The organism is Streptomyces sp. CB02923, assembly GCF_001905005.1.
GTDB lineage: Bacteria > Actinomycetota > Actinomycetes > Streptomycetales > Streptomycetaceae > Streptomyces.
This window is the reverse complement of record NZ_LWKZ01000012.1, coordinates 1,266,861-1,324,531: the sequence shown is the minus strand read 5'-3', so window position 1 is coordinate 1,324,531 and position 57,671 is coordinate 1,266,861. Positions and strand designations below refer to the sequence as shown.

Annotated in this window: 32 protein-coding genes and 1 pseudogene (2 of these 33 cut by a window edge); 10 read left to right on the top strand and 23 right to left on the bottom strand. The window is 73.2% G+C overall.

Translation table 11 applies throughout. The annotated features are described in order from the left end of the window. Window positions 1-1,452 carry the 3' portion of a bifunctional metallophosphatase/5'-nucleotidase gene (locus tag A6A06_RS17400; RefSeq protein ID WP_073762059.1) on the top strand. It extends 354 nt beyond the left edge of the window, so only the last 1,452 of its 1,806 coding nucleotides appear in the window; its start codon lies off the left edge, out of view; the stop codon is at window positions 1,450-1,452. Between the two features lie 104 nt (window positions 1,453-1,556). Here the strand turns inward: A6A06_RS17400 and A6A06_RS17395 are convergent, their stop codons facing one another. The 4 genes from A6A06_RS17395 to A6A06_RS17380 all read right to left on the bottom strand — a co-directional run bounded on the left by A6A06_RS17395 (window position 1,557) and on the right by A6A06_RS17380 (window position 8,586). Beyond that, a complete protein-coding gene (locus tag A6A06_RS17395) occupies window positions 1,557-3,083 on the bottom strand; it encodes a lysine N(6)-hydroxylase/L-ornithine N(5)-oxygenase family protein (protein WP_079194053.1) in 1,527 nt (508 codons plus the stop codon). Continuing rightward, window positions 3,080-4,705 carry a pyridoxal-dependent decarboxylase gene (locus A6A06_RS17390; protein WP_073762058.1) on the bottom strand — a complete coding sequence of 542 codons (1,626 nt, stop codon included), beginning with the start codon at window positions 4,703-4,705 and terminating at the stop codon, window positions 3,080-3,082. The genes A6A06_RS17395 and A6A06_RS17390 overlap by 4 nt, the downstream gene beginning before the upstream one ends. A gap of 357 nt (window positions 4,706-5,062) precedes the next feature. After that, window positions 5,063-7,606: an aminopeptidase N gene (pepN, locus tag A6A06_RS17385; protein ID WP_073762057.1), complete on the bottom strand. Its 2,544-nt coding sequence runs from the start codon at window positions 7,604-7,606 to the stop codon at window positions 5,063-5,065. A gap of 104 nt (window positions 7,607-7,710) precedes the next feature. Beyond that, window positions 7,711-8,586, bottom strand: a complete 876-nt coding sequence (locus A6A06_RS17380; RefSeq protein WP_073762056.1) for a helix-turn-helix domain-containing protein — start codon at window positions 8,584-8,586, stop codon at window positions 7,711-7,713. A 146-nt stretch (window positions 8,587-8,732) separates the two neighbouring features. On the opposite strand from A6A06_RS17380, the gene A6A06_RS17375 reads away from it, so the two are divergent. Further along, the gene (locus A6A06_RS17375) at window positions 8,733-10,514 is read left to right on the top strand and encodes a glycoside hydrolase family 35 protein (protein ID WP_073762055.1); all 1,782 of its coding nucleotides are present in this window, start codon (window positions 8,733-8,735) and stop codon (window positions 10,512-10,514) included. A gap of 81 nt (window positions 10,515-10,595) precedes the next feature. Here A6A06_RS17375 and A6A06_RS17370 read toward each other — a convergent pair whose 3' ends face one another. The 5 genes from A6A06_RS17370 to A6A06_RS17350 all read right to left on the bottom strand — a co-directional run bounded on the left by A6A06_RS17370 (window position 10,596) and on the right by A6A06_RS17350 (window position 17,803). After that, the gene (locus tag A6A06_RS17370; RefSeq protein ID WP_073762054.1) at window positions 10,596-13,760 is read right to left on the bottom strand and encodes an endo-alpha-N-acetylgalactosaminidase family protein; all 3,165 of its coding nucleotides are present in this window, start codon (window positions 13,758-13,760) and stop codon (window positions 10,596-10,598) included. Window positions 13,761-14,299: 539 nt separating this feature from the next. Further along, complete coding sequence (locus tag A6A06_RS17365; RefSeq protein ID WP_073762053.1) at window positions 14,300-15,487, bottom strand: sensor histidine kinase; 1,188 nt, start codon at window positions 15,485-15,487, stop codon at window positions 14,300-14,302. 5 nt (window positions 15,488-15,492) lie between these two features. After that, complete coding sequence (locus A6A06_RS17360; RefSeq protein WP_073762052.1) at window positions 15,493-16,191, bottom strand: response regulator; 699 nt, start codon at window positions 16,189-16,191, stop codon at window positions 15,493-15,495. Between the two features lie 305 nt (window positions 16,192-16,496). Then, the gene (locus A6A06_RS17355) at window positions 16,497-16,784 is read right to left on the bottom strand and encodes a hypothetical protein (protein WP_199930903.1); all 288 of its coding nucleotides are present in this window, start codon (window positions 16,782-16,784) and stop codon (window positions 16,497-16,499) included. Between the two features lie 206 nt (window positions 16,785-16,990). Continuing rightward, a complete protein-coding gene (locus A6A06_RS17350; RefSeq protein WP_073762050.1) occupies window positions 16,991-17,803 on the bottom strand; it encodes a S1 family peptidase in 813 nt (270 codons plus the stop codon). 266 nt (window positions 17,804-18,069) lie between these two features. On the opposite strand from A6A06_RS17350, the gene A6A06_RS17345 reads away from it, so the two are divergent. Further along, entirely contained in the window at window positions 18,070-18,993 is a 924-nt protein-coding gene (locus A6A06_RS17345) for a hypothetical protein (RefSeq protein WP_073762049.1), read from the top strand. A 65-nt stretch (window positions 18,994-19,058) separates the two neighbouring features. On the opposite strand, the gene A6A06_RS17340 is transcribed toward A6A06_RS17345, so the two are convergent. The 3 genes from A6A06_RS17340 to A6A06_RS17330 are packed head-to-tail and all read right to left on the bottom strand — an operon-like array spanning window position 19,059 to window position 31,984. After that, window positions 19,059-20,033, bottom strand: coding sequence for a hypothetical protein (locus A6A06_RS17340; RefSeq protein ID WP_073762048.1), 975 nt, complete (start codon window positions 20,031-20,033; stop codon window positions 19,059-19,061). Window positions 20,034-20,090: 57 nt separating this feature from the next. Further along, complete coding sequence (locus A6A06_RS17335; protein WP_073762047.1) at window positions 20,091-22,934, bottom strand: right-handed parallel beta-helix repeat-containing protein; 2,844 nt, start codon at window positions 22,932-22,934, stop codon at window positions 20,091-20,093. Next, window positions 22,931-31,984: a putative T7SS-secreted protein gene (locus A6A06_RS17330; RefSeq protein ID WP_073762046.1), complete on the bottom strand. Its 9,054-nt coding sequence runs from the start codon at window positions 31,982-31,984 to the stop codon at window positions 22,931-22,933. The genes A6A06_RS17335 and A6A06_RS17330 overlap by 4 nt, the downstream gene beginning before the upstream one ends. Window positions 31,985-32,218: 234 nt before the next feature. Here A6A06_RS17330 and A6A06_RS17325 point away from each other — a divergent pair, with 234 nt between their 5' ends. Then, window positions 32,219-33,229 (top strand): hypothetical protein, encoded by a 1,011-nt coding sequence (locus A6A06_RS17325; RefSeq protein ID WP_073762045.1) that lies wholly within the window; start codon window positions 32,219-32,221, stop codon window positions 33,227-33,229. Window positions 33,230-33,311: 82 nt separating this feature from the next. Further along, the gene (locus A6A06_RS17320; protein WP_073762044.1) at window positions 33,312-33,620 is read left to right on the top strand and encodes a hypothetical protein; all 309 of its coding nucleotides are present in this window, start codon (window positions 33,312-33,314) and stop codon (window positions 33,618-33,620) included. Window positions 33,621-33,701: 81 nt separating this feature from the next. Here A6A06_RS17320 and A6A06_RS17315 read toward each other — a convergent pair whose 3' ends face one another. The 7 genes from A6A06_RS17315 to A6A06_RS17285 all read right to left on the bottom strand — a co-directional run bounded on the left by A6A06_RS17315 (window position 33,702) and on the right by A6A06_RS17285 (window position 44,297). Continuing rightward, complete coding sequence (locus A6A06_RS17315) at window positions 33,702-38,453, bottom strand: FtsK/SpoIIIE domain-containing protein (RefSeq protein ID WP_079194051.1); 4,752 nt, start codon at window positions 38,451-38,453, stop codon at window positions 33,702-33,704. Then, a complete protein-coding gene (locus tag A6A06_RS17310; protein ID WP_073762043.1) occupies window positions 38,450-40,195 on the bottom strand; it encodes a hypothetical protein in 1,746 nt (581 codons plus the stop codon). The genes A6A06_RS17315 and A6A06_RS17310 overlap by 4 nt, the downstream gene beginning before the upstream one ends. Next, window positions 40,192-40,806, bottom strand: coding sequence for a sigma-70 family RNA polymerase sigma factor (locus A6A06_RS17305; RefSeq protein ID WP_079194050.1), 615 nt, complete (start codon window positions 40,804-40,806; stop codon window positions 40,192-40,194). The genes A6A06_RS17310 and A6A06_RS17305 overlap by 4 nt, the downstream gene beginning before the upstream one ends. Window positions 40,807-41,018: 212 nt before the next feature. Further along, window positions 41,019-41,714, bottom strand: coding sequence for an alpha/beta fold hydrolase (locus A6A06_RS17300; protein ID WP_073762042.1), 696 nt, complete (start codon window positions 41,712-41,714; stop codon window positions 41,019-41,021). A gap of 166 nt (window positions 41,715-41,880) precedes the next feature. Next, the gene (locus A6A06_RS17295) at window positions 41,881-42,762 is read right to left on the bottom strand and encodes an MBL fold metallo-hydrolase (protein WP_079194049.1); all 882 of its coding nucleotides are present in this window, start codon (window positions 42,760-42,762) and stop codon (window positions 41,881-41,883) included. A gap of 163 nt (window positions 42,763-42,925) precedes the next feature. Next, entirely contained in the window at window positions 42,926-44,020 is a 1,095-nt protein-coding gene (locus A6A06_RS17290) for a hypothetical protein (RefSeq protein ID WP_073762041.1), read from the bottom strand. A gap of 16 nt (window positions 44,021-44,036) precedes the next feature. Further along, window positions 44,037-44,297, bottom strand: a complete 261-nt coding sequence (locus A6A06_RS17285) for a hypothetical protein (protein WP_073762040.1) — start codon at window positions 44,295-44,297, stop codon at window positions 44,037-44,039. A 177-nt stretch (window positions 44,298-44,474) separates the two neighbouring features. Here A6A06_RS17285 and A6A06_RS17280 point away from each other — a divergent pair. Beyond that, window positions 44,475-44,942 (top strand): annotated as a pseudogene (locus tag A6A06_RS17280) (PPOX class F420-dependent oxidoreductase); the annotation flags it as partial. Between the two features lie 341 nt (window positions 44,943-45,283). On the opposite strand, the gene A6A06_RS17275 reads toward A6A06_RS17280, so the two are convergent. Beyond that, entirely contained in the window at window positions 45,284-46,009 is a 726-nt protein-coding gene (locus A6A06_RS17275) for an SDR family NAD(P)-dependent oxidoreductase (RefSeq protein ID WP_073762039.1), read from the bottom strand. Window positions 46,010-46,076: 67 nt separating this feature from the next. Here A6A06_RS17275 and A6A06_RS17270 point away from each other — a divergent pair, with 67 nt between their 5' ends. Both A6A06_RS17270 and A6A06_RS17265 read left to right on the top strand, forming a co-directional pair. Further along, entirely contained in the window at window positions 46,077-46,616 is a 540-nt protein-coding gene (locus A6A06_RS17270; protein ID WP_073762038.1) for a MarR family winged helix-turn-helix transcriptional regulator, read from the top strand. 308 nt (window positions 46,617-46,924) lie between these two features. Then, on the top strand, window positions 46,925-47,902 hold the full coding sequence (locus A6A06_RS17265; RefSeq protein WP_242440770.1) for a serine hydrolase: 978 nt from the start codon (window positions 46,925-46,927) through the stop codon (window positions 47,900-47,902). Window positions 47,903-48,006: 104 nt separating this feature from the next. On the opposite strand, the gene A6A06_RS17260 is transcribed toward A6A06_RS17265, so the two are convergent. The 3 genes from A6A06_RS17260 to A6A06_RS17250 form a co-directional block, all read right to left on the bottom strand. Continuing rightward, window positions 48,007-49,467: a glutamate synthase subunit beta gene (locus A6A06_RS17260; protein ID WP_073762037.1), complete on the bottom strand. Its 1,461-nt coding sequence runs from the start codon at window positions 49,465-49,467 to the stop codon at window positions 48,007-48,009. Further along, window positions 49,460-54,091, bottom strand: a complete 4,632-nt coding sequence (gene gltB / locus A6A06_RS17255) for a glutamate synthase large subunit (protein ID WP_073762036.1) — start codon at window positions 54,089-54,091, stop codon at window positions 49,460-49,462. The genes A6A06_RS17260 and gltB overlap by 8 nt, the downstream gene beginning before the upstream one ends. Window positions 54,092-54,402: 311 nt before the next feature. After that, window positions 54,403-55,134 carry a VIT1/CCC1 transporter family protein gene (locus tag A6A06_RS17250; protein ID WP_073762232.1) on the bottom strand — a complete coding sequence of 244 codons (732 nt, stop codon included), beginning with the start codon at window positions 55,132-55,134 and terminating at the stop codon, window positions 54,403-54,405. Window positions 55,135-55,539: 405 nt separating this feature from the next. On the opposite strand from A6A06_RS17250, the gene A6A06_RS17245 reads away from it, so the two are divergent. Together A6A06_RS17245 and A6A06_RS17240 are read left to right on the top strand one after the other, a co-directional pair. Continuing rightward, on the top strand, window positions 55,540-56,631 hold the full coding sequence (locus tag A6A06_RS17245; RefSeq protein WP_242440769.1) for a LacI family DNA-binding transcriptional regulator: 1,092 nt from the start codon (window positions 55,540-55,542) through the stop codon (window positions 56,629-56,631). A gap of 140 nt (window positions 56,632-56,771) precedes the next feature. Then, window positions 56,772-57,671, top strand: partial view of an ADP-ribosylglycohydrolase family protein gene (locus tag A6A06_RS17240; RefSeq protein ID WP_443333747.1) — the 5' portion only. The gene runs 192 nt beyond the window's last position; 900 of the gene's 1,092 nt are visible here — the first part of the coding sequence; its start codon is at window positions 56,772-56,774; its stop codon lies off the right edge, out of view.

The following is a 57,671-nucleotide window of genomic DNA, read 5'->3' as shown; positions in this document are numbered from 1 at the left end:
AAGGTCGATCCGATCACCGGCCCGAACGGTCCGGAGCATCCGATGGCGAAGGCGATGAACGCCATCGGTTACGACGCGGCGGCCCTCGGCAATCACGAGTTCAATTACGGGCTCGCGGTGCTGCGGAAGTTCGAGGAGAGCTGCGACTTTCCGCTGCTGGGGGCGAACGCGGTGGACGCGAAGTCGCTGCGGCCGGCTTTCCCGCCGTACTGCATGAAGCGGTTGCACACGCCGTGCGGCCGGGAGGTGAAGGTGGCGGTGCTGGGGCTGACGAATCCCGGTGTCGCGATCTGGGACAAGGCGCATGTGCAGGGGAAACTGGCGTTTCCCGGGCTGGAGGAGCAGGCCGCGAAGTGGGTGCCGAGGCTGCGGTCGATGGGTGCGGACGTGGTGATCGTGTCGGCGCATTCGGGGACGAGCGGCACGTCGTCGTACGGGGACCAGCTGCCGTACGTGGAGAACGCGGCGGCGCTGGTGGCGGAGCGGGTGCCCGGGATCGACGCGATTCTGGTGGGGCACGCGCATGTGGAGGTTCCGGAGCGGCGGGTGGTGAACCGCGAGACGGGGCGTGAGGTGGTGCTGTCGGAGCCGTTGAAGTGGGGGCAGCGGCTGACGCTGTTCGACTTCGAGCTGGTGCGCTCGCGGGGCCGCTGGTCGGTGGAGTCGGTGGCGGCGAAGGTGCTGAATTCCCGTACGGTGCCGGAGGACGCGCGGATCACGCGGCTGCTGCGTACGGAGCAGCGGAAGGTGGTGGCGTACGTCAATCAGGTCATCGGGCGGTCGAAGGCGGAGATGACCGCGGCGGAGGCGCCGTACAAGGACACGCCGGTGCTGGATTTCATCGCGTTCGTGCAGGCGGAGGCGGTGCGGAAGGCATTGGCGGGTGGTGAGCACGCGAAGCTGCCGGTGTTGTCGCAGGCTTCGTGTTTCTCGCGTTCGGCGGCGGTTCCGGAAGGCGAGGTGACGATCCGGTCGATGGCGGCGCTGTATCCGTTCGACAATACGCTGGAGGCGCGGATTCTGACCGGGAAGCAGGTACGGGAGTATCTGGAGTTCTCGGCGCGGTATTACACGCAGACGTCGGCGGGCGGTCCGGTCGATCCGGCGGGGCTGACGAATGCGGAGGGCATTCCGGACTACAACTACGACGCGGTCAGCGGTGTGTCGTACGAGATCGACATCGCGAAGGAGCCGGGGCGGCGGATCGCGAAGCTGTCGTTCGAGGGGAAGCCGGTGGCGGACGACGCCCGGTTCGTACTGGCGGTGAACAACTATCGGGCGAGCGGTGGCGGCAATTTCCCGCATGTGGCGAAGGCGCCGCAGGTGTGGTCGACGTCGGAGGAGATCCGCAATGTGATCATCGGGTGGGTGAAGGAGACCGGGGAGATCGACGGGACGACCTTCGCGTCCGTGGACTGGCGGCTGACCCGGGACGGGGTGCCGGTGTTCTGATCCCGGCGCGGTGTACGGCGGCCCAGGTGTCCGTGTCCGTGGCGGGCGGAACCTGGGCCGGGTGGCTCAGGTGTCCGTGCGGGACGGGGTCCGGGCCTGGCGGTTCAGGGGTGCTCGATGAGGGTGGAGTGGGGGCGGGGGATGTCGGTGAGGGTGCGGTGCGGGGAGGGGCGCAGGCCGAAGGTGGTGAAGGCGGTACGTGCCGGGAGGGGGTAGGCGGTGCTGTCGGTGAGGGAGTTGAGGATGGTGGCGCCGCGCCAGGCGGCGAGGCCGAGGTCGGGGGTGCCGACGCCGTGGGTGTGGTGTTCGGTGTTCTGTACGTAGACGGAGCCGGTGACGCACGGGTCGAGGACGAGGCGCTGGTCGGCGTCGATACGGGGGCGTCCGGCGGCGTCGCGGCGCATGTAGGGGTCGAGGGCGGCGAGCAGGGTGTCGGTGCGGGCTTCGCGGTAGCCGGTGGCGAGGACGACGGCGTCGGTGGTCAGGCGGCTGCGGGCGCCCTGGTGGCCGTGGTCGAGATGGAGTTCGACCTTGGTGGTGCCGACGCGGCCCGCGGTGCGCACGGTGACGCCCGGGGTGAGGGTGGCGTCGGGCCAGCCGCCGTGGAGGGTGCGCCGGTAGAGCTCGTCGTGGATGGCGGCGAGGGTGGCGTGGTCGATGCCCTTGTGGAGCTGCCACTGGCCGGGGAGGAGTTCGTCGCGTACGGGTTCGGGGAGGGCGTGGAAGTAGCGGGTGTAGTCGGGGGTGAAGTGTTCGAGGCCGAGTTTGCTGTACTCCATGGGGGCGAAGGCGGCGGTGCGGGCCAGCCAGTGGAGTCCTTCGCGGCCGGTGGGCCGGGCGCGCAGCAGGTCGAGGAAGACCTCGGCGCCGGACTGGCCTGCGCCGATGACGGTGACGTGTTCGGCGGCCAGCAGGCGTTCGCGGTGGGCCAGGTAGTCGGCCGCGTGCAGGACGGGGACGGTGGGGGCGTCGACGAGGGGCCTGAGGGTTTCCGGTACGTGCGGGACGGTGCCGATGCCGAGGGCGAGGTTGCGGGCGTGGGTGCGGCCGAGGGCCACCGCTTCGCCGTCGTCGCCGAGCTGGGTGTGGTCGACCTCGAAGGCCGCGCGGTCGCAGTTCCAGCGGACGGCGTCCACCTGGTGGCGGAAGTGCAGGCCGGGGAGGTTTTCGCTGACCCAGCGGCAGTAGGCGTCGTATTCGGCGCGGTGGATGTGGAAGCGTTCGGCGAAGTAGAAGGGGAAGAGGCGTTCCCGGTGTTTGAGGTAGTTCAGGAAGGTCCAGGGGCTGGCGGGGTCGGCGAGGGTGACGAGGTCGGCGAGGAAGGGGACTTGGAGGGTGGCGTCCTCGATGAGGAGGCCGGGGTGCCAGCGGAAGGCGGGGCGCTGGTCGTAGAAGGCCGTGCGCAGCTGGGTGAGGGGCTGGGCGAGGGCGGCGAGGGAGAGGTTGAAAGGGCCGATGCCGACGCCCGCGAGGTCCAGCGGTTCGTCGGGGGCGACGGGGGGCCGGGCGGTGGCGGGTTCGGGGTCGGGGGGCCGGGTGCTGGTGGTGCGGGGGCCGGTGGGGGCGGGGCGTCCGGGGTCCGGGGACGGCAGTTGGAGGGTGACGGCGTCGGGGTGGGGGGTGGTGCTCATCGGGGGGTGTGGCCTTCCACGAGTTTCAGCAGTGCGGCGAGGTCGTCGGTGGTGGTGTGGGGGTTGAGGAGGGTGGCTTTGAGCCAGAGGCCGGTGGGGGTGGCGGCGCGGCCGAGGACGGCGCGGCCGCGGTGCAGGAGGCGGCGGCGGATGGTGGCGACGGTGGTGTCGTCGGCACCGGTGGGGCGGAAGAGGACGGTGCTGATGGTGGGGCGGGAGTGGAGTTCGTAGGCGGGGTGGTGGTCGACGAGGTCGGCCAGGGTGCGGGCGGCGGCGAGGGTGCGGTCGACGAGGTCGGCGAGGCCGGTGCGGCCGAGGGCCTGGAGGGTGACGGCCATCTTGAGGATGTCGGGGCGGCGGGTGGTGCGCAGGGAGCGGCCGAGGAGGTCGGGGAGGCCGGCTTCGGTGTCGTCGTCGGCGTTGAGGTAGGCGGCGCGGTGGGTGAGCGGGGCGAGGTCGGCGGTGCGGGGGACGGCGAGGAGGCCGGCGGCGACCGGTTGCCAGCCGAGTTTGTGCAGGTCGAGGGTGACGGTGTGGGCGCGGTGCAGGCCGTCGAGAAGGGTGCGGTGGGTGGTGCTGAGGAGGAGGGGGCCGCCGTAGGCGGCGTCGACGTGGAAGCGGGCGCCGTGGGTGCGGGCGAGGTCGGCGAGGGCGGTCAGCGGGTCGATGGCGCCGGTGTCGGTGGTGCCCGCGGTGGCACAGACGAGGACGGGGGCGCCGGGGGTGCCGGGGTGGCAGAGGCCGGTGAGAGCGGTGTGGAGGGTGTGGGGGTCGAGGGTGCCGTCGGGGGTGGGGAGGGTGAGGGGTTCGGGGAGGCCGAGGAGCCAGGCGGCGCGGTGGATGCTGTGGTGGGCGTTGGCGCCGCAGACGACGCGCAGGGGCGCGGTGTGGCGGGTGCGGGCGTACTCGCGGGCGAGGAGGAGGCCGAGTTGGTTGGACTCGGTGCCGCCGGTGGTGACGAGGGCGTCGGGCCGATCGTCTTCGTGCGGGCGCCCGGGGCCTGCGGGTGTGTCGGGGCCGTACGGGTGGGCGGGGGCCGTGTGCGCATCGGCCGTGTGCGGGCGGCGGGGGCCCGCGGACGCGCCGGCTCCGTACGGGTCGGGAGCGCCGCCGGGTCCGTACGGGTGCGGGGAGCCGCCGGGTCCGTACAGGTGGGGAGAACCGTCGGGGCCGTACGGATGGGGGGAGCCGTCGGGGCCGTACGGGTAGACGAGGGCGGCGAGTTCGCGGGTCGTGCGGGCTTCGAGGGCGGAGGCGGCGGGGGCCTGGTCCCAGGAGTCCATCGACGGGTTGAGGGCGGCGGCGGCCAGGTCGGCCGCGGCGGCGAGGGCCAGCGGCGGGCAGTGCAGGTGAGCCGCGCAGTGCGGATCGGCGGGGTCGGCGGCGCCTTCCGCCAGGGCGCGGACCAGGGCGCGCAGTGCTTCGTGGGGCCCGCGGCCGGTCTCGGGGAGGACCGGTCCGGCGGCCTCCCGCAGCCGCGTGGCGACGCGGCCGGGGCCGCCGGCGGGCAGGGGCCCTCCCCGGGCTTCCGCACCGTCGCGCAGCGCGTCGAGGACGGTGCCTAGGAGGGGTCGCAGGGCGTCGGGGCCTGCGGCACCGCCGGCGAGGGGCGGGGTGTTCATGGGCGGTCCTTCGGGTGCGCGACAGCGGGCACACCACAGACTGGCCGGGGCCGGGTGGTGTACCTGCCGAGCTGAACGAGCTCAACCCGAAAGGGGTACCGATGCGCTGGTCGGGGCGGTGGTGATCGGATTGCCTGCTATGCAGTCCGTAGGGCATGGGGGGCCGCTCTCCCGCCGGCCCCGGCCCCTCCGGCTCCGGCCCCTCCGCCACCCCACCGGCCCCGCCGCTCCCCCGTCAGGCGCGCCATTCCCCCCGTCAGGCCCGCCATTCCCCACCCGGCCCGCCGTCCCCCATCAGGCACGCCACTCCCCGCCAGGCCCGCCGTCCCCCTCAGGCCCGCCGCTCCCCCGTAGCCGCTATGCGTCCCGTACCCGCAGGGCCCTCCTGAGGTCGTCGAGCTGGTCGACCAGCTTGCGGCGCAGCGCCGGGGCGGGGTCGGCGGTGCGCAGGCACTCGTCGCCCAGCTGGAGGGTGGTGGTGTCGACGAAGGGGGTGGGGAAGGCGTAGCGGCCGACGGAATCGGCGAGGGCGGGGCCGCGGCGGGCGGCGAGGGCCACGGCTGCGGGAAAGTAGCGGCCCGCGTACGGGCGGACCAGGTCGAGCTGTTCGGGGGCCCAGAATCCGGCGGCGGTGGCGTTGAAGAGGTAGTTGGACAGGTCGGTGTGCTCGTCGGTGGCGAACAGGGCGTCCCAGGCGGCCTGTTTGGCGGCCGGGTCGGGCAGGGCCGCGTGGCAGGTTGCGGCGCCCTGGCGGCCGGTGGCGCTGGGGTCGCGGGCCAGTTCGTCCTCGATGGCGGCCGGGGTGGTGGCGCCGAGGACGGCGAGCCGGCCGAGGATGCGCCAGCGCAGTTCCGGGTCGAGGGTGGGGCCACCGGGGACGCTGCCGCCGGAGAGCCAGTCCTGTATGCCGTCGGGGGTGGTGGCGCTGTCGATGAAGGTGCGGACGGCGGCCAGGCGCAGCCCTTGCCCGTCGCCGTTCTCGGAGCCTTCGGTACGGCGCAGGATGTCGCGGGCAGCGGTGCTGAGGGTGTTCAGGGCGGCGGGCCGGTCGGCTGCGGCGAGGTAGCGGTCGGCGATCTGGGTGCGGGCGAAGGCGAGGGCGCCGGAGACGATGGCGATGTCGGTTTCGTACGGGAGGTGGGCGCGGGCGGCGTCCAGGTAGGCGGTGGGCAGGAGTTTGCCGTCGCGGACCATGTCGCGGGCGGCGTTCCAGACGACGGCGCGGGTGAGGGGGTCGGGCAGGCCGGAGAGCGCTTCGCGGACGGTGTCCCAGGAGCCGGGGTCGAGGCGGATCTTGGTGTAGGTGAGGTCGCCGTCGTTGAGCAGGATCAGCGCGGGGCGGGGGCCCGGTGCGGTGTGGAGGCGCCGCGGTACGGCGTCCCCCGCGGCGGGGGCGGCCGGGATGTCCCAGCTGAGGTGGTCGCGGGCGACGAGGCGGGCGGGGTCGGTGGGGTCGCGGTCGTACAGTCCGACGGTGAGGTGGTGCGGGCGGCTGCCGTCCTGGTCGACGCGCAGCGTCCAGCCGCCGTCGGGGGCGGTGCCGACGACGGGGGTGAGGGTGTCGATGCCGGTGGTGCGCAGCCAGTTGCCGGCCCAGGCGTGCACGTCCCGGTCGGTGGCCTGGGCGAGGGAGTCGACGAAGTCGGCGAGGGTGGCGTTGCCGAAGCGGTGGCGGGTGATGTGGTCGTTGACGCCGGCGAGGAAGTCCTTCTCGCCCATCCAGGAGACGAGCTGGCGCAGCGCGGAGGCGCCCTTGGCGTAGGAGATGCCGTCGAAGTTGAGGAGGGCGGAGGCGGTGTCGGGCACGTCCTCGGGGGCGGGGGCGACGGGGTGGGTGGAGGGGCGCTGGTCGGCGTCGGAGCCCCAGCCCTTGCGGGCGATGCCGAAGTCGGTCCAGGTGTCGGTGAAGCGGGTGGCTTCGGAGAGCACCTGGTAGCCCATGTATTCGGCGAAGGACTCGTTGAGCCAGATGTCGTCCCACCACTGGAGGGTGACCAGGTTGCCGAACCACATGTGGGCCATTTCGTGGGCGATGACCACGCCGCGGGTCTGGCGCTCGGTGTCGGTGACGGCGGAGCGGAAGACGTATTCCTCGCGGAAGGTGACCAGGCCGGGGTTCTCCATGGCGCCCGCGTTGAACTCGGGGACGAATGCCTGGTCGTAGGAGTCGAAGGGGTACGGCTCGTCGAAGAGGGCGTGGAAGCGGTCGTAGCAGCGGCGGGTGATGTCGAAGATCTCTTCGGCGTCCGCGGTCAGGTGGGGGGCCAGGGAGCGGCGGCAGTGGATGCCGAAGGGCAGTCCGGCGTGCTCGGTGCGGACGGTGTGCCAGGGGCCGGCGGCGACGGCGACGAGGTAGGTGCTGATGGGCGGGGTGGGGGCGAGGGTCCAGTGGTTCGTCTCGCCGTCCTGGCGGGTGGCGGTGCCGTTGCCGAGGACGGTCCAGCCGGGGGGCGCGGTGACGGTCAGCTCGAAGACGGCCTTCAGGTCGGGCTGGTCGAAGGCGGCGAAGAGGCGCTGGGCGTCGTCCAGGAACAGCTGGGTGTAGACGTAGGTCTCGCCGTCGGCGGGGTCGGTGAAGCGGTGCATGCCCTCGCCGGTGCGGGAGTAGGACATGGCGGCTTCGAGGCGCAGTTCGTGGTCGCCTTCGGCGAGGCCGGTCAGGGGCAGGCGGTTGCCGTCGAGGGCGGCGGGGTCGAGGGGGCGGCCGTCGAGGGTGGCGGAGCGCAGCTCCTGCGGTGTGACGTCGATGAAGGTGTCGCCGTCGGTGCGCGCACTGAAGCGGACGGCCGTGCGGGACACGAAGTGGCCGGGGCCGTGGGTGAGGTCGAGGTCGATCGCGTAGCGGTGGACGTCGAGGAGTCGGGCTCGGGTCTGCGCCTCGTCGCGCGTCAGTGCGGGCATGTGCTCATGCTGCCGTACGGCACTGACACCGCGCACTCGTCCGGTGGTTTTGCCGGTCGGACCGCGCCCCGCGCGCACGCCGTACGTCCGGGCCGCGGGTGGCCTCAGCCGATCCGCGGCGGGTTGTCGGGGTCCGGCACGCGGGTGGACCAGCCTCCGGGGACGCTGTGGCCCTGGCGGGCGCGGAAGCGGACGGGTGCGGTGCCGACGCGGCGGGTGAACAGGCGGCTGAAATAGGCGGGGTCGGTGTAGCCGACGCGGCGGGCGACGGCGGCGACGGGGAGTTCGGTGGCGGCGAGCAGTTCCTTGGCGTGGCCGAGGCGGATGGCCAGGAGGTAGTCCTTGGGGCTGCAGCCGGCGCCGCGGCGTACGGCGGTGCGCAGGGCCGCGGGGGTCATGCCGTGGCGGGCGGCGTGTTCGGCGACGGACAGCGGCAGGAACGCGTCGCGGGCGAGGGCCTGGAGCACGGGGTCGCCGTCCGCGTCGGTGTCGGCGCGGGCGCGGCGCAGCGCGACGAGGAGTTCGTGGACGGCGGCGGCGGTCTCGACCTCCAGGAGGGGGTTGCCGCGGCGGGCGGCGCGGGTGATGCGGCCGATGGCGGTGCGGGCGGCGGCGGTGTCGGCGAGCGGGACGAGGGGGCGGTCGGGTTCGATGTAGCCGAGTTCGGTGTAGGTGGTGGTGGCGGGGCCGGTGAAGTCGACGAAGCTCTCGTCCCAGCCGGTGTGCGGGTCGGCTCCGTAGTGGTGGGTGACGCCGGGGACGAGCCACAGCAGGGCGGGGGCGGTGACCGGCCGCCGGGTGCCGTCGGGGCCGGTGAACCAGCCGCGGCCGGCGCCGATGACGACGGCGACGTGGTGGTCGAGGACCCGCGGGCCGACGGGCGGCAGGGGGCCGTGCTGGAGTCCGACGCCGAGGCAGACCAGGCCGAGCCGGTGGTGGACCGGTCCGGGGCTGAAGTACCGCATCCAGGTGTGGTACACGCGGGCTCCTTCCCGTGCGGCCGACGTGCTGCCGACGTGTGCTGCGGCCTGTTCCGTCCAATCAACGCTGATCTTTGTCCATGGACCTCCGCGCCGCCAGAGGTGAGGGTGAGCGGAAGGCCGGGTGGACGGAGGGGGCGGGCGGCGTGGGCGGGTTCGCGGTGGGCGAGCGGGACTTCGAGCGGGACGGGCGGCCGGTGCGGCTGCTGTCGGGCGCCCTGCACTACTTCCGGGTGCACGAGGCGCAGTGGGGCCACCGGCTGGCGATGCTGCGCGCTCTGGGGCTGAACTGCGTCGAGACGTACGTGCCCTGGAATCTGCACGAGCCGCGGCCCGGCACCTACCGTGACCCGGAGGCGCTGGGCCGCTTCCTGGACGCGGCGCACGCGGCGGGGCTGCTCGCGCTGGTCCGGCCCGGTCCGTACATCTGCGCGGAGTGGGAGAACGGCGGGCTGCCGCACTGGCTGACCGGCCCGCTGGGGCGGCGGGTGCGGACCCGCGACGCGGAGTATCTGCGGGCGGTGGACGCGTGGTTCGGGCGGCTGCTGCCGCAGGTGGTGGCGCGGCAGTACGACCGTGGCGGCCCGGTGGTGATGGTGCAGGCGGAGAACGAGTACGGGTCGTACGGCAGCGACCGGGAGTACCTGGCGCACATGGCGGGCCTGCTGCGCGGCCTCGGGGTGAGCGTGCCGCTGTTCACTTCGGACGGCCCGGAGGACCACATGCTCACCGGTGGTTCCGTACCGGGTGTCCTGGCCACGGCCAACTTCGGCTCCGGGGCGCGGGAGGCGTTCGCGGCGCTGCGCCGGCATCGGCCGCGGGGCCCGCTGATGTGTATGGAGTTCTGGTGCGGCTGGTTCTCCCACTGGGGTGACGCGCCGGTGGCGCGCTCTTCGGAGGACGCGGCGGAGGCGCTGCGCGAGATCCTGGAGTGCGGCGCGTCGGTCAACGTCTATATGGCGCACGGCGGTACGAACTTCGGCGGCTGGGCGGGGGCGAACCGTTCCGGCGAGCTGCACGGCGGGGCGCTGCAGCCCACCGTGACGTCGTACGACTACGACGCGCCGATCGATGAACGCGGGCGCCCCACGGAGAAGTTCCACCGTTTCCGCGGGGTGCTGGCGCCCTACGCGCCGGGCCCGTTGCCCGCGGTCCCCGCTCCGCCGCCGGTCCTCGCCGCGCCCGTACGGGCCGAGTCCGGCGGGTGGGCGCCGCTCGGGGATGTCCTGGACGTGCTCGGCGGCCCGGAGGTGACGTCGGGTGTCCCGCCGACGTTCGAGGAGCTGGACGTGGACCGGGGCGTGGTGCGCTACCGCTTCGAGGTGCCCGGCCCGCGCGGGCCGTTGCCGCTGCGGGTGGCAGGTCTGCGCGACCTGGCGGTGGCGTACGTGGACGGGGTGCGCGGGCCGACGCTGACCGAGGAGGAGGCGGAGATCGGTGCGGCGGTGACCGGGCCCGCCGGTGTGGAGCTGTGGGTGGAGTCGCTGGGGCGCGTCAACTACGGCCCGCGGCTCGGCGAGCCGAAGGGCATCACGGGCGGGGTGCTGCATGAGCGGCAGTATCTGCATGGCGTACGGGCGCGTGGGCTGCGGCTGGATGCGCTGGAGGATGCGGCGGCCGTGGGGCGCGTACCGTTCAGGGAAGTCGGCGGGAGCCCCCTTAGCGACGGGCAGACGGGCCTCTACCGAGCCACGCTGCCTGTCCCCTCCCCCGGCGACGCCACCCTCGAACTGCCCGGCTGGGCCCGTGGTTTCGCCTGGATCAATGGTTTCTGCCTGGGCCGCTACTGGGCGGCCGGCCCGCAGCGCACCCTGTTCGTCCCCGGGCCGGTACTGCGCCCGGGGACGAACGAGCTGCTCCTGTTGGAGCTGGAGGGCGCCCCCGCCCTTGAGGGGGAAGGGGCAGGGGCGCCCGGTCTGGTGCCCTGACGCGTCCGGCTCACTCACATACTTCTCTGGGTGCCGTGACGCGTCGGGCTCTCTCACGCACCTCTCTGATGCGCTGACACGTCAGACCTCCCGTACCTCGAACGCGTCCAGGACGAACTCCGCCTTTCCGTCGCCGCCCGTCTTCCGCAGCCCCACCCACGCCTCGCCGCGCTCCGGGGCGGTGAACTCGTAGGTGTGCGTGGCGGGCTGCGTGGCGACGGGCAGCGGGGTGCGGCTCAGTTCGCGGGCGGCCGGTTCGTCGGCGGCCGTGATCCAGGCGTACTGGCCGGCCTTCTCGTTCTCGTAGCGGAAGCTGATCCGGTAGCGGTGTCCGGGGACGAAGCGCACGGTGTGCGGCACCGTGCGGTAGACCAGGCCCGCGTTCTCGCCGCGGGACTTCAGGGACTGGCCGCCGTCGATGACGTCGTCGACGGCCTTGCCGTTCCAGCCGCGCTGGGTGAACGGCGCGTGCCGCTGCGCGATGTGCGTGCGCGGGTCGGTGACCTGGCCCGCGTCGCCCTTGACGAATACGCCCCAGCCCTGCGGTACGTGCTCGAAGTCCTCGAACGCGACGGTTCCCGGCCGGTGTGCGGGAACCGTGGGAACGATCCGCACGTTGTCGAAGCGAACACGAGGAGTACCCGCCGCGGTGCGGAGGGTGAGGGTGGCGGGACCGCCGCCCTCGGGGACGGTGAAGGGGGTGAACATCCGTTGGAAGCGGGTGCCGTGCTTGCGGTCGGCGGCGACGAAGTTCCCGGCGGTGGACGTTTCGGTCCAGTTGGCGGCCGTGACGCCGTCGCCGGTGCGTACTTCCAGCGCGGCCCGGCGCCGCTCCCCCGGCCGGGCGCCGACCTCGACCTGCACGGAGGCCGCGTAGGTGCCGGGCGCGAGGCGGGCGAGCCGCTGGGTGACGGCTGCCGCGCCGCCCGCGCCGACGACCAGTTCGTAGTCGCCGAGTGCGCTCGGCTCGACGGTGGCGGGGCCGGTGACCTGCCAGGCGTCGAGGGTGCCGGAGTGGAAGCCGGGGTCGGCGAGCGGCGTGCCCTCGCCCCAGCCGGGCCCGCTCCGGCCGCGCCCGCCGCTCCCCTGGCCCCAGCCGCGGCCGCCCTGGGCCGGGGCGGGGCGGCGGTAGAGGACGTACGGCTGTCCGGCCGCGGCGGTGACGGTGACCTTCCCGCCGCGTACGGTCAGCCGCTGCGGCCGGCTCCGGCCCTGGTCGGTGAGCCGGTAGGCGTACACGCTGCGGGAGCCGGACCAGCCGCGCGGCAGCGTCCAGGTGGTCGTGCCGCCCCTGGGGTGGTAGTGGTAGAGCTTCTCGGGGTCGGTGGCCCGGCGTGGCTCCCAGGGCAGCAGGTAGGTGCCACCGTCGTACACCAGCCGTCCGTCGGTGGTGATGCGGCGGGTGCCGCCGGTGTCCGTGACGGAGGTGGCGGTCGGCCCCTCGAAGGTGATCTCGTGGTCGCGCCAGGTGCGGATCGGGTACGCCTGGAGGTATTTGGCGGGCAGCGCGTCGGCCCAGACGATCCGGTGGAAGGCGTGCCAGTCGGTCTTGCCGACCCAGCCCTCGAAGTTGCCCATCCGGGCGCCGCCCAGCAGCGTCGGCCACTTGTCCGCGAACACGTCCTTCTGGTGGTTGCGGACGAAGCGGATGAGCCGGGAGTTGATGCCGCGGGAGGTGTCGCCGCCGTAGTCGGTCTCGTTGGCCCAGTGCGACCAGAGGGCGGAGCGTTCCAGGCCGTGGCCCCATTCGGTGGTCACCTGCCAGCCCTGGGCGCGCAGGTGGCGCTGGAGGCGGTCGGAGTTCCAGCCGGATTCGCGGAAGACGTCGATGTAGAGGGTGTTCAGGGCCGGGTCGGTCTCCTCGCGCAGTCGCCGGAAGCGGTGGGCGATGTCGCCGGAGACCAGGTCGCGGCGGGCGTCGATGCGGTAGGACTGGTCGAGCCAGTCCCACTGTTCGTCGCGTCTGTCGACGAGGGTCTCGGAGAAGGCGTGGGCGACGGGGTAGGACTCGGTGGCGTTGACGTGGACGGCGAAGTCGCTGTTCCAGGTCTTTCCGGCGCGCAGCAGGGTGTTGAGGTCTGCGAGGCCGCCGGCGCGTTCGTTGTAGTTGCCGCCGTAGTCGGGGTGGGCGGAGTCGTGACCCTCGGACTGGTAGCCCTTCAGGAGGGTGAACTGCCGCAGCCCATCGGTGGCGAGCGCGATCCGCTTGACGTTGTCGAGGGTGGCCAGGAAGGGGTGGGTGGCCTGACTGGCGAAGTTGAAGGGGATGTGGGCGACGACGCGCAGGTGCTGTTCCTCGGCGCCCAGCGGGCTGACCATGATGTCGCGCAGCGCGATGGCGGCGTCCTGCCAGTCGGCGGTGCCGTCGCCGTTGCGGTCGCGGGTGAGGATGACGGTGGCGTACGGCAGGGGCTCGGTGTCGTCCAGGGGCGCGGTGGCCGCGCGGTGGGTCCACTGGCCGCAGCCGAGGCGCGCGAAGCGGTGGCCGCCGCTCGTGGTGGTCTGCCGCCACAGTCGCCCGTTCTCCCAGGTGGTGGCCCCGGCGGGCTTGTCGTACACGGTGTTGGTCTCGATGGCGGCGGCCAGCCGGCCGGTCGCGGCGACCGCGTACGCGCATCCGGTGGGCGAGGCGTCCACGGGGGTCGCCGGGGTGATCTGGACGAGGGTGTCGCCGCTCTTGGCCTTGTCCAGGTCGATGCGGGCGGCGAGCAGGGCGGCGCCCGGCTGGTCGCTGCGGACGCTCAGCAGGGCGAGTCCGGGGATCTGGAGGGTTCCCACGCGGAGGGCCGGGGTGTCGGCGATCCTGGTGACGCGCCAGTCGACGCGCCAGTCGCGGACGGCGATCTCGGCGTCGATCTCGGTGCCGCCGTCGAAGGCGAGGGTGTACGTGATGCGGTCGGCGACGGGGCGGGAGGTGACGCGGGGCGTGCGGGCGGTGCCGTCGACGAGGACCTGGGTGACCGGGTCGGGTTGGCCGTGCAGGACGGCGCCGGTGCCCCGGTCGGTGTAGGAGAGGACGCGGGGAAAGGCGGTGTCGACACGGAGTTCCAGGGCGTCGGACCGCAGCACCGCCTCACCTGCCCGGGGCCTCGGATACGGGTCGGTGGCGGCGCCGGTGCCGATACCGATACCGCCGATTCGGCTGCTGTCGGCGTACGCGCTGCCGCCGCCGAGCGGGAGGGCGCCGGTGATCCCGGCGAGCGTGGCACCGACGACGATCTTCCTGCGGCTGGGGGCACGCTCCACGCCGGTCGGCTCTCCGGCATCGGCTGGTTTCCCGGCACGGGCTGGTTTCCCGGCACCGGCTGGTTTCCCGGCACCAGTCGTTCCTCCGGCGCCCGCCGTTTCCCCCGCCCCGGCCGTTTCCCCCGCCCCCGCCGGTTCCTCCGCGTCTCTCGGTCCGTTCACGTGCGCTCTCCGTCCTTCGCGCCGGCACTGTCCGTCGCGGGACAGGGTGCTCGGTGCGCGGCGGGCGCGCCCATGGACAAAGGGGCGGGAGGTGTTGGACTAACGGGCCGGGGTGGAGGAGGCCGTGTACGGCCGGGGCGGCTCGTACGGCTCGCCGGGACGGCTCGCGTGGTCTGCTGGGGCGGCTCGCGCGGCCCACCGGAATGGCTCGCACGGCACATTGAGACGGCTCGTTCGGCCTGCCGGGGCAGCTCGTGCGACCCACCGGAATGGCTCGCACGGCACATTGAGACGGCTCGCACGACCCACCGGGGCGGCTCGCACGGACAGCCAGGTCAGACGGACTCGTCCCCGGACGGCCCGCCAGACCAGCCGGACTAGTCCTCGCCCGGACCATACGGCCCGTACGGGCCGGGCGTCCCCTCCTCGCCCGCCCCCAGCGGCAGCACGGCGCGCACCTCCCAGCCGCCCTCCGGGGCAGGGCCCGCGGTCAGGCGGCCGCCCAGCGCCGCGGCCCGTTCGGTCAGTCCGGCGAGGCCGAAGCCGCCGCCGCGGGCCTGTTCGGAGAGGCGGGCGGGGTGTCCGCCGTCGTCGGCGACGCGCAGTTCGAGGCCGGACGGTACGGCGCGGAGCGCGATACGGACGGCGGTGGCGTCCGCGGCGTGCTTGCGGATGTTGGTGAGGGCCTCGCGGACGATGCGGTGGACGGCCGCCGCGACCTCGGCGGGGACCTCCTCGTCGAGGCCCTCGTCGATGTGCAGGGCGACGGGCGGTCCGGTGCGGGCGTAGGTCTCGGTGAGGGTGCGTACGTCGGCGAGTCCGGCGAGCGGCCGGTTGCGGGCGGCGCCCTCGCGCAGGACCCGGACCAGGCGGCGCATCGCGCTCAGCGCCTCGCCGCCGGAGGTCTCGATCCGTTCGAAGGCGGCGCCCGCCTGGGGGCCGCTGAGGGAGGTGAAGCGGGCGGCGCGGGCCTGGACGACGATGCCGGTGACGTGGTGGGCCACCAAGTCGTGCAGTTCACGCGCGAGTTCCAGGCGTTCGGCGGACCGTACGGCGGCCAGGTCCCGCATCCGCTGGGCGTCCTGCCAGCGCAGGATCATCGAGTAGGCGCTGACGACGACGGTCAGCACGCCGTAGACGACGGTGTACAGGCCCAGCCGGATGTCGCGCATCGGGGCGAGGACGCAGGCCAGGCCCAGCATGGGTCCGAGGACCGCGGCGGTGCGGCCGGGGGCGCGGTGCACCACGCCCGTGAGCAGGACCAGCAGGGCGATGCCTTCGCCGAGGCCCCACACCTCCAGGGCGTGCTGCCCGGCGATCAGGATCACCGAGGCGGCGAGGGAGACGGACGCGGCGGTCCAGGCGCGGACCTTCTGCGGGATCCGCGCGCTGGGCACGGCGCACAGGCAGACGACGACGGCGGTGGCGACGACGGTCGCGTGCGGGCGGGTGGGCTGGCGGGCCAGCGCGACGGTCTCGAAGCCGACGAGGAAGAGCAGGACCGCGGCGAGGGCGGTTTTGGCGGCGGTGGCTCTACGCGGGTGTGCGCGCGCCCACCCGGACATCGGGCTCACGGCAGGGCCGGGCCGCCACCGGTGGCGCCCGTGGCGAGACCGCTCTCCCAGACCCAGGCGGCGATCTCGACCCGGTTGCGGGCGTCCAGTTTGGCCTGGACGTTGGCGAGGTGGGTTTTGACGGTGGACAGCGAGACGTAGAGTTCGGCGGCGATCTCGGCGTTGGTCCGGCCGCGCGCGAGGGCCCGTACGACGTCCTGTTCGCGGTCGGTCAGCGGCTCGGTCAGGCTGCGGGCGGCGCCGCCGGCCGCCGCGGGGGCCAGTTCGCGCAGCAGCCGTACGGTGATCGCGGGCGAGACCAGGGCGTCGCCGACGGCGGCGGCGCGTACGGCCTCCACGAGCATGGCGGGGCTGGCGTCCTTGAGCAGGAAGCCGGAGGCGCCGCCGTGCAGCGCGGCGTGCACATAGGCGTCCAGGTCGAAGGTGGTGACGATGACGATGCGCGGCTTGTGCTCGTGGTCGGGGTGGCCGGGTGAGCGCTCGGCGAGCCGGCGGGTGACCTCCAGGCCGTCCACCTTGGGCATCCGGATGTCGAGCAGCAGGACGTCGGGGCGCAGCCGCTCCACCGCGGACAGGGCCGCCGCGCCGTCCACGACGTCGGCGAGGACCTTGATGTCCGGCTGGCTCTCCAGGATCATCCGGAAGCCCATCCGGACCATTTCCTGGTCGTCCGCGATGACCACGCTGATCGCCATGTGTCCCTCGCCCTGTCCGTACGCCGCGTTTCAGTGCACCTGCGCCGCGCTCCCTGCTCGGCAGCGGACCCGGGCGCGCCCAACCGGCCGGGGTCCCTTCGGGCCGGGGTCCCGGCCGGCCGGGGTCGGACACCCTCCGGCTCCCGGCCCCCTCCTGCCGCCTTCCGGCTGATCCGCTGCCTTCCAGCAGACCCACTGCCATCCGGCTGATCCGCTGCCTTCCAGCAGACCCGGCGCCTTCCAACTGACCCGCTGCCTTCCATCTGACCTGCGGTGATCGCGCCCCGCAACCGCTGACCGGGGCGTCACGGCCAGGCCGGCCGCCCGTCGCCGGGGTGGCCGGTGTGGTGCGGGGTGGTGCAGCAGGCGGTGGGAGCCGTCGGGGTGGTGGAGTAGGCGCCGTGGCCGCGGCCGAGCAGCAGCCAGGTGACGGTCGCGGCGGAGGCGGCCAGCAGCAGGGCGGCCACCGCGGTCGCCCGGTGGTCGCCGGGACGGGCGAGGCCGGGGTCCGGAAGGTGCGGTGCGCGGTCCGGAAGGTGCGGTGTGCGGTGGGGGCCGGGGTGGCGGCAGCGGGGGTGGGGCTCAGTGGTCACGCGCCCCACGCTAGGGAGGGGACGTGCGGGCGGGTATCGGCCGTCCGGCCATGCGTCGTGCCGCGGCCCCCGGCCGAAAGGACGAGCGGCATCCTGCTCCGGTACGACCTGGGACTGGTGCGCGCGCATACCGCGCCCCGGCGTGCGCGACCGCGCCCCGGTGCCGCCGGGCGCCGGGGCGCGGTCATGCGCGCTGGGTGGTGGCGTCAGCCGGCCAGGCCGTCGGCCGCCTTCTTGATGTCCGCGGCGAAGGTGCTCACCTCGGTGTAGACACCGGGCTTGCCGGGCCGGGCGCAGCCCTCGCCCCAGCTGACGATGCCGACCTGGAGCCACTGGCCGGCGTCGTCCTTGCGGAACATCGGGCCGCCGGAGTCGCCCTGGCAGGTGTCGGTGCCACCCGTGTCCAGCTTGCCGGCGCAGATCTCCTCGCCGGGGGTGAGCTGGTCGCCGTAGGCCTTCTTGCAGGTGGCGTCGTCGACGAAGGGCACCTTGGCCTTGAGGAGGTAGCGCTGCTGCTGGCCGCCCTCCTTGTCGGCGCCCCAGCCGGCTATGTCGAAGTCGCCGTTGGTGAGCTTGTCGTCCGTGGCGATCTTCAGGGTGGGCAGGTCGATGGGCTTGGCGAGCTTGATCAGCGCCCAGTCCTTGCCCTTGCCGTTGTAGCCGGGGGCCTGGAGGACCTCGGTGGACTTGACGCTGACGGCCTTGGAGTCCTGCAGGTCGACCACACCCGCGGTGGCCGTGATGGAGGTGTCGGGGCCGCTGCCGTCCACGCAGTGGGCGGCGGTGAGCACGACGTCCTTGGCGTAGAGGGCGCCGCCGCAGCCCATCGACAGCCGGACCATGAAGGGGAATTCGCCCTGGCTCGCCTTGGTGCCGCCGACGATCTTGGTGTGGATGCCGTCGGGCTGCGGTGTGGGGGCGGGCGCGGCGTTGGCGGCGGCGGGCTGGAGGCTGGCGGCGGCGAGGGCGACGGCGCCGGCGGCAGCGGCTCTCTTCAGGTGCTTCAGGTGGCTTCGCAACGGGCTTCCTTTCGTGGGGGGTTGCACGTCAATGTCAGGCCCATGCCAATGTGAGAACCGGAAAGGACCGCCGTAAGAACGTGCGTGAAAGTCGGCAGCACGCCGTAAGGCGTCCGGACCCAGTGGGGGGTGAGCCCGCAAAGCGCCCTTGGATTATGTGGAGTCGGCGATCACAGTGGCAAGGGTGTACATCCGGCCAACTCCTGTTCTACCCACGACGCGTACACCCCATACCGGACCTTCCCGGCGAGACGTACAGTGGTCGGGTGGCGGCGACGGGAAGTCCGGGCAGTTCCGGCGGTGACATCGAGCACGGCTATCCGCACCTGGACACGGTGCGCGCGGCCGTCACCGCGCTCTACAAGCGCCTGTCGTACGACACGGTACGGACCTTCGAGGTCAGCGTGCTGCCCGCCGAAGTCGCCTTCGACGACGGGGAGGAGCTGTACGCGGGCGCGCAGCGGGTGGCCCGCGCCATGGTGCAACACCTGCGCCTGCCCGACGCCCGGGTCATCGTCGCCTTCCGCGACATGCACCTCGCGGCCAACGTCGAACTGACCGCGGGCCCCGAGTACTTCGTCGAGCTGAACACCCGCTTCAAGTCCCACCGCCGGGACGTCGGTGCCGCCCTCGCCCACGAGGTGATGCACGTCTACCTGCACCGCCTCGGCCTGTCCTTCCCCGGCACCCGCGACAACGAGATCCTCACCGACACCGCCACCGCCTACCTGGGCGCGGGCTGGCTGCTGCTGGACGCGTACCGCGAACACGGCCCGTTCTCGCAGAAGCTGGGCTATCTGACCCCGGAGGAGTTCGGTTACGTCCTCGCCAAGCGCGCGCTGCTCTTCGGTGAGGACCCGGCGCCATGGTTCACCAGCCCGCAGGCGTACGACGCGTACAAGGCGGGCCTGGCGCTGGCCCGCCGCGACGCGCAGCAGCCGCCGCTGGCCGCGGCCGGCTGGTCGGGCCGCCGCCGCTACGCCAAGGACCGGCGCACGGCCCAGGGCCCGCGCCGGTCCGGACGGCCCGGCGGCCCCGCACCGGCCGACGGCTACGCCTTCGAGGGGAGCGCGCCGCTGCGCGTGTCGTTCCCCTGCCCGACGTGCCACCAGCGCATCCGCGTTCCGGTACGCGGCCGGCTGCGGGCCCGCTGCGCACTGTGCCGTACGGAGCTGGAGTGCGACACGTAGCGACGCACGGTTCCGTAGCAGCGCACGGTCTGGTGACGGGCCCACCCCGGGCCCGTCACCGGACATCAGTCGTGGCAGGTGACCTTCACGGCCCCGGCCCCGTGGTGGGCACGGTCCCGGCCCGGCGCGTGGTTGTCGCCGCGGTCCATCAGCTTCACGCCGATCTTGTTCTGGCGGACCGGGAAGGTGCCGGCCGACTGCCAGCTGCCCCGGTGCGCGACCTGGTCGACGGCGAAGTCCCCGACCTTGGTCCCTCCGTTGAAGGGGTCGCTCAGCACCTGGTAGTGCGTCGGGCTGCCCTGGACGTCACGCTCGCTGGGGCCCGAGGGGACGTAGACCGACACCTGGCAGCTGCGGGACTGCGGGCCCGGCTCCCACCACCACATGACGTTGTTGTCGGTGTCCTTCTTCGGGTCGCCGGACATCGGTACGGACGTGAACTGGCCACTGCAGCCGCCGTCGCGGGTGCTGCCGCCGGAGAGGCCGTACCAGCCGACGCCGACCTCGCCGTGGACGCCGGCCTGGTGGTAGCCGCCGCGCGGGGGCGTCGGGCAGCCCGGACCGGCGATGCCTTCGTACGTCACCTTGGCCTCGCGCGGCGGGGCGGGCTTCTTGATCTCGGGCTTCGGGCTCTTCTTGGGCGCCGTGGGCGTGCCGGAGGGCGATTTCTCCCCGCCTCCCGGCGTGGCCGCGTCGCCGGGCTTCTTGGCGCCCGGCGCCTCGCCCGGTGCCTTGCCGGGCTTGGCCGACGGCAGGGGCGAGCCGGTCTTGGTCAGCTGCGGCTGCTGGGCGGCGACGGCCTGTTCCTTGCCGTCGTCGAAGCGCACCTGGGAGGCGCCGAGGGTGGCGAGCGCCACCGCGCCGATGCCGACACCGGCCAGGACGGGCAGGCCCAGCGCCGTCTTCCACACCCGGCGGCCGGGAGCCAGGCCGCGCTTCGGCGTCCGCGCGCCCTTGGCGAAGGTCTCCGCGAAACCGGACCGGGACGGGTCGGGTGCGCCGGAGCGGTCCGGTCCGGCGCTCTCGTTCGGATGGGACAACGGGGGTTCCTCCTGGGGGTGGTCGGGGGTGACGGGCCGGGCCCGGCGGGGCGCCGGTCAGGCCCGCTGGACGGGCCCGCCGGGACCGGACGGATACGACTGCGACGGCGGTTGCGACTGCGGTTGAAGCTGCGACTGCGGCTGCGGTACGCCGGTGCCGGGCAGCTCCGCCGGGACGTCCAGTTCCGGTACGTCCAGTTGCGACAGCGTCCGCAGGTCCGCCTCGGACGGCGAGTCGTTCTCCGCGACGCGGTACGCCTGCCGTTCGGTCATCGCCTGGAACGTCTGGCGGGCGGAGCGCCCGTTGCCGAACCGGCCGTCGCGCGGGACGTGGTCGAAGTAGCCGACGAGGGTGTCGCGTGCCGCGTCGGTCAGTTCGTACTGGTGGGCCGCCGCGTGCTGTTCCACGATCTGCACCAGGTCCTCGGTGCCGTAGTCCTCGAACAGCAGCGTGCGGTTGAAGCGGGAGGCGAGGCCGGGGTTGGAGTCGATGAAGTGCTCCATCTCCACCGGGTATCCGGCGACGATGACCACGACCGCGTCGCGGTGGTCCTCCATCAGCTTCACGAGGGTGGCGATGGCCTCCTGCGCGAAGTCGTTGCCGCCCGTGGCGTGGGCGGGTGCCAGCGAGTACGCCTCGTCGATGAACAGCACGCCGCCCATCGCCTCCATGAAGACCCGCTGGGTCTTCGGGCCGGTGTGGCCGACGTACTCGCCGACGAGCGCGGAGCGGTCCGCCTCGACGAGGTGGCCCTTCTCCAGCAGTCCGACGGCGGCCAGGATGCGCCCGTAGAGGCGGGCGACCGTGGTCTTGCCGGTACCGGGGTTGCCCGCGAAGACCAGGTGGCGGCTGAGCGGCGGCGCGGCCAGCCCGGCCGCCTCGCGGCGCTGCACCATGCGCATCAGCTTGACGAGCGAGGCGACGTCCTGCTTGACGCGGTCCAGGCCGATCAGTTCGTGCAGCTCGCCGAGGAGGTCGTCGAGGTCGGCCTCGGTGGGCGGGACCGTCGTCGTGGTGCCGTCGCCGGACGGCGCGCCGACGGACTGCGCGCCGCTCGCGGCGGCTGCGGCGGTGGCCGGGACGGGCGCGAAGGGCGCGGGCCACCGGGCGTCCTCGACCCGCCAGGAGACGCAGTCGCGGACCTGCGGTTCGGCGCCGTCCTCGGTGCTCAGGTCGGCGTCGGCGTCCTGGACGCGGATCCGGCTCAGTACGGGGGCGGCCGCCTCGCCCAGGTGGACGGCGGGGAAGCCGGGCCCGGTGATCTCGCAGTCCTCGAAGGAGCCGGCGCCCTTGGCGTCGACGATCAGGCCGTTCTTGCCGGGGCGGTGGATCCGTACGGCCCGGACGTCGGGCGCGGCGCCCGCCGCCACCACCATGCCGGACCCGGCCGCTTCGGTGATCTCCACGTCCGTGGCCCGTACGGTGGCGCCGCCCTGGAAGACCAGCCCGGCGGTGCCGGCGCGCAGGATGCGGCCGCCGGTCAGTTCCGCTTCGCCGCCGCCGAAGGTGAGGCCGGCGCGTTCGGCGTCGGTGACCGTGCACCCGGTCAGGCGCACGGTGCCGCCGGAGCCGGCGACGACGCCGTTGCGGCAGCGCACGACGGACAGGTGGGCGGCTTCGGCGGCCGCCGTGCCGGACAGGTCGAGGCCGGACATGCCGCAGTCGGTGAGGTGCACCTCGGTGAGGGTGAGGCGGCTGTCGGCGACGGCGTGCAGTCCGTGTTCGGGGGTGGTTCCGGCACGCAGCCGGGTCAGCGTCAGCGCGGCTTCGCCGCCCGCGTGCACGGCGCTGTACCGGCAGTCGCTCACCTCGCCGTCGGTCAGCAGGACGGTGGCGGAGCCGGTGGCCAGCACGCCGTTGGCGGCCGAGCCGCGTACGGTCGTGCCGCGCGCCTCCAGCCGGGCCGTTCCGTGTGCCGTCAGCGCGGCGGCGGTGGTCCGTACGATCCTGGTGTCGGCCAGCCGTACGCGGGCCCGCTCCCCCGCGGTGGCTCCGGAGCCGTCGCCGTCGCGCAGGACGCAGCCGTCGAGCACGGCGTCGCCGGACCCGGCGACGTGCAGGGCGTCCGCGCCCGCGCCCGCCAGTTCGCAGCCGTACAGCAGGAGTCCGCCGTCGGCCTGCGCCGGTGTTTCCGATCCCGCCGCCTCGTAGGGGTCGCTGTCCGGCGGCACCGGCGAGGAGTCCAGTACCCGTACTGCCTCGCCGCCGCAGTCCCGTATCCGGCAGTCCACGAGCAGTGCCGCCGACCGGTCCTCGAAGAGCAGACCGCTGCGGCCCGCGCCGTCGATGAGGCAGTCGCGCAGCACGATGCGGGCGTTCTCGCGGACTCGTACTCCGGAGCCGGTGGCGCCCTTGATGCGGGTGCCGGTCAGTTCCAGCCGGGAGTCGCCGCCCACCACCACGCCGGTGCCCTGGGCACCTTCGAGGGTGCAGTCGGTGAGGCGGACCGCGCCGATGGTGCGGATCAGCGCCCCAGCCAGGGCCGCGCCGGTCAGGCGCGCGCCGGTCATGGTGAGCGCGGCCTCGCGCAGTACCTCCAGGCGTCCGCGGTCGGTGCCGCCGCCGTGCCAGTGGGTGACGCCGCCGGACAGCAGGACGGCGGGCCGGTCGGCGGCGCCGCCGCGTACGGTCAGCCCGTCGAGCGTCAGCCGGGCGCCGGGCAGCACTTCCAGCGCGGGCGCGCCGCCGCCGGGGGCCGCGAGGGTGACGGTGCCGCCGTCCGCGCGCAGGACGACGTCACGGTCGATGCGCAGAGCCTCCTCGTAGGTGCCGGGCGCGATGCGGATCTCGTCGCCGGGCGCGGCCGCGTGCAGCGCGGCGCCCAGGGTGGCGTGCGCCGCCGGGTGCCCGGCGGCGACTGTGTGGACCGTCCCGGTGTCCGGGTGTTCTGCGGTGGTCATGCGTCGCCCATGGTCGTGTCCTCGTCGTCCGGCCGGGGAGGTCTTCCGGCGCGTCCCTTGCCCTTGCGGGGACGCTTGGCCGGCTGGTCGGCCGACTCCTCCATGTCGTCAGACTCCCGTACGGTCCAGTGCCGGCCGCCGTCGGGGTCGGGTTCCCAGCGGAAGTCGAGGCCGGGGCGGGGGCGGGTCCGCGCGCCCGTCGTACCCGGTACGGCCTCGTGCACCACCGTGCCGTCGCCGTCGATGATGCGGACGCGGGCGCCCAGTGCCTGGGCGTAGAGCTGCACCGAGAGCTGGCCCGGCGTACCGGCGGCGAACGAGCCGTGCGGGTCGAGCCGTCCGCTCGCCACCGCGGCGAACAGGTCGCGGGCGCTCGTCCCGGCCCGGTCCGCCTCGGCCAGCACCAGCTTGATGACGGGGTCCTTGCTGCCCTTCGGCTTGCTCCTGAGGTACTGCTCCACGGTGTCGAGCAGGCCGCCGGGGGTGTGTCCCGGCCCGCCGCCGCTGTCGGCGGCGTTCTCCAGGGCGTGGAACAGGGACCGGGGCGGCGCGTGCACCGGCGGGTACCCGGCGACGACGAGATGCAGGTTGCGCAGGAATCCGGCCGCCTCGGGGTGCGTCGCCGCCGCCAGGCTCGCGAACGCCTTGTCGTTCAGCGGCAGGCCCGCCCGCAGTGAGAGGCCCGCGTCGCCCGGGACGGGTGCGGAAACGTTGAACCCGAAGGTGTTGCGGTCGGTTCCCAGGCCGTCGAGTCCGTTCACGACGTCCCGTGGCGAGTGGGCCGTGCCGTGTCCGGGGTCGACGGGTGCCAGCGGGTCCCGGGAGAGTCCGGTGGCGGAGTTCTTCAGCAGGTGGTCGTCCCTGCGGTCGGCCCAGTGCAGGCCGCTCTTGACCTTCCTGGACGTCTGGGGGTCGACGTCCAGGAACGAGTCGCGGCCGAACATCCGGCCCATCGCCTGCCGGACGTCGTTGTGGTCCTGCGGCAGCGCGGGCCGGTCCCCGAACATGCCCTCCATCATCCGGGACAGGTCGGTGGGGGTGGCCGCGCCCTCGAAGTCGGTCACGAAGGGCACACCGCGGTCCGGCAGCGTGTAGGTGTGCGCGGCGATCAGCCGCTCCGCCTGCCGGGTCGCGATGGCGTTCAGCTCCCCGGAGGTGAGCAGCCGGCTGACCGCGTCGATCTCGGACGTGCTCAGCGGCTCGCCGCCGCCCGGCCCCCGGGCGGCCAGCCGCTCCCGTACGGCGTCGATCTGCCCTGCTGTCGGCGTCTCGATGTCGGCGCCGTACACCCGGTCGTAGGGGCGCTGGGCGACGGCCTCGATCTCGCGGTCGGTGAGCCGGTGGACGAGGGAGTCGCCGGGGAAGGCCGAGCGGTCCAGTACCGGCAGGGTGCGGTTGAGCTCCCAGGCGTTGAAGGAGTTCAGCGTCTCGGCCAGGCCGTTGAACTCGCTGGTGCCGGGGCTGAACCTGATGGGCTGCCAGCCGGGGCCCACCCGGTCCAGCAGGGTCGCGGCGGCGTCGGTGAAGAGGTTGGGTTCGGGCGAGTAGGGCAGCTGCGGGTGGATACCGGCCAGGCGGGTGCGGGCCCGCATGTCGGCGCGGACGGCGGTGTCGAAGGCGGGCAGGTCGGTCTCGGAGACCGTGTGCAGCGGTCCGGCTTCCTTGCCCTTGCCCTTGCCGCCCGCCTTGGCGGCGGCTGCCACGGCCTTGGCGTGGTCCTCGGCCAGGCGGCTGTTGGTGTCCTCGATGAGCTGGGTGGTGTCGGCGCCCGGCACGTGCCCCTCGGGCAGGCGGTAGCCGCCGGACATGGACAGCGGGCGCAGCGGCGGGATGCCGCCGCCGCCCATCTCGAACTCCTTGACGAAGTGCTGGAAGACGTGGTCGCCGCCGGGCACGAGCCGCTGGTAGGTGTCGAAGTCCATGAAGGAGAAGTACGGGTGCGCGGGCTGGTGCGGGTCGTACATCATCGAGCGCGCCAGGTACCGGCTCGGCGGGCTGGTCATGGTGACGTTGCGGATGGTGCCGAAGGGGAAGTCCTTGCCGGTCCAGCCGATGCCGACCGCGGCCACCGGGTAGGGCACGTCGTCCAGTCCGTCGAGCGCGTCGCGGACCGCGGCGTTGACCGCCGCCATCTGGTCCGTACGGCCGTTCACCCCGATCACCACCGCGAACTTGCCCCGGTACTCGCCGCGCGGGTCGGTGGTGATCGCCGTGAGGAAGTCCCGCAGCCGTTGGCGTCCCGCTTCCCCGGCGATGTCGCTGTGCCGGACGACGGTGTTCACCACGTACGCCATCGGGTTCTGCCGGTCGAGGCTGGCGTGGATCCAGTTCGTGTACTGGTCCGGTGTCAGCGGGTGCCCGCCGAATCCGGGCAGCCGCTGGAAGGCGCCGTTGACGGTGACGTCGCCGCGCTTGACCTGGTTGCCGAGGTTCGGCACGTCCTGCTGCCATTCCAGGTCGCGCGGCAGCGGCCCGGCGGTCGGCGGGCCGCCGTGGCCCAGGTCGCCGTACGGTCCCGTCGCGCCGGGCGGGGCGGGTGCCTCCGCCATCTCCAGGTCGTCGACGTGGTGCGCGGACGGGCCGCCGGCCACGTCCAGGTCGTCGAACGCCTGGGTCAGGTTGGTGTGCCGGTTCGGCCCGCCGCCCAGCGGGCCGACGTACTCGCCACGCTGCGCGCGGTCGACGGCTATCACGTGGTTGGCGTCGTCGATCTGCCGCTGGATGGCGTTCGGGTCCATGCCCAGCTCGTCGAGGCGGGTCTCCGCCTTGGTGAACTCGGCGCGCTTGACGCCCAGGTCGTCGAGCGCGCCGACGGCCGCGGCGGACGGCTTGGACGGACCCGGCTGCCCCGCCTTGGGCACCAGCCCGTCCGCCTTCTCCTGGGCACGGGCCAGGTCGGTCGACGCCCGCTCGTACTGCTCCCAGGCGCCGAGCCGCAGGTCGGCCTCCGGCCCGCTCGCGCCGCCGGTGAGGATGTCGTGCCGGACCGCGGACCTTTCACCGATCCCGGAGCCGGGCTCGAAGCCGAGCCGCGCGGGCGGCGGGGGCGGCGCCGTATTGCCCACGTCCCAGTGCCCGGAGTGCGGGCCGCCGTGGTCCGGGACCCAGGTCAGGTAGAGCGGCGGGCCCGGCTTGCGGGCTTCGATGTCGACCCGGTGGGCCGAGCCGTCCAGACCGCGGATCTCCAGCGGGCGGTTGAACGCCTTGGCGTAGCGGTCCAGCACGATCCGCTCGACCGGGCCCAGGTCCGAGACGTCCGGGCCCAGGCGCCCGGTGACCAGGCCGTTGGTCAGGGCGCGGCCGTCGAGGCCCCGCGTGTAGGTGTCGTTGACCAGGTCCTCGAAGCCGTTCTTGCCCATCTGCCGCTGTACCTGCGTCAGCAGCGTCGGGGCGTCCGGGATGGCGCCGGGCGTGATCCGGCCCCCCTTCGCGCCGGCGGTGGCCGGCGGCGGCTCCGGGAGGGCACGCAGCAGTGAGTCGTCGGGCAGGCCGCCCTTGGGCAGCACCTCGGCGATCACGTAGTTCTGCAGCCGCTTGTACGCCGCCTCCTCGGTGGAGGCGACCAGCGCGTGGCTGAGGAACCGCTTGTCCGCCGGCACGATGCCCACCACGAGGCCGTCCGTCCGGCCCGGTACGTGGAGGGAGATGTTCAGGCCGAGGGTGTTGCCGTCGCCGCCCAGCCCGGCGCCCAGCCGGTCGAGGGTGGCCCGGGGGTGCTCGTTGAACTCGGGGAGCCGTCCGTCGATGCCGACGGGCTTCAGCGGGTCGTCCCGGAAGCCCTGCTGCGGGGACTTCCCCTTCAGCAGGTCGTCGCGCAGCTTGCCGATCGTCGTGCCGTCCTTGGCGCGCGACAGGTTCGGGTCCAGGTCGAAGGTGTCCCGGGCGAAGACGTGCTCCACCACGTTCTTCGGGGTCAGGTGCTCCTGCGGCATGTTGCCGACGCCGCCGGCCTTGCCGTGCTTGTAGTAGCCGGACATCAGGCGGGAGAGGTCGGTGGGGACGGCGCCGTTCACGAAGTCGGCGACGAACGCGGTGCCGCGGTCGGGCAGCGCGGAGTTGGCGGCGGAGATCTCCCGCGCGACCGCGTTGCCCGGGACGTCCGGCAGGGTCTGGTCCAGTTCCCAGGCGTTGAAGTAGTTGAGCCGCTCCCGCAGTCCCTTGTACTCACCGGAGCCGCCGCCGAAGCGGACCGGCCGCCAGGCACCCTGGCCCAGCCGCACGTCGTCCACCATGGTGACGGCGGCGTCCACGAAGAGGTTCGGCTCGGGCCCGTACGGCAGCAGCCCGTGCATGTCGCCCATCTTGGCGCGGATGCGCATGTCGGAGTCGACGACGGACGCGAACTTGTCCACGTCCTGCTGGGTGAAGACCATGCCGTCGGGAGTGTCGCCGCGGGTCTTGGTCTCCTTGATCAGCTGCTCGGCCGAGCGGTCCACCGCGACGCCGTCGACGATCACGGTCTCGCCGGTCTTGCCCGGCACCCGGTAGCCGCCGGTCATGACCAGCGGGCGCAGCGGCGGGGCGCCGGGGACGCCCGGCACCGTCACGGAGTCGCCGGACCCCTTCGCCGCGGCCCCCGTGTCGTCGGGGAGCTTCTTGATCCAGTCGTCCACGGCGCCGCCCGGCCCGAGGTTCAGCTCCCGGTCGAAGTGGGCGAAGACGTGCCGGCCGCTGGGCACGGTGTGCTCGTACACGTCGAAGTCCATGAACGCCCAGTACGGGTGGCTGGGGCCGCCCGCCCCGCCGCCGTGCATCATCGAGTGCGCCATCGACCGGGCCGCCGGGCTGGTCATGGTGAGGTTGCGGATGGTGCCGTACGGGAACGAGTCGCCGTAGAAGGTGGTGGCCACCATCGCCAGCGGGTGGTCGAAGTGCGCCGAGCCGAGGGCGTCGTCCATCGCGCGGTGGATGGCGGCGAGGTCCTCCAGCTTGCCGTTGACGCCGATCACCACGCCGAGGCGGCCGTCGTAGCCGTCCAGGCCGCGGGTGATCGAGTTCAGGAAGTCCTGGAGCCGGCCCGGGGTCGCGATGTCGCCGTGCGAGACGATGGTGTTGACCACGTAGGACAGCGGCCGGCCCTCCCCCGTGCTCGCCCGCATCCAGCTCAGGTAGTCGCCCGGCGTGAGCGGCTGGTGGCCCGCGAACGGCAGGTCGCGGAAGGACTGGTTGACCATGGTGCGGCCCGCGCCGTGGGTGCCCGGCTCGGGCCACAGGGCGTGCGGCGTCCGCGGGTCCGGGGACCAGTCGTGCGGCCCGACCGGCAGCGGATCGCCGCCGTGTGGGGCCGGGGCGCCGCCGAGCGGGCCGACGTACTCGCCACGCTGCGCGCGATCGATGGCGATGGCGTTGTTGGCGTCGTCGATCTGCTGCCGGATGGCGCTGGGGTCCATGTCCAGTTCGCCGAGGCGGGCCTCGGCATCGTGGAACCCGGCACGCTTGACGTTCAGATCGTCGAGCGCGTCGACGGCCGCCGCGGACGGCTTGGACGGGCCGGGGTGGCCCGCCCCGGGCACCAGCCGGTCCGCCGTGCCCTGCGCACGGGCCAGGTCCGCCGAGGTCTGCTCGTACCGCTCCCAGGCACCGAGCCGCAGATCGGCCTCCGGGCCGCTCGCACCACCGGTGACGATCTCGTGCCGGGCCGCGGCCCGGTCGCCGATCCCGGAACCGGGGGTGTGGCCGAGCCGGTCCTGTGCCGAAGGCCGCGGGATGTGCGTCTCCGGGACGGGTCCGAGGTCCGCGAAATCGGCCTTGCCCTTGCCCTTGTCGGCGTACGGGACGGGCTCGGACTCCGCGAAGCCGGCCTTCCCCTTGCCCTTGTCGACGACCGGAACCGCCTGCGGCTCGGGCTGCGGGTGCGGCTTCGGGCCGCCGCCGAGGCCGTGTTCGCCGAACATGCCCCCGGTGAGGGCCTGGATCTGCCGACGGGTACGCGGTCCGTCGATGCCCAGTTCGTCCAGCTTGGTCTCGGCCTTGGCGACCTCGGCGCGCCGGACACCCAGGTCGTCCAGGGCCTCCGTCATGGCGGGCGAGGGCTCGCCCGCGGCCGCGCCGGGCGGCGGCGTCAGTTCGTCCACCTGGCGCTCGGTCTTGCCGAGCTGCGACAGCGCGTGCTCGTACCCGGCCCACGCGTTGAGCTTCGCCCCGGCCTCCGGGCCGACCGAGCCGCCGAGGATCAGGTCGTGGCGGGCGCGCAGGCGCTGGTTCATGGCCGCGGCGCCGGAGAGGCCGCCGAAGCGGTTGCCGGGGGGCGCGGTGACGGCGCCGGGGTCCTTCGCCCCGGGCGCGGGGCCGGGCGTCCCGGTCTTCGGCGCGGGTGCGGGCGTCGGGGCGGGTGCGCTGTCGGTGGCCTTCACGGCGGCCGGGATGCCGACGGCTGCCTCGTCTTCCGCCTTCGCCGGGCCGCCGGGGTGGGCGATCAGGTCGAGGATGCTGTTGTCCGCCGGGCCGGTGGCACCGCGGGCTCCCGCGCCGTCCAGGTCCGGGAGGGCGGACACCCCGGAGGGGTTGCTTGAGGTGGCGCTGTGGCCGGCGGACGGGACCGGCTTGCGGTCTCCGGTGTCCAGCAGGCTCATCGCCATGTCGTGTTCGTTGACTACGGGGCGGGGGGCCGCCTTGGTTCCGGCCGTCCCGGCCGTTCCGGCTTCGGCTCCGGCTCCGGGTGCCGTGTCGGCCTTGAAGTCCGGGGTCTTCATCCGCAGGGGGTCGTACGCGCCGCCCGCGCCGACCGTCGCCGGGATATCGGCGGGGGCCTTGGCGAGGGTACGGGGCGGGGGCACGGCGCCCTGGAGGCCGGGGGCCTCGCCGTGTGCGCCCACGCCGGTCGGCCGGATCGTTTCCGCGCCGCCGGTCACACCTGTCCCGCCGGTCACGCCGGTCCCGCCCGTCGCGTGCGGAGTGCCGGGCGCCGTGGCCGCCAGGTGGTCGGCGGTGATCGTGCGCGGCGCCGCGTCGCCGATGCGGAAGCTGATGCCGTCCCCGTGGAAGGCGGTCACCGCGACGTCGCCGGAGGCCAGCGCCTGGAGTTCGGGGAAGGTCATGTCCTCCAGGGCCTCGCCGTGGCCGATCGCGCCGCGGGCCATGGAGTGGCCGTCGCCGATGCCGTGGGCGAAGCCGCCGTCGAACGACGCGGTCTCCGGGACGTGGACGGTGGTGTTCTCCGGCACGTGCCCGAGCACGCCCGACGACCCGTGGGCGTCCTTGAGCAGGTCGATGGCGGTGTTGCCGGACAGCAGCAGGTTGCTGTCCATGCGGACGTGCCCGGCGGCGAAGTCCGTCTGCTGGATGAGCTGGGTGGCTCCGGCGCCGTGGACGTCCGGGACGGTCAGCCCGTTGGCGTGCGTGGTCATGCCCGGGGTGTCGGGGATGGTCACCAGCGCGGGCTGGTCGAAGTGCGCGCCGGTGTGCCCGAAGGAGCCGTTGGGCACGGTGATGCCGTGCGGCATGTTCACGCCGACGTGCGTGACGTTCCCCAGGCCCTTGGTCCCCAGGCCGCCCAGGTTGCCGGGAATGTTGAGGTTCAGGCCGCCGTGGCCGAACGAGCCGATGCCGTTGGGCATCAGGTTGCCGACACCGTTGACGTTGAACGTCCCCAGGCCGCCGGGCCGGAACGCGCTCAGCCCGTCCAGGTGGAGCCCGCCGATGTTGTTCGGGACGAGCGCGCCCGGGAACGTGGTGAGCCCGCCCGGCGACACGGAGGGGATGTGCACCCCGGGGAAGGAGGTGCCGTGGAAGCCGCCGGGCACGAAGTGCAGGGCCGACAGGTCCACGAAGCTGCCGGGGGCGAAGTGCGCGCCGTTCCCGCCGACGGGCCGGAACGGCGCCAGCGCGCCGAAGTCACCGGTGTGGATGCCCTTGGCCAGCGCCGCGTCCGTACGGCCCGCGTTGGCCAGCAGCTTCTGCAGATCCGGCTGCGGGATGCCCAGCACCCGCTCGCCGAAGGCGAGCCGCGCGGCGCCGCCGAAGCCCAGCACGCCCATCTCGGTGAAGTCCAGGGGCACGACGGTGGCGATGCCCGCCCGGCCGAGCCGGTCGAAGGTGACCTTCGCGTAGGCGCCGAGCTTGTTCCAGTTGCCGTCGACGTTCTTGGTGACCGTCGCCCAGTCCTTGACGGCGGTGCCCGCCAGCGACTCCCAGCCGCCCTTGGCGAGGTTTCCGAGGCCCTTCACACCGTTGACGACGTTGAAGGCGGGGGCCGCGTGGATGCCGAGCACGATCGGCGCCACCACGACCTTCGGCATGTTGTGCAGCGAGGAGAAGTGGCCGATCTCCTTGATGATGTTCTTCCCGGCGCCCGCGATGCCTTCGACGCCGCCCTTGAGGACGCCGCCCAGGCCCTTGAGGATGGAGCCGACCGGCAGGGCCTTGGTGGTGGGGAAGAGCACGCCGAGGAAGGCGAGGCCGAGCTCCAGGCCGCTGGCCTTGCCCTGGCTGAAGTCGACGATGGTCTTGATCAGCAGGACCGCGTTCATGCCCCAGGCGAGGATCGCGAGCACGCCGCCGGTGAAGATGGCGATGACCGAGAGGATGATGGTCAGCCACTGGAAGGCTTCCCAGAACAGGTCGCAGTCGCTGACCGGCTGGACCATCAGCGACCCGGCCGACGTCAGCGCCTTGTCCAGGGTGCTCGCCGCGGAGCTGAGGGTGGACTGCGCGTCGTCGGCCCGGTCCTTGTGCGTCTGCAGGTGCGGGTCGTCCTTGTCCAGCCCCTGGGCGGCGGTCAGCGCCGCGTCGGCGTCGGCCTGCGCGTCGGTGACGGCGGTGGCGTACTTGCGCAGTGCCGTCTCGGCCTGGTTGAAGGAGTCCTCGACGTGGCCGACGAAGTTGTGCAGGTGGTCGTCGACCATGTCGCGCAGCTGGTCGGCGGTCTTGCCGATGAAGCGCTGGCCGTCGCCGGCGGTCTGCTGGAGGGCCTTGAGGCCGTGGTTGATGGTGCCCGCGTGCGTGGCGAGGTCGCGCATCGCGTCGGCGATGGTGGTGATGGCGGTGGCGTCGCCCGGGGTCGGGTCGCCGTCGAGGCCGAGGGCCCCCCAGTCACCGGGACGCGTAGCCAAGCCTCTTCCCTTCGCACTCAAGACCGTTCACTCGTGTCACGGCCGGCGCGTTCCGCACACCCGGGCCATCGGACATCACACTTACATTTACGTATCTCAGACACGATCGGTTCATCGTGTGAACGACATCACTTCGCGCCGCTTCCGTGGTTCCGGGGTGAACCGATCCGCTTCGTGTTGCGTTTGACCTTGTAAGACGTGAAGTGATCCGCAGAGCGCGCGAGGAGTGTGACCGTGTCCGACATAGCCGTTGACTACGAGCTGCTCAATGATGTGGCCCAGAAGTCCGGCAAGCTCAAGGACGAGGTCAAGCAGGCCCGCGAGAGCAAGCAGGAGTACTCGGTCGACGAGGTCGGCTCCCGGGTGGCCGTCGCGGCGATCCGCAAGTACTACTCGACGTGGAAGGGCTCCTTCAAGCGCTCCGAGGAGAAGCTGGAGAAGCTCAAGAACCTCTACGACGGCGTGGCGAAGAAGTGGGCCGACTGGGACTTCGACCTGGCCAACAAGGCGGCCAAGCAGAGCGCCCAGATCGCCTCCGACCTGTGGAAGGCCCGCGACGAGGAGTGGAACGCGTGGCACGACGGGGTCGAGAAGGCCAAGAAGGAGCACCCGGACCTCGACCCGTCCCTCCTGCCGAAGGAGCCCGAGAAGCCCGGTGAGCGCCCCCACGAGTGGACCACCGACGACGGGCACGGCAACAAGACCACGACGTCGTACGAGTACGGGCCGGACGGCAAGCCGACGAAGGTCACCACGACCATGGAGACCAACACCGGCCTGAAGGCGTCCGACACCACGAACTACCACGACGACGGTACGTACGACTCGAAGTCGACGGACGTCTTCGGCAACGTCACCAACACCACCGGCACCTCGTCGATGACCGAGACGCCGGAGCACAAGACCACCACGGACGACTTCAAGAGCAAGACGAAGGACACCGAGGACCAGGAGAGCACCACCACCGGTACCACCACCTCGGTCACCGACCAGAAGACCGGTCACCGTGACACGAAGACCACCTACACCACCGTCGGTCCCGACGAGGACGGCAACGAGCAGACGGTGAAAGGTACGACCCACTCCTCCGTCGACCTCAACGGCCACGAGGTGACCACCACCATCGAGGTCAACGAGGACGGCAGCGGCACCAAGACCGTGGTGACCGACGGCAAGACGGAGGAGTGGACGAGCGACGACGCCGAGGGGGACTCGGGCTGGAAGGTGAAGAAGTCCGACGACTGACGGCCCGCCCCCACGGCCCGGCGCACCCCGGACCCCGTCCGGATCCCCACCCAACCCCCTACCGATCCAGGGAGTCAGCACCATGCCCGCAGGCAACATCAACCTCGACTACAACGAGATCCAGCGCGTTTCCGGCGTGATGAACCAGGCCGTCAACGACATCAACCCGCTGCTGCTGAGCACCAAGTCCTCCGTCGAGGGCCTGCTGGACAACGGCATGTTCATGCAGCAGAGCAGCCCGGCGCTGAAGGAGTCGTACAACAACCTCACCGCGTCGCTGCAGAAGGCCGTGGAGAGCATCAACTCCTTCGCCAACCAGTTCAACCAGATCAAGAACAACATCGAGAAGATGGACGCGGACATCGCGGCGGGCACCAAGAAGGCCGGCTGACGGACCGCACGACACGACGGTGCCCCGCCGCCGGACCTCGGGTCCGGGCGGCGGGGCACCGTCGTGAGGGCCCCCGGCCGGTCAGCCGGCGTCCCCCTCGCGCAGCACGGTCTCCGGCACCAGCACCGAGACCAGCGCGCCCGTGACCGGGTCGACGGTCAGGCCGCGCCCCGGGGTCGGACGGCCGCGCAGCAGGTCGTACGGCACCCGCACGCCGAGGATGTCGCCCTCGCTCGGCGACTGCGGCGACAGCAGCACGCCCTTGCGCACCCGCCGTACGAGGCCGAGCCAGCCGATGCCCACCGAGGTGAGCGTCTCGGCGGTGGCGGCGGCGACCAGGCCGATGCCGCGGTCGCGTCCGGTGGTGGCGACCTCGCGCAGCGCCGCGTCGGCGGCGGGCAGCTGGGACAGCAGGTCGGCGTCGTCCACCAGGACCACGGCGGGCCCCGGTTCGGCGTTCAGCGCCGCGCTGACCTCGTCGGCCATCGGGTCGGGGTCCTGGAGGACCACGGCACGCGGATGCCGGGCCAGGCCGCGCAGCGGCGACTCGCGCGGGGTGAGCGCGACCACCCGGGTGCCGCCCGCCAGCAGGGACACCGCGAGCGTGGTCAGGGCGGTGGACCGGCCGCTGCCGGGCGGGCCGCTGATGAGGAACGACGGCGCGTCGGCCGCGAAGTCCACACCGATGGGTCCCAGTTCGTCGCCGCCGACGCCGAGCAGGCCCCACAGGGGGCGCCGGTCGGCCGCCGGGACCTTCTCGTACGCGGCGGTGAAGGACACCTGGCGGGGCAGGCTCAGTACGCGGGCGGGGCGGCGCGCGGCGGGCACGTCCCGGTCGCGCTGTTCGGCCCGCTCGCCGATCCGCTTGAGCGCCTCGGCCTGGTCACGGCCGGTGACCGGGCCCTCGTGCCGCTCGCCGAGCAGCGCGACCTGCACCTCGGTGGCGCTGCCGCCGCGCCAGCCGCGGCCCTGCGGGACGACGGCCGGGACCTGCTTGGGCGGGACGCCCGCCAGGCTGTACTCGTTGCGGTCGGTGAGCCTGAGCAGCAGCCGCTCGTCGTTGAGCGAGGCGACCTTGCCGGTCATCAGCGCGCGTTCGGACGTGGCGATGACGTGCAGGCCCATCGGCGCGCCCTCGCGGATCAGCGAGGTCAGCTCCTGGACCGGGCGGCCGCCGTCGTGGTCGTTGAGGAGGGCGGCCAGCGAGTCCCAGCCGTCGATCAGGACGACCACGTGGGCGGGGCGTTCGGCGGGCGGCAGCAGGCCGCGCAGCTCGGTGAGGTTGGCCGCGCCGTGCGAGGTGAGCAGTTCCTGGCGGGCGCTCATCTCGGCGATCAGCCGGGACAGCAGGCGGCCGAGCCGTTCCAGGTCGGCGCGCGGTACGACGGCGCCGCAGTGCGGCAGCGCGGACAGCGGCGCCAGCGCGCCGCCGGCCGCGTCGATGCCGTACAGGTGCACGTCGGCGCTGGAGTGCCGCCGGGCCAGGGCGCCGCCGATGGTGCGCAGGACCTGGGAGCGGCCGGAGCGCGGGGTGCCCAGGACGTACAGGTGCCCGAAGCGGGTCAGGTCCAGTTCCAGGGGCTCCTGGCGCTGGGCGCCGGGCAGGTCGGCCAGGCCCCAGGCGACCGGCGCGAGGCGCCCGTCGGCGGGGTCGGGCCGCTCGGGGAGTTCGGCCAGGGTCACCGCGTGGGGCAGGGCGGGCAGCCAGGGGCTGGGCTGCCGTTCGATCTCCAGGCCCGCCGCGGCCTCCTGGACCGCGTCGACCAGGGCCGTCAGGTCGGTGGGCGCGTCGCGGTCGTCCATCGCCTCCTGGATGGCGTCGAAGAGGTCCGCGGTCTCCTCGGCGGGTTCGGCAGCCGTACGGCCCAGGAGTGACCAGGTGAGTTCGCTGGTCCACACGTCGGCCTCGGACTGCGGCCCGGCCTGGGTGCCCTGGCCGTCCGTGTCCCCGGCGTCGGGCGGCGTGGCCTGCGCGGCGTCGCGTACGGCGCCGACGAAGGCGGTCTGGAACGGGAGCACCGAGCGGTGCCCGATCCGCGCCAGGGCGCGGCCCGGGGTGTCACTGGAGATGCTCACCGCGTCGTTGACCTCCAGGACGTCCTGGCTGTCGAGGGCGTCGGTGACGCGCAGCGAGATCCGCAGGTTGGTGTTGGCGCGGATGTCGGCGGTGACCACACCGGCCGGGCGCTGGGTGGCGAGCAGCAGGTGCAGGCCGAGGGAGCGGCCGCGCTGGGCGATGCCGACCAGGCCGGGTACGAACTCGGGCACGTCGCGGGCGAGGGTGGCGAACTCGTCGATGATGAGCAGCAGCCTCGGCAGCGGCGCCATCGCGGGGTCGCGGCGGCGCATCGCCCGGTATTCGGTGTGGTCCTTGGCGCCCGCGTCGGCGAGGATGCGCTCGCGGCGGGTCAGTTCCGCGGTCAGCGAGGTCAGGGCCCGCTCGACGAGGTGGCTGTCCAGGTCGGTGACCATGCCCAGCACGTGCGGCAGCCGTTCGCAGCCCGCGAAGGCGCTGCCGCCCTTGTAGTCGACGAGCACGAACGTCATCTCGTCCGGCCGGTTGACCGCCGCCAGGGAGGCCACCAGCGTCTGGAGCAGTTCGGACTTGCCGGCGCCGGTGGTGCCCGCGATGAGGCCGTGCGGGCCGTCCTTGACCAGGTCGAAGGTGACCGGGCCGGTGTAGCCGGCGCCGAGCAGGACGCCGGTGGAGGCCGGGCGCTTGGTCCAGCGGGCGGTCAGTTCGGCGGCCTGCGGGGGTTCCAGGCCCAGCAGGTCCAGCAGCTTGACGCGGTCCGGCAGGCCGTCCGAGCCGTCCGGGGTGACGTCGCGTACGGGGGCCAGGGACCGCGCGATCCGCTCGCACCAGCCGGTGTCCACCAGGTCGGGGCGGATGCCGGTGAGGTCGGCGCTGCCGGTGCGGCGCAGCGTCACCTCGCGGGCGCCGACCGCGCAGACGGTGACGCACTCCTCGGGGAGCATCCGCTCCTCCTGGTCGAGGCAGATCAGGAAGACCCGTACGGACGGGCCCTCCTTGAGGACCTGCACCACACCGGGTACGTCACGCAGCCGCCGGGCGCCGTCCAGCACCACGACGAGGTCGGGCTCGGCCAGCAGCGCGCCGCCCATCGCGGACTCCCGCGAACGGGCCCGGGAGCGGATCGCGGAGACCAGTTCGGAGACCCGGTTGGCGACCGTCTCCGGGTCGTTGCCGAGGGTCACGGTGGGGCCGCCGGTGGGCGGCGCGGTCACGCCGCCCTCGCCGGGGCGGGCGTGCGGCAGCCAGCGCACCCACTCCCAGGCGGGCGCGCCCGCGGGGTCGGTGAGCACGGTGATCCGTACGTCGCGCGGGCTGTGCAGGACCGCGGCCTGCGCGACCGTCCAGCGGGCCAGCGCCCGCGCCGCGTCCGTCTCGCCCGCGATGCCGACGACGCCGTCCCCGCACAGGTCCACGCCGATCGGCATGTCGGGGATCTGCCAGTTCACCGTGCGGTGGTTGTCCTCGCGGGAGCTGTCCTCGATCGTCAGCAGCGACGCCTGGCGTACGGTGCCGACGCGCAGCAGCAGGTGGTCGGGGTGGCCGCGGCGGCGCTCCCACAGCCGGGCGCCGGGGCCGACGGCCCACATGCCGGCGGCGGCCGGGTCGGGTCCGGCGGCGACGCGCAGGCCGCGCTCGCGCTCGACCATGCCCTTGACGTCCTGCTCCAGCGAGGCGCGCCGGGCGCGGTAGTTGGCGACCGAGGTGAGGAAGTCGCGCCAGCCGCTGCGCCGGGAGCTGATGTAGTTGCCGATGGCGAGCACCGGGCTGAAGAACGCGAACATCAGGTAGAAGTACGAGTGCAGGAAGACGACCATGCCGATGCCCATGAACATCGGCGCCACCACCACCAGCAGCGGGATGGTGCGCCGGGGCGGCGGCGAGGGCGGCGACGGCAGCGTGAACCGCTCCGGAACCAGCGGCGGGACGATCCGCGGCGGCCGGTTGAAGTCCAGGTGGGCGCCGTCCTCGGACGCCGTCACGGCGGCGTCCGCCTCGGTGGGCTCGGCCACCCGCAGCAGGAACTCGCCCAGCCGCAGCTCGCCGCCGAGCGGCCACTCCACCCAGCCTTCGGGGACCGGCAGGTGGGTGTCGGCGTACGGGTCGGGCAGTTCGGGCGGCGGGGCGGGCGGCAGCGGAGTGGCGTCGGCGCGGGGCCGCGCGGGCGGCGGTTCGGGCACCGACAGCTGTACGTCGGCGCGGTGGCCGGGCGCGGGCCTGCCACCGTCCGCCGCCGTGCTGTCGGCGGACGCGCGGGCGGCCGGACCGGCTTCCAGCAGGACCGTGCCGTCCGGGCGGACGGTGATCCGGATACCCGCGCCGGGCACGTCGCGGCCCTGGAGGCGCACCGAGCTGCCCGCTGCCGGGCCGACGGTGTGCGTACCGGGGTCCAGCGGCCAGACCCGTCCGGCGCCACGGCCGCCGACCAGCTGGAGTTCCACGCGGGGCGCGCGCGGCAGCCGCTCGCCGTCGGCGGAGCGGGACGGGGGCGGCAGCTCGGCGCGGTCCGGTCCGTAGCCGCCGTCCGGCTCCGGCGGTACGGGGCCGCCGAGGCCGAGCGTGGCGCCGTCGCGTATGCCGGTGGCGGACACCGGCAGGTCCGCGCGGAGTTCGCGGTCGCCGAGGAAGAGGGCGGGAGGCGTGTCGCCGGAAGCGGGCTCACCGGCGAGGCGGGCGGCCAGGGCGCCGACGGTGGTCGTGCCCGGGGTGTGCAGGACCAGGTCGCGCCGCTCGGGGGCGGGCTGCGGGGAGCCGGGCCGGGCCGGAGCGGCCGGAGCGAGGGTGACGAAGAGTCTCACGGGGTACGAGGGGTCCGTTCCTGAGGATCGGCGGGGTCGGAGTCGGCGTCGGAGGTGCCTGCGGCGGACACCCCGGACAGACCGGGCGGCGCGGCGGCGGCCCGGGGTTCGGCCAGGTCCGGTTCCGCGAAGTCGGCTCCGGCGCCGGCGTCGGCCGGGGTGCCGGAGGCCGCCGGGGAGTGCGCTGCGGCCCCGTGGGGGGCGGGTGCGTCCGGCCGCTGTGCGGGTACGGGACCAGGTTGCGCGGGTGCGGTCGCCGGAGCGGGCGCGCCCGGCGCGGGCTCGGCGAAGTCGGCGTCGAAGGCGACGGGTGCGGGCGGTGCTTCGTACGGCGCTTCGTGCGGCGCGCCGTACGTGTGGGGTCCGGCGCTGCCGGGGGGCCCGTACGCGGGCGGCGGGGCGGCGGGCCAGGCGGCCGGCATCGGCTGTGCCTGCGGCTGCGGCATCTGCGGCTGCGGCGGGAGCGGGCTGGTCGGGTGGTCCTGCTCGGGCTCCGGCTCCGGCTTGCGCAGGTCCGGCATCGCCGGGGCCGGTTCCCATACGGGCTCGGCCGGAGCGCCGTAACCGGAGTCCGGCCCCATGCCCGTCCCTGTCCCTGTACCTGTCCCCGTGCCCATACCGGCTCCCGGCAGGACGCAGTGCGGCGCGGGCTGCCTGCGCTTGACCGCGCGGGCCACGGCCCCGCCCAGCGCGGGCGACTCCACGTCCACCCGCGGCCCGGGGCCGAGCAGCCGTCCGTCCGACTCGGCGTGCAGGACCCAGCAGGCGCCCGGCAGCCGGCCGCCGACGAGCGCGCGGGCGCGTCCCCGTGCGCAGAGGTCCGCCAGCCGTGCCGCCTGGTCGGCCGTGGGCGCCCAGCAGACGACCACCGGCACCGCCGTAGCATCCGGAATCTCCGGTACGTCCGGTATCCCCTGCCCCGGTGCCGCCCAGCGGTCCGCGGCGAGTTCGGCGAGGACGTCGTCCAGCGAACGGCCCGGGAAGCGCGGGTGCACGCCGGGCGTCACCAGGACCGGCGGCCCGTCCGGCAGCCGGTCCACCTGGGCGGCCAGCGCCTGGAGCACGCTGCGGGAGACCTGCGGGTCACCCTCGACGCCCAGCGCCGCGGGACCGCGCAGCCAGTCGACGAGCACCACGCCCGTCGCCTTGCGGTCCACGCCGAGGACGAGCGGCAGCCGTACGGCGCGTCCGTGCGCCACCGACGGCCCCCGCACCGCGTCGGCGCGCGCGGACCAGGTCCACTCCCCCGGTTCTTCCGCCGCGCCCGCCCAGGGCAGGAGCGGGCCGGGGGCACCGGCCGGGTCGCGGCCCGCGACGACGACGTGTACGCGGTCCCAGGCCGGGGACAGCTGAACGGTCGGCGCGTAGCAGCCGTCGCCCGCGTCCGCGTCCGCGCGGTCGAGCGCCGCACGGGACACGTCGTAGGCGGCCGGGTCGGCGAAGTACGCGGCCAGGGTCCGGGCGCAGCGCCGGTGCCGCAGGTAGGCGCGGAGCGGCGCGGTGAACGCCCGCGCGGTCATCCGGACCTCCCACGCGACCCGGCGGCAGGTGCGGCGCAGGCCGCCCTGCCTGCGCACGGTCCGGGCGAGGAGCCAGATGAGCAGGACGAGGACGACGAGGAAGCCGATCAGGATCAGCCAGGAGTTGCGGTCCGGCATACCGAGGGCCAGCGGAACCGGGGACTGCGCCGGTACCGCGGCGGCCGCCGCTCCCGGCGGCACGGCCTGGCCCGGCCCGCTCATCCGCGGTCCCGGGCGTCGGGCGCGGCGGCCCGCCGCAGGTGGTGCATCGCGTGGTGCAGCCGGGACTTCACCGTGCCGGGCGGTATGCCCAGCGCGTGCGCCGTATCCGGTCCGGAACAGCCGAGCAGGTATGTGTACACCAGAACCTCTCGATGGGGGCGGGACAGTTGGGCGAGCAACTCGACGACGTGCGTCCGTTCCACGACGCGTGCGACCTCGTCCGCCGGACCGGCCGTCTCCGGCGGCAGTCCGGTCGGCACCGCGGGCCGGGAGCTGTCGCGCCGGCTCCAGTCGATCACGACATTGCGGGCGACCTTGAACAGCCAGGGCAGGCCGGGTTCCCACCCGGTTTCGCGCCGGGTGTCCCGTACGCGGGAGATGTCGCTTTCCAGCCAGGCGCGCAACAGCGTTTCCTGGACGACGTCCTCCGCGCGCTGCGGATCGGCGGGCAGCAGGCCCGTGACGTACCGCAGCAGCGACTGACGGTACGTCAGCACAAGAGCGGTGACGCGCTCCTCGGCGAGCCGCCCGGCGGGCGGGCGCGTGGAGACCGACGCGGGGCGTTCCGGCGCGGCGGCGGGGCCCCGGGCCGGTGTCGCCGGTTCGGTCATCGCTGTGCTGCCTCAGGGGATTTCGGGTCGCCGGTCCGCATGCCGACCGGGGCGGGTGGTTGCTACTACCACGCACCACACCCTAATCAGCCGCCGCCGACCGCAGCAAAACACCCGGGCGGGGCCGGGCGCCTCCGTCATTCCGGCCACACCCCGAATGGCGCAAGATTGAACATCTGGGGCAAATCCCGGTCCCCGGCGGGCCGTCCCGGTCAGATCCAGCCGTCCAGCGACTTCATGAAACCGTCGAAATCGTCCCGATGGATGGTGTGCCCGGCACCCTCGACCGTACGGACCTCGAAGCCGCGCGCCGCCACCCGTCCCTTGTCGGCCTCCGTGAACAGGAAGCCCTCCCCGGCCACCTGCACCAGGGAGGGAACCACCGCGCGCTCCGGTATGCGCTCCTTGAGGCCGCTGCCGGACAGGGCGAGCGCGGTGCCGGGGTCCCAGACCTCGATCGTCGCCAGCTCGATGTCGACGTCGGCCTCGTCCCAGCGCGGATTGAAGCCCCGGACCATCTGGTGGGTGGCGCGCTTGAACTCGACGAACAGCGCGGGATCCATCGGGCGCTCGGTGTTGCCGAGGGTCCAGGCCGGGTCCGAGTAGACGGCGCGGCGCGGACGCAGCCGCTCGGCCGCCAGCGACAGCGCCATCGCGCCGAGCGAGTGCCCCAGCGCCAGCTCCACGTCCCCGGGCAGGGTCTCCACCAGGTCGTCGGCGAAGAGCTCGTCCCCGTACGGGCCGCGCGGGCTGGCGCCGTGGCCGCGCAGGTCGACGGCGAGCACGCGGTAGCCGCGGTCGGCCAGCGCCGGGCCCACCCGGCGCCAGGTCCGGTGGTCCGACATGATGCCGTGGACCAGCACCGCGACCCGGTCACCAGCGCCCCACTCGTGGGTGTGCAGCTGCATGGCGAAGCCTTTCTGTTGCGTTCCGCGCCGCGGTCGGGGCAGCGCACCGGACCCTATTCTCACCGCAGGGGCGGAACACCCTTCGCGGACGTCCGGCGGCCCGACGTCCGGCGGCCCGGCGTCCGGCAGCCCGGCGTCCGGCAGCCCGACGTCCGTACGGTCCGGCTCACAGCCAGTCGGACTCCGGCGTGGCCGCGGCCAGGGCACGCGCGGCGCCCGTACGCACCGGTATGCCGTGCGGTACGCACAGCGTGTCCACGCCGGGCAGCGCGGCCAGCCGCCGGAAGGAGGCGATGGCCTGCGCCCGGTCGACGTTGAAGGGGCCGAGGACGACCCGGCCGTCCGGTCCCGTCCCTATGGGATCGCCGGTGAACAGCACACCGGCGGCAGGCAGGTGGACGGCTGTGCTGCCGGGCGTGTGGCCGGGGACGTGGAGCACATGGGCGGGCTCGGGCCAGTCGTCGAGGACATCTCCGTCGTGGAGTTCGACATCCACCCGTACATGCTTCAGCGGCGGCGTGCCCACCCCCGTCATACCCGCCAGGACCTTTTCGAGCAGCGGCCGTTCGGTGGGGGTGAGCGCCGGCGGCGGCTCGGGCGCGGTGCCGCAGATGTACGGGGCGTCCGCCGCGCCGGCCAGGACACGGGCGCCGGTGGCGGCCACCAGGTCGGCGGCCGAGCCCATGTGGTCGATGTGGAAGTGGGTCAGCACGATCTGCCGCAGCGCGTCCGGCCGCCCGCCGAGGCGGGTCACCGCGTCGAGGATCACCGGGGCCGAGCCCGGGACACCGGAGTCGACGGCCGCGTACCCGCCGTCGGCCAGCCGTACGAGGTAGACGTGGCCCACCGGGAACGGCAGGTGCCAGACGTCGGGGGCAATCTGGTCGGGGGCGGTCCGGGCGGTGGCGGTCGGGGCGGGGGCGGTCCGGGCGGAGATGGTCCGGGCGGTGGCGATCTGGGCGGGAGCGGTCCGGGCGGAGATGGTCCGGTCGGGAGCGGTCCGGGCGGGGCCGCCGGGAACGCGGCCGTCATCGGGAGAGGCGGTCATGTCCCGGACGCTAACGGGCGGCCCCGCGAAGCCACCCGCTTTGCGCCCAGGGCGGATTGAGCGGACGGCGAACGCCTGCTGCCTCTCCCCTTGTTGCTGCCGTCACCACCGCGCCCGTACCTCTACTCCCGCCCTACCTCTACCTCTACTCCTGCTCCTGCCCCTACTCCTGCTCTTGGAAGGCCGGCAGCGCGAAGACGCGCTCCTTGGCGGGCTCGTCCATGATCTCCACCAGTGGCAGCACCGCGTCCCACAGGTCCTGCTTCTCGACCTCCAGCACCATCGCGCCCAGCTCCGCGTCCGGCAGCGCCCCCGCCGTGTCCGCCACGACCTTGCGCGACTCCGGCGGCAACACCCCGACCAGCGGCAGGAACGCCGCCCACAGCCCGGTCGCGACCACCGCCCGGACGACCGCGCCGAGCACCTGGGCGTCGCGCAGTGACGGCAGGGCGGCGACCGCGCGCCGGTCCTCCTCGGACAGCAGGGCCACCAGCGGCAACAGCGACTCCCACAGCCCCTGTTCGTACGCGGTGCGGACGAGACCGTCCAGCCGTACGGGGTCCTGACGGGCGGTGAGGGCGGCCACCCGGGCGCGCCGCTCCGGCCCGGCCAGTCCGGCGACGGCCAGCGCCTCGGGCCACAGGCCGTCCCCGGCCGCCGCCACGACCGAGGCAAGCCGCTCCTCCCCCATCAGTTCCAGGATGGCGTCGAGGCGTTCGGGCATGTCGATGAAGAACCCGACGCGCAGCACCACCCGGTCGTCGATCAGCTGGAGGATGCGCTCCAGGGCCCGGTCGCGCAGGTGGCCGACGAAGCGGCCCATCGTCAGGTGGTCGCCGCGTTCGGCGAGGGCGACGGCGATGCGGACCACGAGGTCCTCGTCCAGCCGGTCGACGACCCCGGCGATCTTGCGGGGGTCCAGATGACCGCAGGACTCGGCGGTGAAGGCGACCGGCAGCTTCTCGATGATGTCGGCGGCGCGGCCGGCGTCCAGCCGCCCGGCCACGGAGGCGGCCAGCCGCGGGCCGAGCGCCTTCTGCGAGATCGCGGCGGCCACACCGGCCGGTACGAGTCTGGTGGCGGCGGCGATGCGGTCGAGCATGTCCGGCACGTCGTCGAAGAGCGCGTCGACGGTACGGGCGCGGAGTTGCCGTACGTCCTCGGCGGGCAGCCCGTGCAGGAAGTCCAGCTGTTCCGGCAGGACGTCGAGCAGCTGGGCCAGCTTCTGTGCCTCGGCGCGGTTGCTGAGCGTGTCCATGGGGACCACCGTTCGGTCAGCGGAAGAGGATGCGGCGGACGGGGCCGCGGGCGAGGGCGGGCACCAGCTTGAGGGCTTCTTCGGCCGCGTCGTTGAGGCCCGCGGCGCGGGTCTCCCTGCGGGCGTGCAACGCCCGTGTCAGCACACCGAGTTCTTCGGGCGGGACAGCGGCGAGGCCGGGCGGCGCCGGGGCGCCGAGCGCTTCGGTCAGTTCACGGAGCGCTTCGCTCTCCCCGCCCGCGCCGGTCCGTGCGTCTGTACTCGAACCTGTACCCACCAGTCCTCCCGGGGTGCGGCTACGACGGCTGCCCAGCAGCGTCGTTCCCGGCTGACTTTTAGTCAATAGCGTGGACACGGCGGACCGGCGGACCGTGCCGCGCCGTGGGCGACAGGCCGCGCCGCACCCGGAACGTCGCTCCCTCCCGAACGCGCCACACGGCCTAGGCTCGTCCGCATGAGCCCTTCCATCGCCACCAACACCCGCGTGGACCTCGACGGCCTGCTGGAGTTCGTGCGCCCCCGGCACCGCGCGGTCCTGCTCACCCGGCGTTCCGACGGCACACCGCAGGCGTCGCCGCTGACCTGCGGCGTCGACGATTCCGGGCGCCTGGTGATGGCGACGTACCCGGAGCGCGCCAAGGTGCGCAACGCCCGCCGGGCCCCCTCGGTGAGCGTGCTCGTGCTGTCCGACGAGTGGAACGGCCCCTGGGTGCAGATCGACGGCGAGGCGGAGATCCTGGACGCGCCGGACTCGGTCGAGCCGCTCGTGGAGTACTACCGCAACATCGCGGGCGAACACCCGAACTGGCACGAGTACCGCGCCGCGATGCTCACGCAGGGCAAGTCGCTGATCCGGGTGACGCCGCTCCGATGGGGGCCGGTCGCCACGGGCGGCTTCCCGGCCCGCCTTGTGGAGGATGAGGGGCAGGAGGACCAAGAGGGATATGAGGGGCGGGAGGGACAGGGCGGACAGGACGGACAGGACGGGCAGGACGCGCAGGAGGGCCGGGAGGGTGGCAGCGGTAGCTCCCGGATGGACGCGGCCGGGGACTGACACCACCAGCTTGTCACCACCGGCTTGTCACCACCGGCTTGACACCACCGGCTGACACCGCCGAACGACGCCAGCCGACACGACCAACCGCCGCCACGAACCGGCACCACCGACCTCCGCCGCCAACCGGCACCACTGGCCCCGCCGCCAACCGGCACCACTGGCCCCGCCGCCAACCGCCACCACCGACCGGCGGCCCTCAAGCCCCCTCAGCGGGTCCTGTACGCACCCCCGTTGACGTTCAGCACCTGCCCCGTGATGTGCCGCGCGCCCTCGGACGCCAGGAACGCGACCGCCGACGCGATGTCCCCCGGCCGTCCCGCGCGGCCCGTGGCGGTGGCATCCACCAGCGATCCGCGCCGCTCGTCGGAGAGCTGGTCGCGGAAGAACTCGGTGTTCTCGATGTAGCCCGGCGAGACGACGTTGGCGGTGATGCCGCGCGGGCCGAGCGCGTTCGCCAGGTCGAGGTTCCAGGTCGCGAGCCCGGCCTTGGCCGCGCCGTACGCACCGGAGCCCGCCCCCCGGTCGGCGGCGATCGAGCCGATGTGCACGACGGCGCCGCCCGGGGCGAGCCGGCCCTCGACGGCCTTGGTGGTGAGGGCGGCGGTGAGCAGGTTGGCGTCGAGGTTGGCCCGGAAGGCCCGTGCGTACGAGGCCAGGTCGTCGCCCGGCGCGGCGTCCAGGTCGGTGTTGCCGCCGGCGTTGTTGACCAGGACGTCGATCCGCTCGGGCAGTTCGTCCAGGAGTCGGGCCAGTGCGGCGGGGTCGGTGTGGTCGCAGACGACCGCGCGGGCGCCGGTCTCCTCGGCGGCCTTCTCCAGGGGCGCGGGGCGGCGGCCCGTGACGGTGACGGCGTCGCCCTGAGCGGCGAAGTGGCGGGCGACGGCCAGGCCGATGCCGGTGGCGCCGCCGGTGACCAGGATGGTGCGTGACATAAGGTAACTCCCGACGTCATTCATTCAGGTCTAAATTTAGACCTGAACGTAACCCGCAGGAGGGCCCATGGCAAGCGCGGACGCCCCGTACCCCGTCCAGGAGATCGCCGACGCCTGGGAACGCGAGCGCCCCGGGACACCCGTCTCGTCCATCGGGATCGTCACGCCCCTGTGGCAGCTGGCAAAGCTGCTGGGCGACGACCGCCGCCGAGTGCTGGCCCGCGCCGGGGTGGACACCGCCACCCTCGACCTGCTGAGCGTGCTGCGCCGAGCCGGCGACCCGTACACCCTCAGCACCCGCGAGCTGGCGGCCCGCTCGATGGTGACGGCGGGCGCGGTCTCCCAGCGCGTCGCGCGCGCCGAGCGCGAGGGGCTGGTCGTGCGCCGCGCGGGCGAGGGCCGCCCCCGCACGGTGTGGGTGGAGCTGACCCCGGCCGGGCACACCCTCGTCGAGCAGACCGTGGACCTGGTGCTGCACCGGGAGACGGAGCTGGTGAGCGGCCTGCGCCCGGCCCAGCAGGAGCAGCTCGCGGGCCTGCTGAAGCTGCTGCTCCAGGACGTACAGACACGGCTGGGCGACGACCGGATCACACAGGTGGGGGGATAGAGCCCGCCACCATCGCCACATCCATCGCCACATCCATCACTGCGCCCACCACTGCGCCCATCCCCGCATCGATCACTTCGCCCATCCCCGCGTCGTTATTTTCGTCATTGACACAGAAACGTTCATGCAGGATGCTCCTGCGGCGTGAATTGCGCTTGCCCGATGCGGGCGTGAACGCCCCCGGCCACCTACGCCAGGCCGGCAGTTGCCGCCCCCCCCCGAGCGACAGCCGGGCAGCGCCCCTGTCGCAAAACCCCCCTCTTTCCAAGCCCTGTCGGTGAAAACGAACAGAAAGACAAAGGAACACCTTGCGCCACCGAATACGCACCCTGGGTTCCGGTCAGCAGCGTTTGTCCGCCGCGACGATTCTCACCGCGGCCCTGTCCTCGCTCCTCGCGACCGCGACCCCGGCGATGGCCACGCCGACCACGGACTCGGCAGCACACCCGACGTCTCCGCAGGTGACCTGCACCTCCGCCGAGGACGGCCGCGCCGAGCGGCTCGCGAAAGACCTCGGCCGGGTACTGAACTCGCACGCTTCCGGCGGCCACCTGTCGTTCGCCCTGTACGACCGGAAGAGCAACACCAAGTGCGCGTATGACGCGAGCCGGAAATACGATTCGGCGAGTGTCGTCAAAGTCACCGTACTGGGCGCTCTTCTGCGGCAGGCCCAGGACGAGAAGCGCGAGCTGACGGCGGACGAGAAAAACCTCGCGGAACAAATGATCACGAAGTCGGACAACGACGCCACTTCCGCTTTGTGGAAGAAAATCGGTCTCGCGCGAATAAACACCTTCCTCCGTCTCGCCGGAATGCACGACACCCTTCCCGATACGGAGGGTTACTGGGGACTGACCCAGATCAACGCCGCCGATCAGCTCACCCTGCTGAATCTCCTCACTACCGAGAACTCCGTGCTCGGCGGCACCGCACGCGCCTACGCCCTCGACCTCATGAGCCGGGTGGTGCCCGAGCAGCGCTGGGGGGTGCCCGCCGGCGCACCGGCCGGGGCGAAGGTGCACGTCAAGAACGGATGGCTGGAGCGGACCGGTGGCGGCTGGCGGGTCCACAGCGTCGGCGCGTTCACCGGCCAGGGACATGACTACGCGCTCGCCGTCCTGACGGCGGACCACCCGACCATGTCCGCCGGTGTGGAAGCGATCGAAGATCTCTCCCGCACCGTGCACAAGGACCTCAACGGGACGGCGGGCCCGGCCCGGAAGGCACGCGCCACGGTTCTCCCGAACACGTCGGACGGCTCCCTGGTCCCCGGCACCGGCCGGTGATCCAGCACATATAGGTCGCGGCGCCTGCCCTCCGGTCGGGGAGGTGGACAGGCGCCGCGGGTGTTCCGCACCTCGTTGTGCGGGACATCTGTGAGCCGGGGCCGCTACACGGTCAGTGAGCGGTCCGTCGGCTTGATGGGGGCGGGCAGCGCGCTGGCGCCCGCGAGGTAGCGGTCCACACCGCGGGCGGCGGAACGGCCCTCGGCGATGGCCCAGACGATCAGCGACTGGCCGCGACCCGCATCACCGGCAACGTACACGCCGGGGACGTTGGTGGCGAAGTCGGCGTCCCGGGCGACGTTGCCGCGCGCGTCCAGCTCCAGTCCGAACTGTGAGACGAGGCCGTTGTCCTGGTCGGTGCCGGTGAAGCCCATGGCCAGGGTGACCAGCTGCGCGGGGATCTTGCGCTCGGTACCCGGCTTCGGCTCCGGCCGGCCGTCCTTGAACTCCACCTCGACCAGGTGCAGCCACTGGACGTTGCCGTCCTCGTCGCCCTCGAAGTGGGTGGTGGAGACGGAGTACAGCCGCTCGCCGCCCTCCTCGTGCGCGGAGGTGACCTTGTAGAGCATCGGGAAGGTCGGCCACGGCTGGTTCGGGTTCCGCTCGTCGCCGGGCTTGCCCATGATCTCCAGCTGGGTGACCGAGGCCGCGCCCTGGCGGTGCGCCGTTCCGACGCAGTCCGCGCCGGTGTCGCCGCCGCCGATGACCACGACGTGCTTGCCCTCGGCGGTGATCGGGGCCACCGTCAGGTCGCCCTCCTGCACCTTGTTGGCGAGCGGCAGGTACTCCATCGCGTAGTGGACGCCGTTCAGCTCGCGCCCGGGGACCTTCAGGTCGCGGGAGGTGGTGGCACCGGCGGCGATCACGACGGCGTCGTAGCGCTTGCGCAGCTTGGCGGCGTCGATGTCCCGGCCGATCTCCACCTCCGTACGGAACTTGGTGCCTTCCGCCCGCATCTGCTCGATACGGCGGTTGATGTGACGCTTTTCCATCTTGAACTCGGGGATGCCGTAGCGGAGCAGCCCGCCGATCCGGTCCGCGCGCTCGTAGACGGCGACGGTGTGGCCCGCCCGGGTCAGCTGCTGGGCGGCGGCCAGACCGGCCGGGCCCGAACCGATGACGGCGACGGTCTTGCCGCTGAGGCGCTCCGGCGGCTGCGGGGTGACGTCGCCGCTGTCCCACGCCTTGTCGATGATGGTGACCTCGACGTTCTTGATGGTCACCGGCGGCTGGTTGATGCCCAGCACACACGCCGTCTCGCAGGGGGCCGGGCACAGGCGACCGGTGAACTCCGGGAAGTTGTTGGTCGCGTGCAGCCGCTCGCTGGCGGCCGTCCAGTCCTCGCGGTAGGCGTAGTCGTTCCACTCGGGGATGAGGTTTCCGAGGGGACAGCCGTTGTGGCAGAAGGGGATGCCGCAGTCCATGCAGCGCCCGGCCTGCTTGCTGATGATCGGCAGCAGCGAACCGGGGACGTAGACCTCGTTCCAGTCGCGGACGCGCTCCTCGACGGGGCGGGTCTCGGCGACCTCGCGGCCGGTGGTCAGGAAGCCCTTGGGGTCAGCCATTGATCGCCGCCTCCATCATCTTCTCGTGGGTCTCGGACTCGGAGAGCCCGGCTCGCTCGGCGGCGTCCTTGGCGGCGAGCACTGCCTGGTAGGTGGCCGGAATGACCTTGCTGAAGCGGGCCAGCGCGGCGTCCCAGTCGGCGAGCAGCTTCGCCGCGACGGTGGAGCCGGTCTCCTCCTGGTGGCGGCGCACGACGCCGTGCAGCCACTCCCGGTCCGTGGCGTCCAGCTCGGTGGTCACGGCAGCGGTCAGCTCACGGTTGACGTTGGCCGGGTCCAGGTCGACGACGTACGCGATGCCGCCGGACATACCGGCCGCGAAGTTGCGCCCGGTCTCGCCCAGGACGACGGCGTGCCCGCCGGTCATGTACTCGCAGCCGTGGTCGCCGACGCCCTCGGACACCACCGTGGCGCCGGAGTTGCGGACGCAGAACCGCTCGCCGACGCGGCCGCGCAGGAACAGTTCGCCGCCGGTGGCGCCGTAGGCGAGGGTGTTGCCCGCGATGGTCGAGTACTCGGCCAGGTGGTCGGCGCCGCGGTCCGGGCGGACCACGATCCGGCCGCCCGACAGGCCCTTGCCGACGTAGTCGTTGGCGTCGCCCTCCAGGCGCAGCGTGACGCCGGGCGGCAGGAACGCGCCGAAGGACTGCCCGGCCGAGCCGGTGAAGGTGATGTCGATGGTGTCGTCGGGCAGGCCGGCGCCGCCGAACTTCTTGGTCACCTCGTGGCCGAGCATGGTGCCGACGGTCCGGTTGATGTTCCGGATCGCCACCTGTGCCCGTACGGGATGCGCGGCCTCGGCGGTGTCCGCGGACAGCGCGTCGGCGGACAGCTTGATCAGCTCGTTGTCGAGCGCCTTGGCCAGGCCGTGGTCCTGGATGGTGACCTGGTGGCGTACGGCGCCCTCGGGCAGCTCCGGCACGTGCAGCAGCGGTGCCAGGTCCAGGCCCTGCGCCTTCCAGTGGCTGACGGCCTTGGAGGTGTCGAGCAGACCGGCGTGGCCGACCGCCTCCTCCAGCGAGCGGAAGCCCAGCTCGGCGAGGATCTCGCGGACCTCCTCCGCGATGAACCGGAAGAAGTTGACTACGTACTCGGCCTTGCCGTTGAAGCGCTCGCGCAGCGTCGGGTTCTGGGTGGCGATGCCGACCGGGCAGGTGTCCAGGTGGCACACGCGCATCATGACGCAGCCGGAGACCACCAGCGGCGCGGTCGCGAAGCCGTACTCCTCGGCGCCCAGCAGGGCGGCGATGACCACGTCGCGGCCGGTCTTGAGCTGGCCGTCGGTCTGCACCACGATCCGGTCGCGCAGGCCGTTGAGCAGCAGTGTCTGCTGCGTCTCGGCCAGGCCCAGCTCCCAGGGGCCGCCCGCGTGCTTCAGGGAGGTCAGCGGGGAGGCGCCCGTACCGCCGTCGTGGCCGGAGATGAGGACCACGTCCGCGTGCGCCTTGGAGACGCCCGCGGCGACCGTGCCGACGCCGACCTCGGAGACCAGCTTCACGTGGATGCGGGCCTGCGGGTTGGCGTTCTTCAGGTCGTGGATGAGCTGGGCGAGGTCCTCGATGGAGTAGATGTCGTGGTGCGGCGGCGGCGAGATCAGGCCCACGCCGGGCGTCGAGTGCCGGGTCTTCGCCACCCACGGGTAGACCTTGTGGCCGGGCAGCTGGCCGCCCTCGCCGGGCTTGGCGCCCTGCGCCATCTTGATCTGGATGTCGTCGGAGTTGACCAGGTATTCGCTGGTCACGCCGAAGCGGCCGGAGGCGACCTGCTTGATCGAGGAGCGGCGCGCCGGGTCGTACAGGCGCTCCGGGTCCTCGCCGCCCTCACCGGTGTTGGACTTGCCGCCCAGCTGGTTCATGGCGATGGCGAGGGTCTCGTGCGCCTCCTGGGAGATGGAGCCGTACGACATCGCGCCGGTGGAGAAGCGCTTGACGATCTCCGAGGCGGGCTCGACCTCCTCCAGCGGCACCGCGGGGCGGTCGGACTTGAAGGAGAACAGGCCGCGCAGCGTCATCAGGCGCTCGGACTGCTCGTTCACCCGGTCCGTGTACTGCTTGAAGATGTCGTAGCGGCGCGAGCGGGTGGAGTGCTGGAGGCGGAAGACCGTGTCCGGGTCGAACAGGTGCGGCTCGCCCTCGCGGCGCCACTGGTACTCGCCGCCGATGTCCAGCGCGCGGTGCGCCGGGGCGATGCCGGTGGCCGGGTACGCCTTGGCGTGCCGGGCGGCGACCTCCTTGGCGATCACGTCGAGGCCGGCGCCGCCGATCTTCGTGGTGGTGCCGTGGAAGTACGCGTCCACGAAGGACTGGTCCAGGCCGACGGCCTCGAAGACCTGCGCGCCCCGGTAGGAGGCGACGGTGGAGATGCCCATCTTGGACATCACCTTCAGGACGCCCTTGCCGAGGGCCTTGATCAGGTTCTTGATCGCGGGTTCGGCGTCGGCGTCCTTCGGCAGGAACGTCCCGGCGCGGACCAGGTCCTCGACGGACTCCATCGCCAGGTACGGGTTGACCGCGGCCGCGCCGTACCCGATGAGCAGCGCGACGTGGTGCACCTCGCGTACGTCACCGGCCTCGACGAGCAGGCCGACCTGGGTGCGCTGCTTGGTGCCGATGAGGTGGTGGTGCACCGCGGCGGTGAGCAGCAGGGACGGGATCGGCGCGTGCTCGGCGTCCGAATGCCGGTCGGAGAGCACGATCAGGCGGGCGCCGTCCTCGATGGCGGCGTCGGCCTCGGCGCAGATCCGGGCGATCCGGGCGGCCAGTGCCTCGCCACCGCCGGAGACCCGGTACAGGCCGGACAGGGTGACGGCCTTCATGCCCGGCATGTCCCCGTCGGCGTTGATGTGGATGAGCTTGGCCAGCTCATCGTTGTCGATCACCGGGAAGGGCAGCATGACGCTGCGACAGGACGCCGCGGTCGGCTCCAGCAGGTTGCCCTGGGGGCCGAGCGAGGAGATCAGCGAGGTGACCAGCTCCTCGCGGATGGCGTCCAGCGGCGGGTTGGTGACCTGCGCGAACAGCTGGGTGAAGTAGTCGAACAGCAGCCGCGGGCGCTCGGAGAGGGCGGCGATCGGCGAGTCCGTACCCATCGAGCCGATGGGCTCGGCGCCGGCCTTGGCCATCGGCGCCAGGATGACGCGCAGCTCCTCCTCCGTGTAGCCGAAGGTCTGCTGACGGCGGGTGACCGAGGCGTGGGTGTGCACGATGTGCTCGCGCTCGGGCAGGTCGGCCAGCTGGAGCAGGCCCGCGTCCAGCCACTCCTGGTACGGGTTCTCGGCGGCGAGCTGCGCCTTGATCTCGTCGTCCTCGATGATGCGGCGCTCGGCGGTGTCCACGAGGAACATGCGGCCGGGCTGCAGGCGGCCCTTGCGCACGACCTTGGACGGGTCGATGTCCAGCACGCCGACCTCGGAGGACAGGACCACCAGGCCGTCGTCGGTGACCCAGTAGCGGCCGGGGCGCAGGCCGTTGCGGTCCAGGACCGCGCCGACCTGGGTGCCGTCGGTGAAGGTGACGCAGGCCGGGCCGTCCCAGGGCTCCATCATCGTGGAGTGGTACGCGTAGAACGCCCGCCGCGCCGGGTCCATGGAGGCGCTGTTCTCCCACGCCTCCGGGACCATCATCAGCACCGAGTGCGGCAGCGAACGGCCGCCGAGGTGCAGCAGCTCCAGGACCTCGTCGAAGGAGGCGGAGTCGGAGGCGTCCGGCGTGCAGACCGGGAACAGCCGCTCCAGGTTCCCGCCGTCGCCGGTGGCATCCGCGAACAGCTTGCTGGCGAGCTGCGACTCGCGGGCCCGCATCCAGTTGCGGTTGCCCTGGACGGTGTTGATCTCACCGTTGTGCGCGACGAAGCGGTACGGGTGGGCCAGCGGCCAGCTCGGGAAGGTGTTCGTGGAGAAGCGGGAGTGCACCAGCGCGATGGCGGTGGCGAACCGGCGGTCGGACAGGTCCGGGAAGAACGGCTCCAGCTGCCCGGTCGTCAGCATTCCCTTGTAGACGATCGTGCGCGCCGACAGCGACGGGAAGTAGACGCCCGCCTCGCGCTCGGAGCGCTTGCGCAGCACGAAGGCCTTGCGGTCCAGGGCGAGGCCGGTGTCCTTGCCGTGCTTGTCGGCGACGAACAGCTGGGAGAAGGCGGGCATGGTGGCGCGGGCACCGTTGCCGAGCAGCTGCGGGGCGACCGGGACGACCCGCCATCCGAGGACCTCCAGCCCCTCCTCGGACGCGATCGTCTCGATCCGTGAGACGGCGGCCGCGGCGTCCTCGGCCACGGACGGCAGGAAGGCGATGCCCACGGCGTACGCGCCGGCGTCGGGCAGGGCGAAGGTGACGCTCTCGCGCAGGAAGGCGTCCGGGACCTGGAGGAGGATGCCGGCACCGTCGCCCGAGTCGGGCTCGGAGCCGGTCGCGCCGCGGTGCTCGAGGTTGCGCAGGACGGTGAGGGCCTGTTCGACCAGTGCGTGGCTGGGCTCGCCGGTGAGGGTCGCCACGAAGCCGACGCCGCAGGCGTCGTGCTCGTTGCGGGGGTCGTACATTCCCTGCGGGGCGGGGCGCCCGTCCATGGGCGACCAGGGGGCGGCGCTGGCGCTGCCGGTGGTCGCGGAGTGCGTGGACGCGGAACGCATCGGCTCTCCCAACGTCGTCGTGGCATATGAACTGCCGAGGGACGACGTTGGCCCTCCGCGAAATTTCGTGCAGGTTACAGGATGGCTCGCTTCTCGAAAAGCGGATAGAGCCTTCCAGAATGCGGACACCACTCGTGGCGGTGGACCGGGGACGCGGGCGGACGGATCGGCCTCCACCGGCGTCGTGAGCGTCGTTTTCGAGCAGGCGACATTGCCCGCAACGCTTGGGCCTTATGCCCGGCCCCCAAACAAACGAAACCGCCTGGTAACGCTTTAATTATGCGAGGGTCCGCATAGTGCTGCACGAGGCGTCACCCTACGGCCGTACCGAACAATGTGCCCAGGACGTACGTCACACCTGCCGCCGCGCCGCCGAGGGCCAGCTGCCGCAGCCCGCTGAACCACCAGGACCGCGCCGTCACCCGCGCCACGACGGCCCCGCACCCGAAGAGCCCCACCAGCGCCAGCAGCACCGCGGGCCACAGCTGGGAGGCGCCCAGCAGGTACGGCAACACGGGCAGCAGGGCGCCGAGCGCGAAGGAACCGAAGGACGAGACGGCGGCGACCGTCGGCGACGGCAGGTCGGACGGGTCGATGCCCAGCTCCTCGCGGGCGTGGATCTCCAGCGCCTGCTCCGGGTCCTTCGACAGCTGCCTGGCCACCTCACGGGCCAGCTCCGGCTCCACACCGCGCGACTCGTACAGCGCGGCCAGCTCCTCCAGCTCGTCCTTCGGGTGCTTGCGCAGCTCGCGCCGCTCCACGTCGAGCTCGGCCAGGACCAGCTCCCGCTGGGAGGCCACCGAGGTGTACTCCCCGGCCGCCATCGAGAAGGCACCGGCGGCCAGGCCCGCCAGGCCGGTGATGATGATGGTCTGCTGCGAGGCCGCGCCGCCCGCGACGCCGGTCATCAGAGCGAGGTTCGACACCAGCCCGTCCATCGCGCCGAAGACGGCGGGGCGCAGCCAGCCGCCGTTCACGTCGCGGTGCGTGTGGTTGTCGCGGTGGGCTATGTGCGTGGGCGCCGAAGCGTCCATGACTTCCATGACGGACATATGAGGACCCGTTCCCTTCTCGCGAGGTGTGGGCCGATGCCGGCGCTTCCCCCTCCAACACCTCGAAGCTATGCGCCGCTTACCCCGCCGCGCTAGCAAGGAAGGCCGAACTTACTGCGCTGACCTGCGGGTTTGTGGGAGCTGTGGGCGAGGGTGAGGGGTGGATCACAGCGGGCGGGGCGGCGGGGTGCGGAAAACCGTATGCAGAACTGCGGAAAACCTCAGTGCGGTCGGGGTAGCGACGCGGGATTCTGTAAACGTTTTCAGTAGCCGGTGTGCGAGGGGGCGGTGGCGATGGGACGGAATGCGGGACCGGGAGAGCGGGAGCACGGGAAGGCTGGGGAGTACGGGGAGAGCGGGGAGCACAGGGAGAGCGGGGAGCGCGGGAAGGGTCGGGTGTACGGGACGGATGGGGCGGAGGCCGGGCGCGGTGGCGGGGCGGGCTCGCGGCCCGGCGGGCCGCCCACCGTGGAGACCATCGCGGCGCGCGCCGGTGTCTCCATCGCCTCCGTGTCACGGGTGCTGAACGGCCGCGGTGCCCGCCCCGGCACGATCACCCGCGTCGAGCGGGCCGCCGCCGAACTGGGCTACGTCGCCAACGCAGTGGCCCGCTCCCTCAAGGACGGCCGCTCGATGCAGCTCACGTTCGCCATGCCGGACATCGGCAACCCGGCGTACGTATCGATGGTCCGCGAGATACAGGCCGTCATGAAACCGGCGGGCTACCGTCTGCTGCTGCACTCCACCGACGCCGTCGTGGAGGACGAGCTCGCCGTCCTGCGCAGCCTCGCCGACCGGACGAGCGACGGGCTGATCCTGTGCCCGATCCGCATCACCCCCCGGCATCTGGAGGCCCTCGGCCGGGCCGTCCGCCCGGTCGTCGTCATCGGCTCGCTGCCCGACGGCGCACCGCACGGCCCGCTCGTCGACAGCGTCCGCGCCGACTCCGTGACCGGCGCCGAAGCAGCCGTACGCCACCTCGTCGAGACGGGCAGACGCCGCATCGCGTTCGTCAACGGCCCCGCGGACACGGTGCCCGGCCGCCACCGCGCCCTCGGCTACCGCACCGCGCTGGAGTCCTGCGGCATCGAGCTCGACCCCACGCTCACGGTGACCACGGACTTCACCGTCGAGGCGGGCGCCGCGGCCCTGCACGGCCTGCTCGACGCCCGGTCCGACATCGACGCCGTCTTCTGCGCCAACGACCAGCTGGCCCTGGGCAGTTCGCAGACACTGCACACCCGCGGGCTGGCCGTCCCCGGCGATGTCGCGGTGGTCGGGATGGACGACACGCTCCTCGCCCGCGCCGGGTGGCCGCCGCTGACCAGCGTGGACCTCGGTTCGGCCGAGCGCGGCCGGATCGCGGCCCGCATGATGCTGGACCGGCTGCGCGAGCCCGCCGACGCGCCCCGCGCACCGGCCCGCCGCGAAACGGTCATGCCCCGCCTGATCGTCCGCGCCTCCTCCGCACCGGCCGCCTCCATATGACCTCCGGCCGGGGTGTGCCGCCCCGGCCGGATCTCCCGCACCCGCGCCGTCCGCCGCCGCGCCCACGCCGACCCCGCCCACACCACGCCGCCACCTGCGCCGACGCCCACCCACCTACCGCTCAACAGATCGGCACGCACATGAGCGCACTGCACCTACCGCTTCCCCCTCCCCCGTCGGCCCGGCGCCCGCTGCTGCGCCCTGTCCCGTCGCCCCGACCCGAGTGCCCCGCCGGCCTGCGGGAGCACGCCCGCGGCGCCATGCTCGGCCTGGCCGTCGGTGACGCGCTCGGCGCCCCGGCGGAGAACATGAAGCCCTCACAGATCCGTCAGCGCTGGGGCCGTATCGAGGGTTTCGTGACGGACGACCCGGTCGGCACGGACGACACCGAGTACGCCGTCTTCTCCGGGCTGATGCTGGCCGAGCACGGCTCGTCGCTGACCGTGGCACACGTCGAGGCGGCCTGGCACCGGTGGATCGCCGACCTGGACGAAGGCCCGTTCCGCGGCGCCGGTTTCAGCGAGCGCGGCACCTTGGAGAATCTGCGCCGCGGGCTGGCCGCCCCCATCTCCGCCCAGCACCGCCACGCCTGGAGCGACGGCCTGGCCATGCGCGCCGCGCCGTTCGGTGTCTTCGCCGCCGGCCGCCCCGCCGAGGCCGCCCGGCTCGTCGCCGTGGACGGCACGGTCAGCCACGAGGGCGAGGGCATCTACGGCGGCCGGGCCGTGGCGGCCGGAGTCGCCGCGGCGATGGTGGCCGGCTCCACGGACGCCGTCATCGCCGCGGCGCTGTCCGTGGTGCCCGAGGACTCCTGGACCGCCCGCTCGCTGCGCCGCGCGGTCGCCGCCGCCCGGCGCTCCCGGCTCACCCCGGACAGCACCCAGCTCGGTACCGAGCGCGCGGTGCGCTCCGCCGTCGTCATCGGCGGCTATCCGTGGACCGACCTGGCACCCGAGGCGGTGGGACTGGCCTTCGGCGCGTTCGCGGCGGCCCGCGGCGACTTCACCGCCTCGGTGCTGACGGCGGTCAACATGGGCCGG

Bases quoted from the DNA above. Each gene is read 5' to 3' on its own strand.
- A6A06_RS17310 (WP_073762043.1), bottom strand. From the start codon at position 40,195: ATGAGCGGGCCGGGCCAGGCCGTGCCGCCGGGAGCGGCGGCCGCCGCG.
- A6A06_RS17260 (WP_073762037.1), bottom strand. From the start codon at position 49,467: ATGGCTGACCCCAAGGGCTTCCTGACCACCGGCCGCGAGGTCGCCGAG.
- A6A06_RS17395 (WP_079194053.1), bottom strand. From the start codon at position 3,083: ATGAGCACCACCCCCCACCCCGACGCCGTCACCCTCCAACTGCCGTCC.
- A6A06_RS17390 (WP_073762058.1), bottom strand. From the start codon at position 4,705: ATGAACACCCCGCCCCTCGCCGGCGGTGCCGCAGGCCCCGACGCCCTG.
- A6A06_RS17270 (WP_073762038.1), top strand. From the start codon at position 46,077: ATGGCAAGCGCGGACGCCCCGTACCCCGTCCAGGAGATCGCCGACGCC.
- A6A06_RS17300 (WP_073762042.1), bottom strand. From the start codon at position 41,714: ATGCAGCTGCACACCCACGAGTGGGGCGCTGGTGACCGGGTCGCGGTG.
- A6A06_RS17290 (WP_073762041.1), bottom strand. From the start codon at position 44,020: ATGGACACGCTCAGCAACCGCGCCGAGGCACAGAAGCTGGCCCAGCTG.
- pepN (WP_073762057.1), bottom strand. From the start codon at position 7,606: ATGCCCGCACTGACGCGCGACGAGGCGCAGACCCGAGCCCGACTCCTC.
- A6A06_RS17320 (WP_073762044.1), top strand. From the start codon at position 33,312: ATGCCCGCAGGCAACATCAACCTCGACTACAACGAGATCCAGCGCGTT.
- A6A06_RS17360 (WP_073762052.1), bottom strand. From the start codon at position 16,191: ATGGCGATCAGCGTGGTCATCGCGGACGACCAGGAAATGGTCCGGATG.
- A6A06_RS17275 (WP_073762039.1), bottom strand. From the start codon at position 46,009: ATGTCACGCACCATCCTGGTCACCGGCGGCGCCACCGGCATCGGCCTG.
- A6A06_RS17335 (WP_073762047.1), bottom strand. From the start codon at position 22,934: ATGACCACCGCAGAACACCCGGACACCGGGACGGTCCACACAGTCGCC.
- A6A06_RS17305 (WP_079194050.1), bottom strand. From the start codon at position 40,806: ATGACCGAACCGGCGACACCGGCCCGGGGCCCCGCCGCCGCGCCGGAA.
- A6A06_RS17250 (WP_073762232.1), bottom strand. From the start codon at position 55,134: ATGGAAGTCATGGACGCTTCGGCGCCCACGCACATAGCCCACCGCGAC.
- A6A06_RS17365 (WP_073762053.1), bottom strand. From the start codon at position 15,487: ATGTCCGGGTGGGCGCGCGCACACCCGCGTAGAGCCACCGCCGCCAAA.
- gltB (WP_073762036.1), bottom strand. From the start codon at position 54,091: ATGCGTTCCGCGTCCACGCACTCCGCGACCACCGGCAGCGCCAGCGCC.
- A6A06_RS17295 (WP_079194049.1), bottom strand. From the start codon at position 42,762: ATGACCGCCTCTCCCGATGACGGCCGCGTTCCCGGCGGCCCCGCCCGG.